Origin of the sequence: Kitasatospora sp. NPDC057692, assembly GCF_042799475.1 — a bacterium.
In the GTDB taxonomy this organism is placed as follows: domain Bacteria; phylum Actinomycetota; class Actinomycetes; order Streptomycetales; family Streptomycetaceae; genus Kitasatospora.
Genome location: NZ_JBHVIV010000047.1, coordinates 1 through 56,819 on the forward strand (window position 1 = coordinate 1; position 56,819 = coordinate 56,819).

48 protein-coding genes are annotated in these 56,819 nt (G+C 75.5%); 16 read left to right on the forward strand and 32 right to left on the reverse strand.

The window, feature by feature from the left end; all coding sequences use genetic code 11:
• Positions 1 to 431 (reverse strand): hypothetical protein (locus ACFVFS_RS24590; RefSeq protein WP_380626842.1); only part of this gene is annotated, 431 nt, incomplete at its 3' end.
• 158 nt (positions 432 to 589) lie between these two features.
• Positions 590 to 1,798 carry an MFS transporter gene (locus ACFVFS_RS24595; RefSeq protein ID WP_380626843.1) on the reverse strand — a complete coding sequence of 403 codons (1,209 nt, stop codon included), beginning with the start codon at positions 1,796 to 1,798 and terminating at the stop codon, positions 590 to 592.
• A 156-nt stretch (positions 1,799 to 1,954) separates the two neighbouring features.
• On the opposite strand from ACFVFS_RS24595, the gene ACFVFS_RS24600 reads away from it, so the two are divergent.
• The 3 genes from ACFVFS_RS24600 to ACFVFS_RS24610 all read left to right on the forward strand — a co-directional run bounded on the left by ACFVFS_RS24600 (position 1,955) and on the right by ACFVFS_RS24610 (position 4,109).
• Positions 1,955 to 2,608, forward strand: a complete 654-nt coding sequence (locus ACFVFS_RS24600) for a TetR family transcriptional regulator (RefSeq protein ID WP_380626844.1) — start codon at positions 1,955 to 1,957, stop codon at positions 2,606 to 2,608.
• 33 nt (positions 2,609 to 2,641) lie between these two features.
• Positions 2,642 to 3,430, forward strand: coding sequence for an SDR family NAD(P)-dependent oxidoreductase (locus ACFVFS_RS24605; RefSeq protein WP_380626845.1), 789 nt, complete (start codon positions 2,642 to 2,644; stop codon positions 3,428 to 3,430).
• Positions 3,431 to 3,692: 262 nt separating this feature from the next.
• The gene (locus ACFVFS_RS24610) at positions 3,693 to 4,109 is read left to right on the forward strand and encodes a hypothetical protein (RefSeq protein WP_380626846.1); all 417 of its coding nucleotides are present in this window, start codon (positions 3,693 to 3,695) and stop codon (positions 4,107 to 4,109) included.
• A gap of 353 nt (positions 4,110 to 4,462) precedes the next feature.
• Here ACFVFS_RS24610 and ACFVFS_RS24615 read toward each other — a convergent pair whose 3' ends face one another.
• From ACFVFS_RS24615 to ACFVFS_RS24670, 12 genes are all read right to left on the reverse strand, one after another.
• On the reverse strand, positions 4,463 to 5,479 hold the full coding sequence (locus ACFVFS_RS24615; protein WP_380626847.1) for a RimK family alpha-L-glutamate ligase: 1,017 nt from the start codon (positions 5,477 to 5,479) through the stop codon (positions 4,463 to 4,465).
• Positions 5,472 to 6,137, reverse strand: a complete 666-nt coding sequence (locus ACFVFS_RS24620) for a GAF domain-containing protein (protein WP_380626848.1) — start codon at positions 6,135 to 6,137, stop codon at positions 5,472 to 5,474. Before ACFVFS_RS24620 ends, ACFVFS_RS24615 begins: the two co-directional genes overlap by 8 nt.
• Positions 6,127 to 7,011 (reverse strand): S8 family serine peptidase, encoded by an 885-nt coding sequence (locus ACFVFS_RS24625; protein WP_380626849.1) that lies wholly within the window; start codon positions 7,009 to 7,011, stop codon positions 6,127 to 6,129. Before ACFVFS_RS24625 ends, ACFVFS_RS24620 begins: the two co-directional genes overlap by 11 nt.
• Positions 7,008 to 10,349: an AAA family ATPase gene (locus ACFVFS_RS24630; RefSeq protein ID WP_380626850.1), complete on the reverse strand. Its 3,342-nt coding sequence runs from the start codon at positions 10,347 to 10,349 to the stop codon at positions 7,008 to 7,010. Before ACFVFS_RS24630 ends, ACFVFS_RS24625 begins: the two co-directional genes overlap by 4 nt.
• Positions 10,346 to 11,857 carry an MFS transporter gene (locus tag ACFVFS_RS24635; protein WP_380626851.1) on the reverse strand — a complete coding sequence of 504 codons (1,512 nt, stop codon included), beginning with the start codon at positions 11,855 to 11,857 and terminating at the stop codon, positions 10,346 to 10,348. Before ACFVFS_RS24635 ends, ACFVFS_RS24630 begins: the two co-directional genes overlap by 4 nt.
• Complete coding sequence (locus ACFVFS_RS24640; RefSeq protein WP_380626852.1) at positions 11,854 to 12,867, reverse strand: DUF6895 family protein; 1,014 nt, start codon at positions 12,865 to 12,867, stop codon at positions 11,854 to 11,856. Before ACFVFS_RS24640 ends, ACFVFS_RS24635 begins: the two co-directional genes overlap by 4 nt.
• Positions 12,864 to 14,057 carry a radical SAM protein gene (locus ACFVFS_RS24645; RefSeq protein WP_380626897.1) on the reverse strand — a complete coding sequence of 398 codons (1,194 nt, stop codon included), beginning with the start codon at positions 14,055 to 14,057 and terminating at the stop codon, positions 12,864 to 12,866. Before ACFVFS_RS24645 ends, ACFVFS_RS24640 begins: the two co-directional genes overlap by 4 nt.
• A 41-nt stretch (positions 14,058 to 14,098) precedes the next feature.
• The gene (locus tag ACFVFS_RS24650) at positions 14,099 to 14,941 is read right to left on the reverse strand and encodes a DUF6895 family protein (RefSeq protein WP_380626853.1); all 843 of its coding nucleotides are present in this window, start codon (positions 14,939 to 14,941) and stop codon (positions 14,099 to 14,101) included.
• Positions 14,942 to 14,957: 16 nt separating this feature from the next.
• Entirely contained in the window at positions 14,958 to 16,259 is a 1,302-nt protein-coding gene (locus ACFVFS_RS24655) for a glycosyltransferase (protein ID WP_380626854.1), read from the reverse strand.
• A 161-nt stretch (positions 16,260 to 16,420) separates the two neighbouring features.
• Entirely contained in the window at positions 16,421 to 16,546 is a 126-nt protein-coding gene (locus ACFVFS_RS24660; RefSeq protein ID WP_376080424.1) for a hypothetical protein, read from the reverse strand.
• A 121-nt stretch (positions 16,547 to 16,667) separates the two neighbouring features.
• A complete protein-coding gene (locus tag ACFVFS_RS24665) occupies positions 16,668 to 18,548 on the reverse strand; it encodes a BTAD domain-containing putative transcriptional regulator (protein ID WP_380626855.1) in 1,881 nt (626 codons plus the stop codon).
• A gap of 1 nt (position 18,549) precedes the next feature.
• Positions 18,550 to 19,125 (reverse strand): helix-turn-helix transcriptional regulator, encoded by a 576-nt coding sequence (locus ACFVFS_RS24670; protein ID WP_380626856.1) that lies wholly within the window; start codon positions 19,123 to 19,125, stop codon positions 18,550 to 18,552.
• Between the two features lie 172 nt (positions 19,126 to 19,297).
• Here ACFVFS_RS24670 and ACFVFS_RS24675 point away from each other — a divergent pair, with 172 nt between their 5' ends.
• The gene (locus ACFVFS_RS24675) at positions 19,298 to 19,825 is read left to right on the forward strand and encodes a hypothetical protein (RefSeq protein WP_380626857.1); all 528 of its coding nucleotides are present in this window, start codon (positions 19,298 to 19,300) and stop codon (positions 19,823 to 19,825) included.
• A 19-nt stretch (positions 19,826 to 19,844) separates the two neighbouring features.
• Here ACFVFS_RS24675 and ACFVFS_RS24680 read toward each other — a convergent pair whose 3' ends face one another.
• From ACFVFS_RS24680 to ACFVFS_RS24705, 6 genes are all read right to left on the reverse strand, one after another.
• Positions 19,845 to 20,762, reverse strand: a complete 918-nt coding sequence (locus ACFVFS_RS24680; RefSeq protein ID WP_380626858.1) for a LysR family transcriptional regulator — start codon at positions 20,760 to 20,762, stop codon at positions 19,845 to 19,847.
• Between the two features lie 146 nt (positions 20,763 to 20,908).
• Positions 20,909 to 22,717, reverse strand: coding sequence for a phosphatase PAP2 family protein (locus ACFVFS_RS24685; protein ID WP_380626859.1), 1,809 nt, complete (start codon positions 22,715 to 22,717; stop codon positions 20,909 to 20,911).
• 339 nt (positions 22,718 to 23,056) lie between these two features.
• A complete protein-coding gene (locus ACFVFS_RS24690; RefSeq protein WP_380626860.1) occupies positions 23,057 to 24,250 on the reverse strand; it encodes a glycine C-acetyltransferase in 1,194 nt (397 codons plus the stop codon).
• A 55-nt stretch (positions 24,251 to 24,305) separates the two neighbouring features.
• Positions 24,306 to 25,334, reverse strand: coding sequence for an L-threonine 3-dehydrogenase (tdh, locus tag ACFVFS_RS24695; protein ID WP_380626861.1), 1,029 nt, complete (start codon positions 25,332 to 25,334; stop codon positions 24,306 to 24,308).
• 376 nt (positions 25,335 to 25,710) lie between these two features.
• Entirely contained in the window at positions 25,711 to 26,367 is a 657-nt protein-coding gene (locus tag ACFVFS_RS24700; RefSeq protein ID WP_380626862.1) for a hypothetical protein, read from the reverse strand.
• Positions 26,364 to 27,314: an ATP-binding cassette domain-containing protein gene (locus tag ACFVFS_RS24705; protein WP_380626898.1), complete on the reverse strand. Its 951-nt coding sequence runs from the start codon at positions 27,312 to 27,314 to the stop codon at positions 26,364 to 26,366. Before ACFVFS_RS24705 ends, ACFVFS_RS24700 begins: the two co-directional genes overlap by 4 nt.
• Before the next feature lie 248 nt (positions 27,315 to 27,562).
• On the opposite strand from ACFVFS_RS24705, the gene ACFVFS_RS24710 reads away from it, so the two are divergent.
• Positions 27,563 to 29,035, forward strand: a complete 1,473-nt coding sequence (locus tag ACFVFS_RS24710; protein ID WP_380626863.1) for a serine hydrolase domain-containing protein — start codon at positions 27,563 to 27,565, stop codon at positions 29,033 to 29,035.
• 38 nt (positions 29,036 to 29,073) lie between these two features.
• Here ACFVFS_RS24710 and ACFVFS_RS24715 read toward each other — a convergent pair whose 3' ends face one another.
• The gene (locus ACFVFS_RS24715; protein ID WP_380626864.1) at positions 29,074 to 30,135 is read right to left on the reverse strand and encodes an ATP-dependent DNA ligase; all 1,062 of its coding nucleotides are present in this window, start codon (positions 30,133 to 30,135) and stop codon (positions 29,074 to 29,076) included.
• 65 nt (positions 30,136 to 30,200) lie between these two features.
• On the opposite strand from ACFVFS_RS24715, the gene ligD reads away from it, so the two are divergent.
• The 3 genes from ligD to ACFVFS_RS24730 are packed head-to-tail and all read left to right on the forward strand — an operon-like array spanning position 30,201 to position 32,779.
• Positions 30,201 to 31,211 (forward strand): non-homologous end-joining DNA ligase, encoded by a 1,011-nt coding sequence (gene ligD / locus ACFVFS_RS24720; RefSeq protein WP_380626865.1) that lies wholly within the window; start codon positions 30,201 to 30,203, stop codon positions 31,209 to 31,211.
• A 57-nt stretch (positions 31,212 to 31,268) separates the two neighbouring features.
• Positions 31,269 to 31,916: a GNAT family N-acetyltransferase gene (locus ACFVFS_RS24725; protein WP_380626899.1), complete on the forward strand. Its 648-nt coding sequence runs from the start codon at positions 31,269 to 31,271 to the stop codon at positions 31,914 to 31,916.
• On the forward strand, positions 31,913 to 32,779 hold the full coding sequence (locus tag ACFVFS_RS24730) for an aminoglycoside phosphotransferase family protein (protein WP_380626866.1): 867 nt from the start codon (positions 31,913 to 31,915) through the stop codon (positions 32,777 to 32,779). The genes ACFVFS_RS24725 and ACFVFS_RS24730 overlap by 4 nt, the downstream gene beginning before the upstream one ends.
• A 22-nt stretch (positions 32,780 to 32,801) precedes the next feature.
• Here the strand turns inward: ACFVFS_RS24730 and ACFVFS_RS24735 are convergent, their stop codons facing one another.
• Positions 32,802 to 33,314 (reverse strand): hypothetical protein, encoded by a 513-nt coding sequence (locus ACFVFS_RS24735; RefSeq protein ID WP_380626867.1) that lies wholly within the window; start codon positions 33,312 to 33,314, stop codon positions 32,802 to 32,804.
• Positions 33,311 to 34,528: an 8-amino-7-oxononanoate synthase gene (locus tag ACFVFS_RS24740; protein ID WP_380626868.1), complete on the reverse strand. Its 1,218-nt coding sequence runs from the start codon at positions 34,526 to 34,528 to the stop codon at positions 33,311 to 33,313. Before ACFVFS_RS24740 ends, ACFVFS_RS24735 begins: the two co-directional genes overlap by 4 nt.
• Before the next feature lie 239 nt (positions 34,529 to 34,767).
• Between ACFVFS_RS24740 and ACFVFS_RS24745 the strand changes: the two genes are divergently transcribed.
• Entirely contained in the window at positions 34,768 to 37,260 is a 2,493-nt protein-coding gene (locus ACFVFS_RS24745) for a DEAD/DEAH box helicase (RefSeq protein ID WP_380626900.1), read from the forward strand.
• Positions 37,261 to 37,341: 81 nt separating this feature from the next.
• Here the strand turns inward: ACFVFS_RS24745 and ACFVFS_RS24750 are convergent, their stop codons facing one another.
• On the reverse strand, positions 37,342 to 38,088 hold the full coding sequence (locus ACFVFS_RS24750) for a hypothetical protein (RefSeq protein ID WP_380626869.1): 747 nt from the start codon (positions 38,086 to 38,088) through the stop codon (positions 37,342 to 37,344).
• A gap of 307 nt (positions 38,089 to 38,395) precedes the next feature.
• Here ACFVFS_RS24750 and bioB point away from each other — a divergent pair, with 307 nt between their 5' ends.
• The 5 genes from bioB (at position 38,396) to ACFVFS_RS24775 (ending at position 43,469) form a co-directional block, all read left to right on the forward strand.
• Positions 38,396 to 39,628: a biotin synthase BioB gene (gene bioB / locus ACFVFS_RS24755; RefSeq protein WP_380626870.1), complete on the forward strand. Its 1,233-nt coding sequence runs from the start codon at positions 38,396 to 38,398 to the stop codon at positions 39,626 to 39,628.
• Positions 39,629 to 39,760: 132 nt separating this feature from the next.
• Positions 39,761 to 41,065, forward strand: coding sequence for an adenosylmethionine--8-amino-7-oxononanoate transaminase (locus ACFVFS_RS24760; RefSeq protein ID WP_380626871.1), 1,305 nt, complete (start codon positions 39,761 to 39,763; stop codon positions 41,063 to 41,065).
• 65 nt (positions 41,066 to 41,130) lie between these two features.
• The gene (bioD, locus tag ACFVFS_RS24765; RefSeq protein WP_380626873.1) at positions 41,131 to 41,931 is read left to right on the forward strand and encodes a dethiobiotin synthase; all 801 of its coding nucleotides are present in this window, start codon (positions 41,131 to 41,133) and stop codon (positions 41,929 to 41,931) included.
• Positions 41,932 to 42,069: 138 nt separating this feature from the next.
• On the forward strand, positions 42,070 to 42,516 hold the full coding sequence (locus ACFVFS_RS24770) for a hypothetical protein (RefSeq protein WP_380626874.1): 447 nt from the start codon (positions 42,070 to 42,072) through the stop codon (positions 42,514 to 42,516).
• 209 nt (positions 42,517 to 42,725) lie between these two features.
• Positions 42,726 to 43,469, forward strand: a complete 744-nt coding sequence (locus ACFVFS_RS24775) for a BTAD domain-containing putative transcriptional regulator (protein ID WP_380626901.1) — start codon at positions 42,726 to 42,728, stop codon at positions 43,467 to 43,469.
• 118 nt (positions 43,470 to 43,587) lie between these two features.
• Here the strand turns inward: ACFVFS_RS24775 and ACFVFS_RS24780 are convergent, their stop codons facing one another.
• The 7 genes from ACFVFS_RS24780 to ACFVFS_RS24810 all read right to left on the reverse strand — a co-directional run bounded on the left by ACFVFS_RS24780 (position 43,588) and on the right by ACFVFS_RS24810 (position 52,420).
• Entirely contained in the window at positions 43,588 to 44,523 is a 936-nt protein-coding gene (locus ACFVFS_RS24780; protein WP_380626875.1) for a class I SAM-dependent methyltransferase, read from the reverse strand.
• 23 nt (positions 44,524 to 44,546) lie between these two features.
• On the reverse strand, positions 44,547 to 46,727 hold the full coding sequence (locus ACFVFS_RS24785; RefSeq protein ID WP_380626876.1) for a glycosyltransferase: 2,181 nt from the start codon (positions 46,725 to 46,727) through the stop codon (positions 44,547 to 44,549).
• Positions 46,728 to 46,768: 41 nt separating this feature from the next.
• The gene (locus tag ACFVFS_RS24790; protein ID WP_380626877.1) at positions 46,769 to 47,767 is read right to left on the reverse strand and encodes a UbiA prenyltransferase family protein; all 999 of its coding nucleotides are present in this window, start codon (positions 47,765 to 47,767) and stop codon (positions 46,769 to 46,771) included.
• Between the two features lie 13 nt (positions 47,768 to 47,780).
• On the reverse strand, positions 47,781 to 48,815 hold the full coding sequence (locus ACFVFS_RS24795) for an NAD-dependent epimerase/dehydratase family protein (RefSeq protein ID WP_380626903.1): 1,035 nt from the start codon (positions 48,813 to 48,815) through the stop codon (positions 47,781 to 47,783).
• A 68-nt stretch (positions 48,816 to 48,883) separates the two neighbouring features.
• Positions 48,884 to 50,284, reverse strand: coding sequence for an aspartate aminotransferase family protein (locus tag ACFVFS_RS24800; protein ID WP_380626878.1), 1,401 nt, complete (start codon positions 50,282 to 50,284; stop codon positions 48,884 to 48,886).
• A complete protein-coding gene (locus ACFVFS_RS24805; protein WP_380626879.1) occupies positions 50,271 to 51,344 on the reverse strand; it encodes a lysylphosphatidylglycerol synthase domain-containing protein in 1,074 nt (357 codons plus the stop codon). The genes ACFVFS_RS24800 and ACFVFS_RS24805 overlap by 14 nt, the downstream gene beginning before the upstream one ends.
• Positions 51,344 to 52,420, reverse strand: a complete 1,077-nt coding sequence (locus ACFVFS_RS24810) for a glycosyltransferase family 2 protein (protein ID WP_380626880.1) — start codon at positions 52,418 to 52,420, stop codon at positions 51,344 to 51,346. The genes ACFVFS_RS24805 and ACFVFS_RS24810 overlap by 1 nt, the downstream gene beginning before the upstream one ends.
• A gap of 112 nt (positions 52,421 to 52,532) precedes the next feature.
• Between ACFVFS_RS24810 and ACFVFS_RS24815 the strand changes: the two genes are divergently transcribed.
• Both ACFVFS_RS24815 and ACFVFS_RS24820 read left to right on the forward strand, forming a co-directional pair.
• A complete protein-coding gene (locus tag ACFVFS_RS24815; protein ID WP_380626881.1) occupies positions 52,533 to 53,615 on the forward strand; it encodes an endonuclease/exonuclease/phosphatase family protein in 1,083 nt (360 codons plus the stop codon).
• A 43-nt stretch (positions 53,616 to 53,658) separates the two neighbouring features.
• Positions 53,659 to 54,087, forward strand: a complete 429-nt coding sequence (locus ACFVFS_RS24820) for a hypothetical protein (RefSeq protein ID WP_380626882.1) — start codon at positions 53,659 to 53,661, stop codon at positions 54,085 to 54,087.
• A 36-nt stretch (positions 54,088 to 54,123) separates the two neighbouring features.
• Here the strand turns inward: ACFVFS_RS24820 and ACFVFS_RS24825 are convergent, their stop codons facing one another.
• Complete coding sequence (locus tag ACFVFS_RS24825; RefSeq protein WP_380626883.1) at positions 54,124 to 56,766, reverse strand: tyrosinase family protein; 2,643 nt, start codon at positions 56,764 to 56,766, stop codon at positions 54,124 to 54,126.
• Between the last annotated feature and the right edge of the window lie 53 nt (positions 56,767 to 56,819).

Consider the following 56,819-nt stretch of genomic DNA (forward strand, 5'->3'; position numbering starts at 1 on the left):
CGGCCCGTGCGGCTCTCCCACAGCGGACGCCAGGCGGCGTCGTAGGCGGTCAGGTTGCCGTCGTCCTGGACGTAGAAGTACGTGCCCACCCCGTAGGTGCCCACGGCGGTCCAGACCGCGACGCCGTTCTTGTACAGGACCACGTGCCCGTCGTACTGCTGGTACAGCACGGTGCTGCCGTCGGGCGAGGACCAGCTCTGGCCGCGGGTCAGGCCGGCGGTGGCCTGGATGACGGTCTGGTTCGCGTCCGAGGCCGGCGCCGCCACGGCCGCGGGGGCGCCGGCCGCCACCGCGGCGGGCACCGTCACGGTGGGACTCGCCGCCGGGGCGCCGTCGGCGGCGAACGCCGGACCGCCCAGCAGCCCGGTGGCCATCAGCACGGCGCCCAGCGCGACGCCCGCGCGGGGAACGAGGGAACGTGCGATCCTCATGACGGACACTCTCCTCAAGTCGTTTCTCCAGGTGGCCTGTTGCCTCGAAGAGTCTCGCGGCCCGCGAACCCTCCAGGCAAAGCCCTTCGACGTCCTTCGAATCCGGGCGCCGCACCACCCGCCGGCGCTCCCCCGCACCTGTCCGCGACCCGCCCCGCTCAGGCGGCCGAGAGCCCGGCCCGGCGCAGCAGGTAGAGGCCCGAGGCGGCGGCGAGCACGGCCATGCAGGCGGTGAAGACCAGGCCCGCCTCGGACAGGCCGAGCGGTTCGGCGAGCACGCCGACGCCGATGACGGGGATCGAGATGCCGAAGTAGGCGACGACGAAGAGCGCGGAGAGCGCGCCGCCGCGGTGTTCGGCGGGAGCGGCGGCGGCGATCTCGCCGACCGCGCCGCGCAGGCCCATGCCCTGGCCGGCGCCGCCCACCAGGGCGGCGAGGACCAGCGGCGCCAGGACGGTCCAGGCGAGCGAGGAGGCCAGCAGGGCGAGCCCCGCGATGAGCACCAGGCAGCCCAGCGGAATCGCCCGCGCGGTGCCCAGCCGGGGCACCAGGAGCTGGCCGAGGGTCGAGCCGAGGAAGGCCGTGAAGACGACGAGGCCGGTGACCGCGCGGTTGTGGACGCCCAGGCCCTCGGCGAGGAAGGCGGGGCTGACCGAGGTGAAGACGCCCAGCAGCGAGAAGCCCGCGAAGGCGGCGAGGCCGGCCGGGACGAAGACCCCGCGGACCTGCGGCGGCAGCGACGGCCGGCGCGGGCGGGCGGTGCGCAGCGGACGGGCGCCCGCGACGGTCTCCGGCAGCGACCAGAGGACGGCGAACGAGGCGGCGAGCAGCACCAGGTGCACGGCGAACGGCAGGATCAGCGGGTACGGGGCGTACTCGGCGAGCACGCCCGACAGCAGCGGCCCGCAGCCGAGGCCGCCCATGTTGGCGGCGGTCGCGGCGAACGCGGCCCGGCCGCGGCGGCCGGGCGGGGCGAGTTCCAGCACGTAGGCGGTGGCGGTGCCGGTGAACAGGCCGGCCGAGAACCCGGAGAGCAGTCGGCCCAGGCAGAGCATCGGCAGGCCGCCCTCGGCGAGGAAGGCGACGGCGCTGCCCGCCGCGAAGGCCAGTCCGCAGAGCAGCACGGGTCGGCGCCCGACGGAGTCGGAGACGTTGCCGACGAGCAGCAGGACGCCGATGACCCCGAAGGCGTAGATCGCGAACACGACCGTGACCATCAGTTCGGAGAAGCCGATCTCCTCCTGGTACAGGCCGTAGAGCGGCGTGGGCAGGGTGGTGCCCGCCATGCAGACGGCGAAGGCCGCGGCGGCCCCGAGGTAGCCCGGGTGGCGTGCGGCGGGTGGCCGCTCGGTCGGACGATCGGTCATCAGCCCACGGTAGGCGCCCCGGCGGGCCCGGGGCGGGTCGGCGGCGGCGGGCTGCGCCGAATGGCCTCCCCCTGCTCCCTGCCGGACGACGGGGCCGAAAATGTCTCGCCGGGACTTCTGTCCCGCCGGGACATTTCCGGGTGTACGGTGGGGACCGTGAGCATCGAGAAGGACGAGGCGGCCCCCGAGGGGCGGCGCGGACGCAAGGCCCGGCGCACCCGGGAGTCGCTGGCGGGCGCCGCGCTGCGGCTGGTCCTGGACCGGGGCCTGGCAGCGGTCGCGGTGGAGGACGTCACCGAGCTGGCCGACGTCTCCCGGCGTACGTTCAGCCGGTACTTCCCCTCGCGGGAGGACGCCGTGCTGGACTGCCTGCGGGCGGACTTCGACCGGATCAACGCGGCGCTGGCCGCCCGCCCCGCGGACGAGAACCCGCTGACCGCCTACCGGGCGGCCCTGCGCGGCTGGCTGCGGGACGAGGATGAACCGGCCTGGCACCGGCGCCCGGACATGCGCGAGCTGTTCGCACTGATCGCCCGCGAGCCCTCGCTGACCGCCGCCTACCGGCGGATCTGCGTCGACGCCGAGGAGGCGTCCATCCGGATCGCCGCCGAACGGCTGGGCCTGGACGCCGAGCGCGACCTGCGGCCGGCCGTGGCGATCGGGCTCGGGGTCGCGGCCCTCCAGGCCACCGCCCGTGCCTGGGTCCGCCACCCGGCGCCGGACGACGGGACGTCCGGACTGCCCGCCCTACTGGAACAGGCCTTCGCGACGCTCGCCGCCGAGCCGCCCCCGGACGGCCCGGCGGCCTGAGCAGCACCACCCCCGCACCGAAGGAGCACCACCATGACCCCCACCACCACCGACACGACCGGCACGGCCCACCCGCAGGAGTTCACCGGGCGCGTCGCGCTGGTCACCGGCGGCGCCTCCGGCATCGGACTCGCCGTGGCCCGGCGGCTGGCCGCCGGCGGCGCGGCCGTCGCCGTCGCGGACCACGACGCCGGGGGTGCCCGCGAGGCCGTCGCCGCGCTGGAGGCCGAGGGCGCGCGGGCGCTGGCCGTCGAGGTGGACGTGACCGACCCCGAGTCGGTGCGCGCCGCCGTCGAGGCCACCACCGCCGGCCTCGGCGCCCTGCACCTGGCCGTCAACAACGCCGGCATCGCGGGCGCGACCGCGCCGACCGGCGCCTACGACCCGCAGGACTGGCGCCGGGTGCTGGCCACCAACCTGGACGGCGTCTTCTACTCGCTGCGCCACGAGATCCCGGCCATCCTCGCGGCCGGCGGCGGCGCGGTGGTCAACATGGCCTCGATCCTGGGCACCAACGGCTTCGCCGGCTCGCCCGCGTACGCCGCCGCGAAGCACGGCGTCGTCGGCCTGACCAAGACGGCCGCGCTGGAGTACGCCGCGCAGGGCGTGCGGATCAACGCGGTCGGCCCGGGCTTCATCGACACCCCGCTGCTCGCCCAGGCCGACGAGGCCGCCCGCGCCGCCCTGGTCGCGCTGCACCCTGCCGGCCGGCTCGGCCGCGCCGAGGAGGTCGCCGAGCTGACCGCCTTCCTGCTGTCGGACCGGGCCTCCTTCATCCACGGCAGCTACCACCTGGTCGACGGCGCCTACGCGGCCCGCTGACCGGGGACGCCCGTGCCGGCCGCCGTGCCGGCTGCCGTGCCGCACGGCGGCCGGCACGGGCAGGGCCGCGCACGGGCGGATCCCGAACGGCCCCAGATGGTCTGCCGTCTCCCACGGCGCGGTCGAGGCGCCGAAGGACGTCGACCTGCCGGTCCGCGAGGGCGAGGTGGTCACCCTGTCGGCACCCGGGCGGGGCGGGATCCGCTTCCGGGGCGTCCGGGTGGGCGGCCGGGGGATCGGGCACGTGCCCGAGGGGCGGCGCGTGTTCCCCGCGATGACCGTCCGGGAGAACATCGACATCGGCGCCCACCCCCTCCGGCGCGCCCCTCGGGAGGACCTCGACCGGGTCCACCTCCTGTTCCCGGTGCCGGCCGAGCGCCTCGGCCAGGAGGCCGGCACCCCCTCCGGCGGCGACCAGCAGCTGCTCCACGAGCCGTCGACGGGCCTGGCCCCGCCGATCGTCACGCAGATCTTCGCCGTCGTCCGGGAGATCAACGGCCATGGCGACCGTCCTGCTCGTCGAGCAGAACGCCGCCCGGGCGCTCAGGCCCGCCGACCGCGGCTACGTCCTGGAGACCGGGTCGATCGTGATGAGCGCCCCGGCGGCCGAGCCGCTGGACGATCCCCGGGTGCGCGCCGCCTGTCCCGGCAGGGCGGCGGGGCGACCGGACCGGCATGACCGACCGGGGCGGCCGGCCTCCCCGCGGGTGACCGGCGCGGGGACCGGTCCAGGGCCCGGCAGCGGTCCCGGCCCCGGGCGCGGCTCCGGCCGGGGCCCGGGCGGGGGCGGTGGATCGGGCTGCAGCGGCGGCGGTCCCGGCGGCACCGGGTCCGGCCCGCCGGGGCCGGGCACCGGTCCGGGCAGCGGTCCCGGTCCGGGGCCAGGTCCCGGACCGGGGGCAGGGGTGGGGCTGGGCGGCACGGGGTCGTTCGGCGGCGTTCCCACGGCGGGTCGCTCCTCTCGGTCTGCGGCTCCGTTCCCGCACGCGGCTACCCCGTCCGCCGCCCCCGACACCCGCGGAACGGCGGTAGCTACCCGCCGCCGCCGCGCAGGTCCCGGGCCGCCGCGCGGTGGAGGTCGGCGAGCATCGCGGCCACGGCGGCCGTCACCGGGGTGCCGCCGGTGCGGCGCTCGGCCCAGCGCCAGTCGCCGTCGGGGTTGACCTCCAGGAAGACCGGCCGCCCGGCGCTGAGCAGGAAGTCGAACGCCCCGTAGCGCAGGTCCATCGCCCCGGCCAGCGCGCGGGTCGCGGCGGCGACCCGCGGCGGGGGCGAGGGCAGCGGTCGGACCTCCAACCGCTCGGGGGCGGCCCAGGGGTCGGCGGGGTCCGCCTTGCCGACCTCGAAGGCGTGCAGCCGCCCGGCGACGAAGTACACCCGCAGCTCGGCCTCGTGCTCCACGTACTCCTGCACGAGCACCGGCGGGCCGGGGCGCGGGCCCCCGGACAGGTCCGCGCGGTCGAGGACGGTGGGGAAGATCCCGTGCAGCCGGCCCGGCACCGGCTCGACGAAGTGGTGGTGGGCCGCCTTGACGACCACCCGCGGCCCCTCGAACGCCTCGCGCACGAGGTGCGGGTCGGTGGTCAGCACGGTGTGCGGGACCGCGACGCCGCACCGCCGGGCCAGCCGGAGCTGGGAGAGCGGCCCGGGGCGGTCGGAGCGGATCGCCGTGCCGGAGAGCGCCGCCAACTCGTCGGCCGCCCTCCGCCAGGAGTCCCGCAGGAAGGCGCTCCGGGCCGGGTCGGGGGCGTCCGCCGTGGCGGCGGAGGGGGCGAAGTGCCGGATCCAGGTGACGGTGGGGGTCAGCGGGCGCCCGTTCAGCCGCACCGCGCGGCCGTCGGCGCCGAGGGTGAGGGAGGTCGCGGCGAGCTCCTCGGCGTTCAGGCGGGCGGTGCGGATGCCCGCCCCGGCGAGCAGCCGCACGACCGGGTCGAGATCGGTGTCGCAGGCGCGGCTGAGCAGCAGCACACAGGGGTCCGGCACCGGGCGCACGTCGAACACCAGGGCAGGGTCGTCGAGTTGGGCGAGGAAGGACGGGACGTCAGGCATCGGCTTCGGCGCCGGCGTCCGCAGCGGCGCCGGCGGTGGCGAGCAGGTCGTCGGCCATCGCCAGCAGCTTGGTGACGGTGGCCGCCACCTGCTCGGGGGCGGAGGGCAGACGGTCGGCGACACGCTGCAGCACCGCCAGGTCGAAGGCCGCCGGCTTCGCGGGCACCGGCTCCGGCACGGCCGGGCGCAGCAGCAGGAGCAGCTCCAGCACCGTCGCCATCTCGGTGGCCAGCAGCCCGAGCGAGGCCATGTCGCCCAGGTCGCAGCGCGGCCGGCTGTCGCGGTCCAGCACCGACAGCACACCGATGCAGTCGCCGTCGCAGATCAGCGGCGCGGCCATGATGCCGCGCGGCACGTAGCCGGTGGACTCGGCGGCCGAGCGGGCGAACTGCGGGCTCTGCGCCACGTCGTCCACCACCACCGGCTGGCCCGTCAGCAGCGCCCAGCCGGCGATGCCGGTGCCGGCCGGGAAGCGGGTGCCCAGCAGGTGGTGCTCGCCCTCCCCCGCGACGGCCTCGAACACGAGGGCGCCGTCGGTCTCGTCGACCAGCAGCACGGAGGCCGCGGCGGCGCCGAACACGCTGCGCGCGACCTCCACGATCGACTGGAGCAGTCTGCGCCGGTGCAGCTCGGCACTCTCCAACGGGTCAGTCGACACGCGCACCTCCATCGGGTACGGCTACGTTCTCAGCGGCCAGGTAGAGGACGGACTTGAGCTGGAAGGGGGTGAGCGAGCGGTGCTTGCTGAGAATGAGCGCGCAGATGCCCGCGATGTGCGGGGTCGCGAAGCTGTTCCCGGTACTGAGCAGCTGCCGGCCGCCGGGGCCGGCCACCGGCACCCGCACGCCGCGGGCGTAGAACTCGACCGGCGGTGACGGGTTGTAGTAGTAGGTCATCGGGTTGGGGCTGTCGTGGCTGGCCACCGAGATCACCGAGGCGAACGGCCACGGGTAGCTGCGCACCGGCATGTTGTGCGCGGAGGCGACGATGACGCAGCGGCGGAAGTAGGCGGAGTCGGCGAGGTCCCGCAGGGCGTCGCAGAACTCCGCCTTGGTCGTGGACAGGCTCAGGTTGATGACGTCGTAGCCCTCCTCGATCGCCCAGGTGAGCCCGGCAAGGAGGGCGGCGCCGCTGCCGTGCCGGCCGCCGCCCAGCACCCGCACCGAGGTGAGCAGGGCGCCGGGGGCGACGGCGCGGATGACGCTGGCGCAGGCGGTGCCGTGGCCGGCGGTGTCGGCGGGCTCGGTGGGGACGACGGCGAGGGTGCCGTCCTCGGCCCGGACCACGTCCATCGCCCGGTCGAGGCCGCCGACCAGCGGGTGGTCGGCGTCGACGCCGCTGTCGAGCACGCACACGCGCACGCCGGAGCCGTCCGCGCCGCCCCAGGCCCACTCCTGGGTGAGGTGGCCGCCGAGCGGGCTGACGTCGAAGGGCTCCTGCGGCACGGTCGAGACCGGCATGCTCCAGGCGGGCACGCCCGGGAAGTGGTCGCGCGCGGGGCGGCGCCAGGGCGGGAGGTGGAGGCCGGTCATCGGCCGTCACCCCCGTCGGCCTGCCTCGGTGGGCCGGCGGCGAGCCAGGCGCGGACCCGTCCGGCGGGCAGCGTGGCGCCCTTGGCCTCGAACATCCGCAACGCCTCGGTCCCTTCAGCCGTCGCCCGCTCGGCCTGGCCGGCCGCCCGGAGCACCATGGCCCGGTCGAGGAGCGTCTCCCCCACCAGGCAGGGGTCGTCGGAGCCGGCGCTCAGCGCCCGGGCCGCCTCGGCCGCGGCCAGCGCCTCGGCGTGGCGGCCGCGGGCGGAGGCGATCCGGCCGCGCAGGGCGGCCGCACCCAGCCGGGCGCGCGGGTTGCCGGCGCCGGCCGGGTCGACGGCCGTGCCGTCGGCCGCGCTGCCGACCGCGCCGTCGTCCGCGCCGTCGACCGGATCGCCGCCGAGCAGGTCCAGGGCCGCCGCGGCGGCGTCCGTACGGCCCTGGGCGAACAGCTCGCGGGCGATCGCCACCTCGGTGGTCCGGGTGTCCGGGACGTGCTCGGCGGCGCGCAGCACGCCGAGGCTCTGCCGGTAGCGGGCCTCGGCGGCCTCGTGGGCGCCGGCCAGCGACTCGACGAAGCCCGCGGCGTCCAGCACCACCGCGTCCGCGAGGTCGGCGTGCACGTCGTGCGAGTAGGTGAGCGCCTCGGCGAGAGTGCGCCGGGCGGCGGGCACCTCACCGGCCAGCGCCTCCAGGTGGGCGCGGGAGACGAGCACCGGGATCAGCAGCGAGCGGTTGGCGGCGAAGCGCCGGCCGAGCAGGTCGCACAGCTCCAGCGAGGCGGCCACCGGGGTAGGCGTCCACTGGGCCAACTCGCAGACCGCGCAGAGCAGTCGGTCCTCCTCGTAGCCGTCGGCCAGGGCCCGGGCGCGGGCCAGCGCGAGGCGGAAGGAGGTCTCGGCGGAGGCGGTGCGCTCGGCGGCGAGGTCGAGGTGGGCGTGCAGCTGGTGCAGCCGGCACCAGCTGAGGTCGTCGTCCGGGTCGCGTTCCAGGCGCTCGGTGAGGTGCCGGGCGTCGGCGGCGACCTCGGCGGGTGCGGCGAGGCCGAGCCGCAGGGCGACGATGCCGCGCTGGATCGCCCGGGTGGCCGCGGCGCGGGGGTCGTCGGGCAGCGCGGCCTCGGCGGCGGCGAGCGCGGTCCGGCAACGGGCCTCGTCCTGCAGCCAGATCCCGGCGTCGCAGACGTGCAGCGCGAGGGCGGTGTGCCGGGGGTCCCCGGCGGGCAGCAACGCGCGTCCGCGTTCGAGGAGTTGGACGGCGGCGGGAAGGTCCTTGCGAGCCAGCGCGCGCATGCCCTCGGCGATCAGGGTGCCGGCCGCCGGTCCGGCCAGGTCGGGCAACCGGGGGTCGCCGGGCCGCAGTTGGCGGCGGAGCAGGCTGGTGGCCTCGACGTGGTAGGCGACGGCCATCGGGTCCGGCGGCCGCTCGCGGGAGAGCCGGTCGGCGAGGAAGTCGTGCCAGCGCTCGCGGCGGGTCTTCGGGGTGAACTCGTAGGCGGTGTCGCGCAGCAGGGCCTGCGCGAAGCGGTAGGTGCCGGACGGGCCGGGCTCGAAGACCCGGCGGCGGGCGAGCAGGGCGGTCGCCTCGTCGGCGGCGGGCGGGGCGGTGCCGTCGGCCTCGGCCATCGCGCGCAGCTGGGCGCGGGTGAACTCGCGGCCGACGACGGCGGCGAGTTCCAGCAGGCCGCGTTCGGTGGCGGGGAGCCGGTCGAGGCGGGCGCCGAGCAGGGCCTGCACGGTGGGCGGCACCTGGGTGCCGGGGGCGGTCTCGGCGAAGACGTCCATCAGCTGCTCGGCGAAGAGCGGGTTGCCGTCGCACAGGGTGACGACCCGGCCGGTCAGCTCGCGGTGGTCGTGGGCCCGGTCGTCCTGGGGGTGGACGTCGCCGCGCAGGGCCAGGGTGCCGACCAGGGCGGCGGTCTGGTCCTCGGTCATCGGCCCGAGGTCGACGGTCAGGGCGCAGGGCGCGCCGGTGCCCCAGCCCGGGCGCAGCTCGTACAGCTCGGGGCGGGCGACGCAGAGCAGCAGGACGGGGACCTCGCGCAGCCAGCCGGCGATCTCCTCGACGAGTCCGAGCAGCGTCGACTCGGCCCAGTGCAGGTCCTCCCAGACCAGGACCACCGGGCGGGAGCGGCCGAGCACCGTCAGGAGGTGGCGCACCGCCCAGGCGATGTCCGCGACGCCGACCGGTTCCGGGGCGGGACCGTCGCCCGGGCCGTCCGGGGCGGGGGCGGACTCGGCGACGGCGGCGAGGGTGCGGGCGACCAGGCGCCGGGTGCGGGCGGCCTCGGCTCCGCCGCCCGGCCGCTCGCCGACCTCATCACCGTCGCCTGCCTGCGCGTCGTCGCCGCCGTCCGGCTGTGCGCCCGCACCGGCGAGCAGGCGGGCGAGGGCGGGCCGGCCGCCGGGCAGCGAGTCGAGCATCTCGGCGAGCGGCCGGTAGGTGATGCCCCGGCCGTAGGCGGAGCAGCGGCCGGTCAGCACCAGCGGCCCGCCGTCGCCGTCCGGGAGTCCGGCGAGGAACTCGCGGACCAGCCGCGACTTGCCGATGCCGGGCGCGCCGACGACGGTGGCCAGGCAGACCTGCCGCCGCTCGCGGGCCTGCCGGTAGCCGCGGGCGAGCTCCCCCAACTCCTCGGTGCGGCCGATGAACGGGGTGAGCGGGCCGGGCCGGTCGGCCGCCGCCTCCGGGTCGGTGATCCGCCAGGCGGGCACGGGGCGGGACTTGCCCCTGAGCTCCAGCGGCTCCACGGGCTCGATGCCGACCCGTGCCCGCACCATGGCGGCGGTGTCCGCGCAGACCAGCACCTCGCCCGGCCGGGCGGCCGTCTGGAGCCGGGCGGCGGTGTTGACGGAGTCGCCGACGACCCGGAAGTCGTCGCCGGGCCGGGTGATCACCACGACGTTGCCGGTGCAGATCCCGGCCCGGGCCTCCAGCCGCACCTGGTACTCGGCGGAGAGTTCGGCGGTCAGGCCGGCCAGCGCGGCGAGCGCGCCGGTGGCGGCGCGGACGGCGCGCAGCGCGTCGTCCTCGTGCGCGACGGTGGCGCCGAACGCGGCGAGGATCGCGTCCCCGATGAACTTCTCGACCACGCCGCCGTGTTCGGCGATGCAGGCGCCGCAGCTGGCGAAGTAGCGGTCCATGACGCGGCGCAGCGGTTCGGGGTCGAGGCGTTCGGCGAGGGTGGTCGAGCCGACGATGTCGAGGAAGAGCATGGACACCTTGCGGCGCGACTCCCGCGGCTCCGGCGGCTCGGCGGCGGCCGCGAGCGGCGCGCCGCAGCCGGCGCAGAACCGGTCCGCCTCGGCGGTGCGGCGGCCGCACGCGGCGCAGCTCACGGCCGGCCCTCCAGGGTGGGTTCGGCCGGCTCGGCGGTCCCGGACGGGTCGGCGGCCGGGTCGGCGGCCGGATCGGCGGGCGGCTCGGCGGACGGATCGGCGGACGGATCGGCAGTGTCCGCGACGGGCCCGGCGGGCCCGGCGGGCTTCGCCGCCCCGGCGGCCTCGGCGGCCGGCAGGGCGAGCCGGGCGTAGACGCCGGCGAGCACCACGAGGAGCCCGGACACCGCGAGGATGGTGTCGATCGGCCCGAACCGCAGCCCGGCCACCGAGCCCGAGAAGCCCCGCAGCCCGCTGCCCGCGAGCCAGCCGGACAGCACCGCCGTCAGCATCGCGGCGAGCCGGGTGACCGGGTAGAACACCGAGACCACCCGGCCGCGGAACTCCTGCGGCGTCGCGGCCAGCAGCAGCGGCGCCATGGCGGTGTTCAGCATGGTGATCGGCACGATGAAGACGAACAGCAGGGTCACCGCCGCCGGGAACCCGGTCTGCCGCGAGTACAGCACCAGCAGGGCGCCGCTCGCCATCAGCCCGATCCAGGTGGTCCGCCGGGCGCCGATCCACTGCACCACCCGCCCGGCGGCGAGCGCGCCGGCGATCCCGCCGATGCCCATCGCCATGCCCAGGTAGCCGTACAGCTCGGCGGAGGCGTGCAGGTTCCGGGTGGCGAAGAAGATGTTGAGGGTGCTGAGCGCGCCCGTGCCGAGCTGGCCGATCACGGTGAGCAGCAGCAGGGCGACCAGGAAGCGGTTGCGGCCGAAGAAGCGCAGCCCGGCGGCGAACTCCCGGAAGACGCCCTGCCGTTCGGCTCCGGCAGCGGCCTTGCCGCGCGCCTTCGCGGCGCCGGCCGCAGCACCGGCCGGGCCGCCGGCGGTGGTGACGGGCGTCAGGTCCGCCGACCTGATGGCGATGTAGGAGACCAGGTAGGAGAGGGCGTTGAAGGCCAGCGCCCACTGCAGGCCGACCGCGAACAGCAGCGGCGCGGCGAGCGGCGGTCCGATGATCCAGGCGGTCTGGCCGGTCGCCTGGGCGATGCCGGCCGCCCGGGCGCGGTCGGCCTCGTCGGTGACCAGGTCCGCGATGACCGCGAACCGGGCCGGGGTGAAGAACTGGCTGGCCGCGTTGAGCGCCAGCACCGTCGCGTAGATGAGGCCGAGCCAGACGCCCGCCGGCAGGTCCTCGACCGGGACGAAGGCGACGGCGGTCAGCGCCGCCACCAGGACGCCGCGCAGCACCTCGGTGCCGAGCATGGTGGCGCGCTTGTCCCAGCGGTCGACGAAGACGCCCGCGAGCGGGCCGACGGCCATCACGGCCACGCTGGTCGCGAGGACGACGCCGCTGACCGCCTGCGGCCCCCAGGACCTGCCCTCGGCGAGCACGGTGGCCACCCACAGGACGAGCGTGGTGCTGAACACCGCGTCGCCGACCGAGGAGACCGCCTGGCCGAACCAGAGGCGGGTGTAGGTGGGGCTGATGAGGGTCGGCCGGAGCCCGCCGAGGGCGCTCATGCGGCACCCGCCGCTCCGAGCAGCAGCGTCATCAGGGCGGTCACCAGGGTGGTGTGGTACGCCTTGGCGAAGTACCCGGCGGGCGGGTCGGCGGCGCTCGCCCGGGTGGCGGCGGAGCGTCCGGGGACGGAGCCGTCGGGGCGCTGGGCACGGGCCAGGCAGTCGACGGCGGCGGCCCCCTCGGGCGTGCCCGGGGCGTCCAGGCCGAGGCAGACCTGGGTCATCACGAGTTCGGCGGCGAGGTCCCACCAGTCGTGCCGCACGCAGTGGTCGAGCAGCCGGGCGACCAGGGCCGCCGCGTCGGCCACCGCGCCGGGGGGCAGGCCGGGGCCGGTGCGGGCGAAGTCGCTGAGGTAGAAGCTGGAGTGGGTGAGCGCGTAGGCCTCGGGGACGGTGACGGGCGGCTCGTCGGGGCGGGCGGCGGCTCCGCGGGGGCGGTCGCGGCGCGCCGCGCGGGCGAGGGCGGTGGCGGGGAGTTCGACCAGGACGTTGCGGTCGGCGAGGTCCGCGTAGGGCTCGACGGAGTGCGCCACCCCGGCCTTGTCCGCGTAGTACCGCAGTTCCAGCCGCTGGTAGGGCGAGCGCCCGGCCGGGGAGAGGTCGGCCGGGGTGAGCCGGGCGAGTTCGGCCCGGAAGGGCGCGTCGTCCGTCCCGGTGGGCGCCAGGGCGGCGCAGACGAGCCGGTACTGGACGGCGGCGCGCGGGTCGGCGGTGAGCAGGCGCGGGAAGCCGGGGTGCCGCCAGACCGAACGGACCCGGGCGGTCGCCTCGGCGCGGCGCGGGTCCGTGCCGGCGTCGAGGCGGGTCCAGCAGTGGGTGAGCAGGGCGAGTTCCAGCGCGGCCTTGGCCGGGCGGTGCGCGCCGCCGGGCTCGCGCTCGGCCGGGCCCGGCGCCGGGCGGCCCGGCGCGAAGGGGTCGAAGTGGTCGAGGTGGCGCACGAGCCAGCCGAGCGTGCCGTCGGAGAGGCGCCGCAGGTCGCCGCCGATGCCGAGGCCGGGTGCGGTGGTCACAGGCGCCCCGTCTCGTCCAGGTAGTCGAGCAGCGCGGCGTCCACCGTGTCGCGGAAGTCGGCGAGGGTGCGCCGGTCCTCCTCGCGCCGGTAGAGGTCCTCGCAGCCGACCCAGCGGTCCCGGGTGCGGGCGGCGGGCAGGTAGCCGCCGGTGACGGTGCCGACCTCCCAGTCCGGCTTGCCCGCCGTCTCCCAGCAGCTGGCCAGCGTGCCGTCCGCGCTCACCACGGCGCCGTAGCGGCCGTCGCCGTGGCCGCAGGTGGCGCACGGGCGGTGGGCCTGCGGGCGGGTGACGGTGAAGCCGGCCTCGATCGCGCGGCGCTGCCAGCGGGTGAACCGCTCCGACAGCTCGCGGGTGTGCCGCAGGTCGTTGCCGTAGCCGACGCCCACGTCGCCGACCTGGGCGACGTACAGGGTGCAGCGGGCCGGGTCGAGGCTTCCGGCGAGCCGGTCGATCAGCGCGTCCACGCCCCGGTAGGTCTCCTGGGAGACGTTCACCCGCAGCAGCCAGCGCAGCGGGGAGGCCTCGGAGGCGCGGGCGAGGTTGCCGACGATGGTGTCGAAGGTGCCGCCGCCCTCGGTGCGGCGGATCCGGATCCGGTCGTGGTCGGGGCGGTCCCCGTCGAAGGTGACCTGGACGGAGCGCAGTCCGCGCTCGGCGAGGCCGCCGGCCAGCGCGGGGGTGAGCAGGGTGGCGTTGGAGATCATCCAGGCGGAGGCGAGGCCGTGGTCGGCCGCCCGTTCGAGGAGCTCCAGGCAGCCGCGCGGGTTGAGCAGGGGCTCGCCGCCGAACAGCAGGATGCGCAGCTTCTCCAGTCCGGCCTCGGCCATCCGCCGGTCGGTGAAGTCGAGGATGTCGGTGATGGTCCGCGAGGTCAGCCGGGTGCGGGCGATCCGGGGTGGGCGGCTGCCGCCGTCGCCGTCCTGGCCGGTGTTCTGGAAGCAGTAGCCGCAGCCGAGGTTGCAGTGGGTGCTGGTGAGGACGGTCAGCGCGTAGCTGTGCGGGACCGGGGCGGTCAGCAGGCCCTGCTCGCGCAGCCGCTGCTCGGTGCCGGGGCGCAGCGTGCCGTCCTCGGCCAGCTGGCCGGGGCGCAGCCGGGCGAGGCCGCCGCCGGGGCCGAGGAACCACCAGTTGCGCTCGCCGCGCAGCAGGCGGGCGCCGCTCCCGGCGGCGGTCGGCGCCGGGCTCACCGGGGTCGCCGGGCTCACCGGGCTCACCGGGGTCAGCGGGCTCACCGGGCACCTCCCAGCGCGGGGACCGCCGGCCGGCGGTGCAGCAGGACGACGGTCGCCAGCGCCACCACCAGGGTGGACTGGTAGGACACCCGGAAGAACTCGACGGCGTTCGCCCCGGCGGGCGCCCGGTCGCCGGCGGAGCGGCCGGGGACGGCGCCGTCGGGCGACTGGACCTCGGCGAGCATCCGCAGGCCGGCCGCGCCGGACGGGGTGCTCAGCGGGTCGAGGCCCAGGCAGTGCTGGGCGAGCAGCAGTTTGCCGGTGAGGTCCCACGTGCCGGCGCGGACGCTCTCCTCGGTGAGGCGCTGGACCCGGTCGCGGGCGTGTGCGCGGCCGGCCTCGTCCAGGCCGGGGTCGCGGAAGCCGAAGTCGGCGAGGTGGAAGACGGTGTGGGTCACATTGCAGACGTCCAGGTCGGCGAGCGGCCGGTCGTCGCCGTGCGCGGCCAGCCGGCTGATCCGGTACAGCTCCGGGTAGTCGGCCAGCCGGTGCGGCACACCGGCCAGTTCGGCGTAGTAGCGGGTCTCCAGCTGCAGGAAGGGCGACTTGCGGCGCGGGGTCAGGAGGTCGCCCGCCACCGCCTCGGCGAGGGCCGCCCGGTGCGGGCCGTCGGCGGGCAGGCCGGCGGGGGCGAGCGCCCCGTACATCAGCTGGAACTGCCGGGCGTAGCGCGGATCGGCGGTGAGCAGCCGCGGGTGGTCGGGGCTGCGCCAGACCTGGTCGACGGTCGCGGCGACCCCGGCCAGGTCCGGGTCCTCCGGGTCGGCCTTCGCCCAGGCGCGGTGCAGCAGGGCGAGTTGCAGCAGCGCCTTGACCCGGGGGGTCACCGGCAGCTCCACCCGGCCCGACGGTGCGTCAAGATAACCGCAGTGCCGGCCGATCCACCGCCGCACCCCCGCCGACAGGCTCGTGACGGCCGCGAGGTCCGGGCCGACTGGTCGAGTACCCATGGTTCTCCCTTGAGGTTGCGGGCTGCTGGGCGGTGCGCTCGACGAGGTCGGCGGCGCGCCGGGCGCTGTCGGCCTCGGCCCCGGCGAGGCGGTGGCCGAGCGCGCGGGCGCGGGCGCGCAGCCGCTCGTCGCGCCAGGCCGCGTCGAGCAGCCCGGCCGGGTCCGGTCGCGGTGTGCGCGGGAGGTGGACGGCGGCGCCGGCGCGCAGCAGGGCGGCGCCGAGCACCGGCTGCTCGGAGCCGTTGGGCGTGACGCCGAGCGGGCGGCCGCGCAGCAGGGCGCCGAGGACGGGGGCGGAGGTGCCGGCGGTGAGCACCAGGCCGGCGCGTTCGACCAGCGGCCCCAGCCAGGGCCTGCGGACGAGCAGGATGTCGGCGTCCGGGTCGGGCCGCGGATCCCCGGTGCGGCCCTGTTCCACCACGGCCTGGTAGCGGCCGCCGGTGAAGGTCGCGTTCAGCCGCGGCCACGGGGTGCCGCCGCCGAAGAAGCGGCCGAGGTGGACGTAGACGACGGGCTTGCCGGTGCGGGCCAGCGCGGCGTCCACGGCGTCGAGTTCGGCGGGGTCGGCGGCGGGCTCCCAGGCGAGCGGGCCGACGTGCCGCACCCGGGGCGGCAACTCGGCGCCCGGGTACTCCAGTTCGGGCAGGCCACGGAGCAGCAGCGCGTCGCCGAGCAGCGGGGTGTCGTCCGGCGCCGTCCCGTGCCTCCCGGCGGCCGGCCAGCGGGACGGCCGCCCGGCGAGACCGGCCTCCTCGCGGGCGGCGGCGTAGAGCGCCAGGGTCTCGCGGGTCCGGTTCTCCCGGGTGCGGCCGTACTGCGGCTCGTCCGCGCCGCCGGAGCGGTAGGTCCACAGGTGGATCGAGAGTCCGAGCACCACCACCGGGACGTCCAGCGCCTCGGCGGCGAGCAGCGCGCCGTTGCACAGCACCGAGGTGACCAGCAGGTCGGCGCGGGCCTGCCGGGCGGCGCGCACGGTGGCCCGGTACTGCGCGAGGCCGGTGACGCCCCAGCGGGCCGCCGAGAAGGCCCCCTCCCCGCCGAACTCCTCCGCCGCCGCGAACGGCAGGCCGGCCTCGGCCGCGAACGGCGCGGCGCCGGCACGCCCGAGCACGGAGACCCGGTGGCCGCGGCGCAGCAGTTCGCGCCCGGCGGCGAGCGCCGGGTAGAGGTAGCCGCCGTCGCTGAGCGGGCAGAGCAGGATGTTCACGGGGCCTCCGGGCCGGGGCGGGGGTCGTGCCGGGCGGGGCGGGCGCGTCGAGGAGGCGTCGGGCCGGACGGGAGGCGAGCGGGCCACCCGGCCGCCGCCGGGTGGGGCCGGGGCCGGGTGGCCCGCTCAGGCATCAGGACACCGTGTCCGTGCTGGCGGCGTCAGAGCGCCGAGCTGTTGTTGATGACGCAGACGTCCTCGACGAGGCCGTCCTCCTCGATGCCGTGTGCGACGACGTCGACCTCGTCCTCGGCCTCGGTCGGCTCCGGGTTGATGGACTCGGGCATGCTGTCCTCCCTCTACGAGTGCGGCGTCCGCTACGCCGGCCCGGGGCCACCGTAGGGAGGCCCGGTATGGCGGCGCTTGGCCGGTGGTTCGATTTCGGTATGACGGTCGGTCAACTACCGTTCAGCGAGGGCGCACCGACACCCGTTCGGCGGCCCGGGCGGCCCGTTCCCGGGCGTACGCGTAGAGCAGCGCCGGCATCGCGAAGCGCACGGGGTCCGCCGGGCCGTCGGCCCCGGCGAGGGTGAGCAGGCTGGCCTCCAGGAGGTCCTCCAGGGTCCGCGCCGCCGTCCCCGGGTCGCAGTCCAGCACGGCCGCGGCCTCGTCGAGGGTGAACACCGGCCGGGCGAGCAGCCCCAGCCGCAGCACCGCCCGGTGCCCCGCCTCCGGCAGCTCCCCCACCGAACCGGCCAGCCGCACCCGCACCAGCGGGTCGCCCCCGCACAGTTCGTCCAGCAGGGCGCGCCCGCCGGTCAGCCGGGCGCCGTACTCGCCCAGTGGCACGTGCCGCAGGAAGGCCAGCCGGTCGGCGACCAGCCGCACCCCGAGCGGCAGCAGCCCGGCGGCGCGCACGATCCGGGCGGCGGAGTCGCGGTCCGCCGCGACCCGGTCCGCGCCGATCGTCCGCCCGAGGAACTCCACCGCCTCGTCCACCGCGAAGGGCGCCAGCCCGAACCGGTGGGCGCCCTCCAGGCCGATCAGCCGGGGCCGGGCGGTGACCACGACGGCGCTCCCCCCGGCCTCCGGCAGCAGCGGGCGGACCTCCGACTCGCGGCGGGCGTCGTCGACGACCACCAGGGCGCGGCGCCCGGTCAGCCACAACTGCCAGGCCCAGCGCGGGTCGGAGCGGCCGGCGGCGGGCGGCGCGCCACCGCGTCCGGCGGGGGCGGTCGCGGCCAGCAACTGGCGCAGCACGTCCTCCAGCGGGCGCAGCCGGCCGTCGTCGCCGCGCAGCCGGACGAACAGCCGGCCGTCCGGGAACTGCTCGCCCAGGCGGTGCGCGGTGTGCACGGCGAGCGCGGTCTTCCCGGCGCCGAGCGGTCCGGTCAGGACGGCCAGGCGGCCGGCGCCGCCGGTGAGCGCCTCGGTCAGGCGGCGTGCGGCGGCCGCGCGGCCGGTGAACGCCGGCGGGTCGGTGGGCAGCAGGTGCGGCGGCGGGCACGGGTCCGCGGGGGCCCCGCGGACGGCGGGGGCGGTGAAGGCGGCGAGGGCCGGGGGCGCGGTGAGGGCGGCCGCGCGCGGCGGAACCGGGCCCGGGCCCGGTTCGCAGAGCAGGGCGCGGTAGCAGCGGGCCAGCGCCGGGCTGGGCGGCAGGCCGAGCTCCTGGGCGAGCAGCTGGCGCACCTCGTCGTAGACGGCGAGCGCCTCGGAGCGCCGCCCGGCCTGGCACAGCGCGGTCATCTGCAGCATCCGCAGCCGCTCGCGCAGCGGGTGGCGCTGGGCGGTCTCGGTGGCCCGCTCGATCGCCGCCGCCCCGCGCCCGGCGGCGAGTTCGGCGTCCAGCCAGTCCTCGAACACCCCGAGGAAGCGGCGGTCCAGGCGCTGCGCGGCCGCGTCGATCAGCGGAACGTCCCGGAAGCCGTCCAGGGCCTGGCCGCGCCAGAGCCCCAGCGCCTCCGCGAGCGCCCCGGCCCGGGCGCGCTGCTCGAAGCGCAGCGCGTCCAGGCCGTCCTCGGCGGCGTGCAGGACGTAGCCGCCCGACTGGTGGCTGATCCGCACGACCGGCACCGCCGGCTCCGGGGCACCTCCCCGCTCCGCCGCGCTCCCCTGCTCGGCGGCGACCAGCCGGCGCAGCCCCGAGACGTACACCTGGAGGTTCTTGCGGGCGGTGCGCGGCGGCGCGTCGTCCCACAGCGCCTCGACGAGGGCGTCGGCCGACAGCCGGGTATTCGCGTGGGACAGCAGGGCCGCCAGGAGAATCTGCTGTTTCCGTGAACCCGCATCGAGTGCCCGGCCGTTTCCCAGCACGCGGAGCGGCCCGAGAATCCCGAATCCCACCGCCATCTCACGCCAGCTTGATGACGAAGGAATGCCCTTCCACCTCGGCGTCAGAAACGGCGTCGAGCCGCTGTTTGACGGAATTCAGGACGGTCACCTCGTCCTCGGTGAGCCGGGACAGCACGTCCCGCTGCTCCAGGGTCAGCAGGTCGACCGGGTTGCCCGCCTGCCGGAGGGCGGCGAGGGCGTCGAATGTCATGTTCCCCTCCTTCTCGGATGCCAGATCATCATCACCGCCGCCCGGGGGCCCGTCCATGAGACCTTTGGGCCAGGAATCGCCCTCGGCCTGCGGCGCGGGGACGGAGGCGGCGAGAATCAGCGCGAGAAGTCCGGCCTGCAGTCTTGACCGGAGTCCCAGTTTCGCCAGAATGGCCGTGACGAACCGTTTGACCGTGCGTTCACTGACATGGAGTTCGCAGGCTATCGAGCGGTTGTCGTATCCGAGGCCCAGCAGGTGCAGCACGGCGCGCTCGCGCGGGGTCAGCGCCCCGGCCAGCGGCAGCGCGGCCGCCGCCGGCAGCGGCGACCGTCCCGGCAGGCGGGGCGTTCCGCACGCCGGACACACCGGATCCCCACCACCCATCGACAGGATCCCCCCTCCGGCGGCACATGACTGCGGTGCCCTCATGCTGACGCCCGCACCGGGCACCGGCAAGAGGGCGGACGTGCCCGGAGCATGCCATCTTCGCGCCGGCGCCGCGGTGTTGGCCCCGGCGGCTGCCGCGGTGTCGGTCCCGGTGGCTAGGGTGCGGGGCATGTCTTCACTGATCACCGCCATCACCGAGCACGCCGAGGCCGCCGACTTCCTCTCCTGGCCGGGGGACTTCGACCTCGACCGCACCGAGCACGTCGAGGAGGTCCATCTCGCGTCGGGGGCGGCGCTGGAGGGCTTCGCCGCGGACGGCGCCGGGGGCAGCTTCTTCTTCTGCGGGGACGGCGGCGAGGAGCGTCCGATCCTCTACGCCGACTCCGAGGGCCAGGCGGGCCTGGTCGCGATCGGGCTGCCGGAGCTGCTGCGGCTGCTGCTGGTCGTGCCCTGGTGGCGGGACTGCCCGGGGTTCTCCGCGGCGGAGAGCACCGCGGCGGCCGCCGTGCACCTGGCGGACCTGCCCGATCTGGCGGAGCGGCGGGACCGGGCGGCCGCGGCACTCGGCCTCGTGCTGCCGTCCGAGGCCGAGGCGCTGGCCCGGCTGCGCGAGGTCGCCCTGGGCCCGGTCGCCTCCGAGTTCGTCCTGGTCTTCACCCCGGAGGACACGCCCTACGAGTCGCTCTTCACCGACTGACGGCGGGCCACCGCTCCCGTCAGCGCCGGTCCGCCTCCGGGGCGGCGTCCGCGAGCGCCGCCAGCACCGGGCGGATCAGCGGGTGCCCGTCGGCACCGGCCCGGACGGCGGCGAAGACGCGGCGGGTGGCGAGGGCGCTGTCGACGGGGCGGACGGCGACCCGGGCCAGGTCCACGCCGAGCAGCGCCGAGCGCGGCACCAGCGCCACCCCCGCACCCGCGGAGGCCAGGGCGACGACGGCGCGGAAGTCGTCGGAGGAGTGCACCAGGCGCGGCTGGAACCCGGCGTGCTCGCAGGCCAGAAGCACCACGTCGTGGCAGGGGTTGCCCGGGTAGGGGCCGATCCACGGCTCGCCGGCGAGGTCGGCCACCGCGATCGGGCCCTCACCGGCGGCCAGCGGGTGGGCGAGCGGCAGCACCGCCTCGAACGGTTCCGCGTAGAGCGGGACGCGCGTGAGGCGGGCGTCGTCGGCACGCGGGGCGCCCCGGTACTCGACCGCGACGGCGAGGTCGGCGCGCCCGTCGAGCACCATCGGCAGGCTGGCGTCGCCCTCCGCGTCGAGCACCTTGAGCCGGACGCCGGGGGCGCGGGCGGCCAGGGTGCCGATGGCCGGGGCGAGGACGAGGGAGATGCCGGTGGCGAAGGAGGCGACGGTGACCTCGCCGGCGACGCCCGCGCTGTAGGCGGCGAGGTCGGCCTCGGCGCGTTCGAGCTGGGCGAGCACGGCGTCGGCGTGGCCGAGGAGGATCTCGCCGGCGGCGGTGAGCCGCACGCCCCGGCCCTCGCGGGCCAGCAGGTGGTGGCCGGTCTCCTGCTCCAGCGCGGCGAGCTGCTGCGAGACGGCGGAGGGGGTGAGGTAGAGCGCGGCCGCCGCGGCGGTCACCGTCCGGTGGTCCGCCACCGCTCGCAGGGTCCGCAGCCGTCTCGCGTCGATCACAGGCCAATTCTGCCAGCGTCCGCGGGGCGGCCGGGGCGGGGGTGACGAAACGGTGAAGGAGAGGCGGCCGGAGCGGGAAGTCGGAGCGGGAAGTCGGCCGGTCCGACGTCCTGCTCCGGCGGGCCGCCCGTCCGGACCGCTCCGGTCTACTCCGGCGGGCCGCGGGGCGGGGCCTCGCGGTGGGCGAGGGTGTCCAGGGCGGGGCGGTCCGCCGGAGACGGGGCCCCGGTCGGCGGCCCGGGCGGGGCGGGGCCGCGGTCGCCCACCAGGCGGCCGGTCAGCAGGAACTCCACCAGACAGCCGGCGAGCAGCACCGCCGCACCGCCGACCGCGTCCAGCACCCAGTGGTTGGCGGTGGCGACCACGACCAGGAAGGTCGCCACCGGGTAGAGCACCGCCGCGCCGCGCAGCCACGGCGACCGGGCGGTGGTGAACACCACCAGCGCGCACCAGCCGGCCCAGCCGATGTGCAGCGAGGGCATCGCCGCGTACTGGTTGGTGAGCGCCGTCAGCGCGCCGAGCGGGGCCTCGCCGGGGGTGCCGACCGGCTCCTCGTGCAGGCCGGTCCCGGGCACCAGCCGGGGCGGCGCGAGCGGGTAGCCCCAGAAGCCGAGCAGCGCCAGGCCGGTGGCGGCGAACAGCACGGTGCGGGCGGTGCGGTAGCGGGCGGGGTGGCGGGCGTAGAGCCAGACCAGCACGGCCAGCGGGACGGTGATGTGCAGCACCCGGTAGTACTCCTGCGCGAGGTCGCGCAGCCAGTCGCCGGCCCGCAGCGCCCAGCCGTTGAGGGCGGGTTCGATGTCGAGGCGGAGGGCCTGCTCCAGGCGGTAGAGGCGGCGGGCGTGGTCGGTGGCGACGGCGACCCGGTTCGGGGCGGCGTTGCGGATGAAGGAGTAGACGCCGTAGCCGACCTGGATGAGCAGGAGTTCCAGCACGGGGTTGGGCCGGGAGAGCGGACGCAGCCGGGCGGGCAGCAGCGGGAAGCGCGGCGGGCCCAGGTGTCGGAGCGGGCCGGTGCGCCGGGGCGGCGGCGGGCCGGGGATGCGGTGCAGCCGCCAGTGCGGGTCGGCTCGGTGGCGGAACGGCAGGACGGTGGCCGCGGCGAGCGCGACCAGGGCGGGGGCGTGGCGCAGCAGCAGACTGCTGACCGGCTCGATGCCGGGGTCGAGGAGGGTGGCGGGCAGCAGGGCGACGGTGACGGCGATCACCGGCCACAGGGCGCGGTCCTCGGGGCGGCGGCCGAGGCGGCCGGTGGCGGCGAGCAGCAGCCAGCCGAGGTCGGCGGGGCCGCCGCCGGGGGCGACGACCGCGGTGGCGCAGCCGAGGACGCCGGCCCCGAGCAGCGGCTGGCCGTCGGCGGTGAGGGTGCGGGCGCGGCGCAGGGCGGGCAGCGCGACGGCGGCGGCCACCACGAGCCAGACGGCGGCCGGCGGCGGGCCGTGCAGTCCGGGCACCGTCCGGTCCGTGAGGCCGGTGAACCCGTGCCGGAGGCGGAGGGCGAGGAACCCGGCGGCGCCGACGGCGAGTGCGGTCAGCGCGGCGCGGGTGCGCAGCAGGGGCGCGAAGAGCAGCGCGGCGGGCTGCAGGGCGGCGGCCGCGCCGAGCGCGAGCCCGGCCGTACGGCGGGGCAGCACCTCCAGCAGCACCAGCGCGATGACGGCCACGCCGATGACCGCGTCGGCGGGGCGGCCGCGCAGCTCGGCACTGACCAGCACGGCGGCCGCGCCGAGCGGTGCGACGGCGGCGGGCGCGGGAAGCCCGGGCGGCGGGCGGCGGGCGACGAGCCCGCCGGCCAGCGCGACGGCGGCGGGCGCGGCGAGCAGCAGGGCGGCGGTCCGCGGAGCGTGATGCGGACCGGAGGCGTCGGCGAGGGTGGTCCAGGTGACCGCACCGCAGGCCGTCAGCGCCGCGATCCAGCAGACCACGGCGAGCCCGCGCGGAGCCGCACCCGCCATTCCGCTCCTCTCGCCCGGCTCGCCCCTCCCCCCTTCCCGCCGACTCTCGGCGCCCGCCCGCCCGCCCGCACCCCGGACGGCGCCGAGCGGGTGGCCCTCCCCCGCCGCCCCGCCCGGGCGGCTCCCGCGCAGGCGGCACGGGGAACCCCGGAAACCGCGAACGGGAGTGGGAGGTCGGACGGGCCGACTTCCCACTCCCGTCACGGGAGGGTGGGGCAGGTGGTTCTTGGGTGCCGTGCGGTGGAGGCGGGCCGGTCCGGCCTCCACCGCACGGCGGTCGGCGAGCCCGTGGCGCGTCCGGTTCCGAGCGGACGCGCCACGGGCGTTCGGGGAGGGCGGCTACTCGCCCAGCGCGGCGCGCGCGTCGACGAAGGCGGCCACGGCGCGCTCGACGTCCTCGGTGGTGTGCGCGGCGGAGAGCTGCACGCGGATCCGGGCCTGGCCGTGCGGCACGACCGGGTACGAGAAGCCGATCACGTAGACGCCGCGCTCCAGCAGCAGTTCGGCGAGGCGGCCGGCCTTGGCGGCGTCGCCGATCATCACCGGGGCGATCGCGTGGTCGCCCGGCAGGATCTCGAAGCCCGCCTCGGTCATCTTCGAACGGAACAGCGCCGTGTTGGCCGCCAGCCGCTCGCGCAGCTCGTTCGACTGCTCGACCAGGTCCAGCACCTTCAGCGAGGCGGCCGCGATCACCGGCGCCAGCGAGTTCGAGAACAGGTACGGCCGCGACCGCTGGCGCAGCAGCGCCACGATCTCACGGCGCGCGGCCACGTAGCCGCCGGAGGCGCCGCCGAGCGCCTTGCCCAGGGTGCCGGTGATGATGTCGACGCGGTCCATCACGCCGTGCAGCTCGGGGGTGCCGCGCCCGTGCGCGCCGACGAAGCCGACGGCGTGCGAGTCGTCGACCATCACCATGGCGTTGTAGCGGTCGGCGAGGTCGCAGATCTCGCGCAGCGGGGCGACGTAGCCGTCCATGGAGAAGACGCCGTCGGTGACGATCAGGCGGCGGCGGGCGTCCTGGCTCTCCTTGAGCTGCTGCTCCAGGTCGGCGAGGTCGCGGTTGGCGTAGCGGTGGCGGCGGGCCTTGCACAGGCGGATGCCGTCGATGATGCTCGCGTGGTTGAGGGCGTCGGAGATGACGGCGTCGCGCTCGTCGAGCAGGGTCTCGAAGACGCCGCCGTTGGCGTCGAAGCAGGAGGAGTAGAGGATCGTGTCCTCTTGGCCGAGGAACGCGGAGAGGCGCTCCTCCAGCTCCTTGTGCACGTCCTGGGTGCCGCAGATGAAGCGCACGGACGCCATGCCGTAGCCCCAGCGGTCGAGGGCGTCCTTGGCGGCGGCGATCACGTCGGGGTGGTCGGCGAGGCCCAGGTAGTTGTTGGCGCAGAAGTTGAGCACCTCGCCGGGGGTGCCGCCGGCGGTGACGGTGACGGCGGCGCTCTGCGGGCTGCCGATGACCCGCTCCGGCTTGAAGAGGCCGGCCTCGCGGATCTCGTCGAGGGTGGCGGCGAGGTCGTCGCGCACGGTGTCGAACACAGCTGCTCCTAAGCGGGGTGGCAACGGGGGTGGCGAGGGTGGTGACGCGGGGGGATCAGGCGGTCCAGTCGAGGATGACCTTGCCGCAGCGGCCGCTCGCCGCCTCGTCGAAGGCGGCCTCGAAGTCGGCGGCGGGGTACCGGCCGGTGATCACGGGGCTGAGGTCGAGGCCGCCCTCCAGCAGGACGGACATCGCGTACCAGGTCTCGAACATCTCGCGGCCGTAGATGCCCTTGATGGTGAGCATGGAGGTGACGACGGAGGCCCAGTCGATCGGGAACTGCTCGGCGGGCAGGCCGAGCATGGCGATCTTGCCGCCGTGGGTCATGTTGGCGATCATCGACTGCAGCGCCTCGGGGCGGCCGGACATCTCCAGGCCGACGTCGAAGCCCTCGCGCAGGCCGAGCTTCTGCTGGCCCTCCTCGATGGTGTGCTCGGAGACGTCGAGGGCCAGCGAGACGCCGACCTTGCGGGCGAGGTCGAGGCGGTAGGGCGAGACGTCGGTGATCATCACGTGACGGGCGCCGGCGTGCTTGGCGACGGCGGCGGCCATGATGCCGATCGGCCCGGCGCCGGTGACCAGCACGTCCTCGCCGACCAGCGGGAAGGACAGCGCGGTGTGCACGGCGTTGCCGAAGGGGTCGAAGATCGCGGCGACGTCGAGGTCGACGGGAACGCGGTGGACCCAGACGTTGGAGGCGGGCAGGGCGACGTACTCCGCGAAGGCGCCGTCGCGGTTGACGCCGAGGCCGACGGTGTTGCGGCACAGGTGGCGGCGGCCCGCCAGGCAGTTGCGGCACTTGCCGCAGACCAGGTGGCCCTCGCCGCTGACCAGGTCGCCGACCGCGATGTCCGCGACGCCGGCGCCGATCTCGGCGACCTCGCCGACGAACTCGTGGCCGAGGACGAGCGGGGTCTTGATGGTCTGCTGGGCCCAGCCGTCCCACTTGCGGATGTGCAGGTCGGTGCCGCAGATGCCGGTGCGCAGCACCTTGATGAGGACCTCGCCGGGGCCGATCACCGGGGTGGGGACGTCCATCAGCCAGAGTCCGGGCTCGGCGTTCTGCTTGACGAGTGCCTTCACGGCGGTGGCTCCTGACGCACGGTGGGGGCGGCCTGGTGTGGGCAGGCCGACGGGGCCCGGTGGCGGCGGCCCCAGGGGCCGACGGGTCCTGGCGGGGCCAGGGCCTGGCGGGGCCGGTTCCGGCGTCCGCATTCCGGGCAGGCAGAAATCTGCCTGGTGGGAGGGGGTGCGGTCCATCGAGGAATTCTTAAGGGCCGCGACAGCTCGGCTAAACGATCGTGCCCGAGCTGGGGTCGGGGACCGTCGCGGCGTGCCGGTCGGCACTCCGACGGCGCAGCGTACGGGGGCGCGTCGGGGACGTGCGGGCGCCGCCCGGACGGCCGCGCGCCCCCCGGTGCCGTCCGGTGCCGTCCGGTGCCGTCCGGTGGCACGGCGGTCAGTCGCGGCGGGCGGCGACGGTGTGCGCGAGGGCGGCCGCGGCGGTGAGGAGGGCGGCGGCGAGCATCAGCAGCAGCGCGGTGGAGGCCAGCAGGTCCGCCGAGCGGTCGTGGGTGGAGAGCCGGGTGAGCAGGAGGTTGACCGGGGGCAGGCCCTTGCTCACGGTGAGCGCGAGGAGCAGGGCGAGGGCGAGCAGCAGGCCGTGGCCGCGCCGGCGGACCAGCGGCGGGGAGGCGAGCAGGCCGACGGCGGTGCCGGTGAGGGCGCAGGTGAGCTGGGCCTCGGTGCCGAGCAGCAGGTCCGCGGCGGTCGGGCTGTGGGAGCCGACCAGCAGCGGCAGGGCGAGGCCGAGGGCGGTGAGGGGCAGGCAGCCGAGGAGGGCGGTGAGGACGGTGCCGGTGAGCAGCCGCAGCCGGCCTCCGGCGGCGGCGGTGAGCAGCGCACGGTGCGGCCGGTCCTCCAGGCCGGTGAGCGCCATGGTGAGCCAGGTGGCGGCGAGCAGCATCGCGGCCGCGGCGGCGCCGTGGGCGGCGGTGAGCGGGCCGGTGTCGTCGCTGGTGAGGATGGCGACCAGGGCGGTGAACAGGAGCAGCGGGGCGAGGTGGCGCTGGGAGAGCAGGAGGGTGGTGAGCCGGTAGCGGACGAGGGCGGTCATCGGCGGGCGGTCCTCGCTGCGGGTTCGGCGGCGGGTTCGGGTACGGGCGGCGCCGTGGGGCGGGTGACGGCGCGGACGGACCAGCGGTGGCGCAGCGCGGTGAGCAGGACGGCGTCGGCGTGCGCCTGGTCGACCCGCAGGTGGAGTTCGGGGCCGCGGCGGGTGAGGGCGAGGACGCCGGGCAGCTCCCGCCAGTCGGGGGCGTCCGGGGCCGCTGCGTCGGGGGCCGCTGCGTCAGGCGCCGTTGCGTCAGGGGCCGGGGCGTCGGGGGCGGGCCCGGCGAGGACGAGCTCGGCGGGCGGCACGGCGGCGCCCGGGCCGGGGGCGGCGCGCGCGGTCACCCGGCCGTCGGCGATCGCGCGGACGGCGGTGGCGTGGGCCTCGGCGAGGGCTTCGCGGTGGTCGGTGAAGACCACGCTGCCGCCCTCGGCGGCGGTCTCGGCGATGAGTTCGGCGAGGACGGTGTGCGCGGAGGCGTCGAGGCCGGACCAGGGCTCGTCGAGCACCAGCAGGTCGGGCGGCACGAGCAGGGCCTGGGCGAGCGCGACCTTCTGGGCGTTGCCCTTGGAGAGGGTGCGCAGCGCGGCGTCGGGGCCGCCGACCAGGGCGAGCCGGTCGAGGAGCTGTCCGGCCCGGCGGCGGGCGGCGGCGGTGGACAGGCCCCGGATGCGGCCGAGGTGGGTGAGGTAGGCGGCGGCGGTGAGGCGTTCATGGGCGGTGAACCGGTCGGGGACGTAGCCGACGGCGGCCCGGCGGGTGGTGGCGGGGCCGGTCAGGCGGCCGGTGGTGGGGCGGGTGAGGCCGGCCAGGATCCGCAGCAGGGTGGACTTGCCCGAGCCGTTGGCCCCGAGGACGGCGAGGACCTCGCCGGGGGCGAGCCGCAGGTCGACCTCGCGCAGGATCCAGGGTCCGCGTCCGTAGCGCTTGCCGACGGCTTCGCAGTGCAGCACCTCGGTGTTCCCCTCCCGTCCGGTCCGGCGGTGCGCACCCTATCCGGGCGCGGGTAGGGAGCGGGTAACGGCGGTGGCGCGAGCGGGGTTGGGGCGGGTGGCTGACGGGTGGGTCCGTTCGGTCCAGCCGCCGGCCGGTGGGCGCGCGGGGCACGGCGGGCGCGCATACGGTGGCGATCGCTCCCCCTTTGCGGGCCCGTGGAGCGCTGCTCCGGGCCCGTCCGGCCCAGAGAGGCGCCCCGAAGATGACGAACCGTGTGACGGCCCGAGCCACCACTGCCCGGCGGCGGCCCCCGACCCGGCCGGCTCCGCCGGTGCTGCTGCTGGTCCTGGCCGGGCTGCTGGCCGCCGCCGGGTGTTCGGGCGGCTCGCCTGCGGAGCAGCCGGCGGCCGGGGCGGTGACGGCCGCACCGGCGGCGCTGAGCCCGACCGCCACGTCCACCGGCCCGAGCACGACGGCGAGCCCCTCGCCGACGACGGCCTCTCCTCCGGGCACCGCCCCGAGCGGCACCACCCTGCCGTTGACCTCCGAGGTGACGGCGCGGCTGGACGCGGCGATCGGGCGGGTGCTGACGGAGGCGTCGGTGCCGGGGGTGATCGTCAGCCTGTCGACGCCGCAGGGCGACTACCTGAAGGCCTTCGGGGTGTCCGAGCGGGTGCCGGGCACGGCGATGGTGACCGGGCTCAACATGCGGATCGGCAGCGAGACGAAGACGTTCACGGTCACCGGTGTGCTGCGCCTGGTGGACCAGGGCAAGGTGGGGCTGGACGACCCGATCGACAAGTACGTGGCGGGCGTGCCGAACGGCGGGCGGATCACCCTGCGGCAGTTGGCGAACATGCGCAGCGGCCTGTTCCCGTACACCCGGGACGAGGACTTCGTGCACGACCTCCAGGCGGACCCGCAGCGGTCGTTCACGCCCGACCAGTTGCTCGCGTACGCGTTCCGGCATCCGGTGGACTTCGCTCCGGGCGCGGAGTTCGAGTACTCCAACACCAACACCGTGCTGCTGGGTCTGGTGATCGAGAAGGTGGACGGGCGGCCGCTCGGGGAGTTCCTGAAGAAGGAGGTCTTCGAGCCGGCGGACCTGGGCCGCACGGTGTTCCCGACGGACAGCGCGTTCCCGCAGCCGCACGCGCGCGGCTACACCAACCAGACGGCCGACGGGACGATCCAGGACGCCACGGACTGGAACCCGTCGTGGGGCTGGGCGGCGGGGGCGGCGATCTCGGACCGGACGGACATGACGAAGTGGGCGAAGGCGCTGGCCACCGGGTCGCTGCTGAAGCCGCAGACGCAGGCGCAGCGGCTGGAGCCGCAGCCGTCGACGGTGCCGGGGACCTGGTACGGGCTGGGGGTGTTCGAGAACCACGGGTGGATCGGGCACAACGGTTCGCTGCCGGGCTACCAGACGGTGGTGGTGTACCTGCCGTCGGCGCAGGCGTCGCTGGTGGTGCTGCTGAACACGGATGTGGAGTACCGGGGTTCGGCGCCGTCGACGCTGTTCGCGAAGGCGATCACGGAGGTCGTCTCGCCGTCGAACGTCTACGACCTGCCGGCCGCTCCGGTGGACGCGGACGAGCCGGAGGAGTCGCCGTCCGGGGTGCCGTCGGGCTCCCCGTCGGGGGCGCCGTCAGGCTCGCCGTCGAACTCGCCGTCGAACTCGCCGTCGACGAAGGTGTCCTCGTCGGTGACGCCGCCCGGGCAGGCGTCCTGACGCCGCCCGCCGGCCCGGCGCGGGCGGCCGGACCAGCCTCAGCCGCCGAGCACCCGGGCCAGGTCGTAGGAGACCGGCTCCTCCAGCTGGGCGTAGGTGCAGCCGGCGGGCGTGCGGTCGGGGCGCCAGCGGCGGAACTGGGCGGTGTGCCGGAAGCGGGTGCCCTCCATGTGGTCGTAGGCGACCTCAAGGACGCGCTCGGGGCGCAGCGGGACCCAGGAGAGGTCCTTGCCGCCGGTCCAGCGGCTGGTGGCGCCGGGCAGCCGGGCCTCGGCGTGGGCGGCCTCGTCGGCCCAGGCGCCCCAGGGGTGGGCGGCGAGGTCGGTGGTGCGCAGCGGGGCGAGTTCCTCGGCGAGTTCGCGGCGGCGGGCCATGGAGAAGGCGGCGCAGACGCCGACGTGCTGGAGGCGGCCCTCGGCGTCGTGGAGGCCGAGGAGCAGGGAGCCGATGACGGGGCCGCTCTTGTGCTCGCGGTAGCCGGCCACGACGCAGTCGGCGGTGCGCTCGTGCTTGATCTTGTACATGGCGCGTTCGCCGGGCCGGTAGGGCTGGTCGAGGGGTTTGGCGACGATGCCGTCGAGGCCGGCGCCCTCGTACTGGGCGAACCAGGTCTGCGCGAGGTCGCGGTCGGTGGTGGCGGGGGCGGTGAAGACGGGGTCGGCGGCGTCTGCGAGGGCGGTCTCCAGGGCGCGGCGGCGGGCGCCGAGGGGCTGGTCGAGGAGGGTTTCGTCGCCGAGGGCGAGCAGGTCGAAGGCGACGAAGGAGGCGGGGGTGCGTTCGGCCAGGAGCCCGACGCGGCTGGCGGCGGGGTGGATGCGTTCGAGGAGTTCCTCGAAGCGCAGCCGGCCGTCGCGGGCGATGACGATCTCGCCGTCGAGGACGCAGCGCCCGGGGGTCTCGCGGCGCAGGGCCTCGACGAGCTCGGGGAAGTAGCGGGTGAGGGGCTTGCCGGTGCGGCTGCCGAGTTCGACCTCGTCGCCGTCGCGGAAGACGATGGTGCGGAAGCCGTCCCATTTGGCCTCGTACTGCATGCCGGCCGGGATCTTCGCGACGGACTTGGCGAGCATCGGGGCGACGGGCGGCATGACGGGCAGGTCCATGGTCCCGATCCTCGCGCCGAACGCTCCGGGGCGCGCGGCGGACGGGGCGGTCTTAGCGTGGGGGGATGGGCTCTGCCGTGGAACTGGATGTCGCCGGGCGCACCGTCCGGCTGTCGAACCCGGACAAGGTGTACTTCCCGGAGCGCGGGTTCACGAAGCTGGACGTCGCGGAGTACTACCTGGCGGTGGCGGAGGGGGTGCTGCGCGGGCTGCGGGACCGGCCGACGACACTGCAGCGGTTCCCGGACGGGGTGGAGGGCGAGTTCTTCTACCAGAAGCGGGCGCCGAAGGGCCTGCCGGAGTGGCTGCCGACGGCGCGGATCGCCTTTCCGAGCGGCCGGTCGGCGGACGAGATCTGTCCGACGGAGCCGGCGGCGGTGCTGTGGGCGGCGAACCTGGGGTGTCTGACCTTCCACCCGTGGCCGGTGCGGCGCGCGGACACCGATCATGTGGACGAGCTGCGGATCGACCTCGATCCGCAGCCGGGCACGGACTTCCGGGACGCGGTGCGGGCGGCGCACGAGCTGCGGGCGGTGCTGGAGGAGCAGGGGCTGCGGGGGTGGCCGAAGACCTCGGGCGGGCGCGGGCTGCACGTGTACGTTCCGCTGGTGGCGGAGTGGTCGTTCACCGACGGGCGGCACGCGGTGATCGCGCTGGGCCGGGAGCTGGAGCGGCGGCTGCCGGGGCGGGTGACGACGGCGTGGTGGAAGGAGGAGCGCGGGGAGCGGATCTTCGTGGACTACAACCAGATGGCGCGGGACCGCACGATCGCCTCGGCGTACTCGCTGCGGGCGCGGCCGCGGGCGACGGCGTCCGCGCCGCTGCGCTGGGAGGAGCTGGACGACGCGCTGCCGGAGGACTTCGACCTGCGGACGCTGCCGGCCCGGTTCGCGGAGCTGGGGGACGTGCACGCGGCGATGGAGGAGGAGCGGTTCCGGCTGGAGGGGCTGCTGGAGCTGTACGAGCGGCAGGTCGCGGAGGGCGCGCACGGCGAGCTGCCCTATCCGCCGGACCACCCGAAGGCGGCGGGCGAGCCGACCCGGGTGCAGCCGAGCCGGGCACGGAAGAAGGCCTGACGGGACGCCACTAGGCTGGACGCCCACGAAGCATGACGGAGGGGTGGGCGCGCGGTGGTGGCACGGGGACTGCGGGAGGTTCTGGCGGACGCGGCGGGCGGGGTGTTCCCGCCGGCGGACGGGTCGGTGACGGTGCTGGCGCAGCCGTCGCCGCGCGACGCGGGGGTGGTGGCGTTCTCCGCGCACGCGGTGGTGTTCACGGACGAGGATCCGGCGTGGGTGCGGGCAGCGCTGGCGGCGGCGCCGGGCGATCCGCTGGCGGCGCCGCTGAGTCCGCCGTTCCTGGCCGCGTTCGCCGACCGGACGGGGCGGCTGAACGGCACCATCGACCTGCTGACGGTGGCGGACCGGCTGCCGGGCGCGCCCGCGCTGGAGGTCGCGGAGGTCGGGGACCGGGAGCATCCGCGGGTGGTGCGGGCGCGGTGCTACCGCGAGGACGTCCGGGTGTTCGAGGCGGACGGCGGGCGCGGCGTGCTGGTGCTGGGGCGCGGGGTGGCGGGGCGCTGGGAGTGCGCGATCGAGGTGGACGAGGCGGCGCGCGGGCGCGGCCTGGGGCGGGCGCTGGCGCTTGCCGCCCGGCACCTGGTGCCGGAGGGCGAGCGGGTGTGGTCGCAGCAGGCGCCGGGGAACGCGACCAGCGTGCGGGCCTTCCAGGCGGCGGGCTACCGGCCGGTGGGGGCCGAGACGCTGCTGGTGGTCGCGTGAACACGCCGGTGGCCGTGCCCGAGGAGGCGCGGGAGCGGTTGGTGCTGCGGTTCGGGCCGGAGGCGCGGGCGTGGTGCGCGGAGCTGCCGGGGCAGGTGGCCGCGCTGGCCGGCCGCTGGGGCCTGGCGGTGCGGGCGGCGGGCGGCGGCGGTACGTCGCGGGTGTTCCGCTGCGAGCGGCTCGCGGACGGCGCGGCGGTGTGGCTGAAGCTGACGCCGGACCCGGCCGTGGCCGGGCAGGAGGAGGCGGCGCTGCGGGCGTGGCGGGGCGTGCCGTCGGTGGTGCGGCTGCTGGCGGCCGACGCCGGGTCGGGTGCGCTGCTGCTCTCGGACGTCGCACCGGGGACGACGCTGCGCGAGCGCGGTTGGCGGCCGGCGGAGGTGGCGGGGATGCTGGGCGCGCTGCGCTCGGTGCCGGTGGACGGGGCGGCGCTGCCGCCGCTGGCGGAGCGGCTGGACTTCCTGTTCGAGCTGACCGCCCGCCGCGCTCCCGGGGTGCCGACGGCCGGTGCGCGGGCGCTGGCCCGGGAGCTGACCGGGGCCGGTGCCCCGGTGGCGCTGGTGCACGGCGACCTGCACCCGGCGAACGTGCTGCTCGGCCCGGACGGCCCGGTGGCGATCGACCCGCGGGCGTGCCTGGGCGACCCGGACTTCGACCTGGTCGACTGGGCGCTGGACGGCGTCGCCGACCGGGTGGCGCTGGCGGCCCGGATCGGCGGGCTGACGGCGCTGGTCCCGGGCGCGGACGCCGAGCGGGTGCTGGCCTGGTGCCGGGCGACGGCGGTGGTGGTCGCCGCGCCGCGGCTGGCCGCCGGCCGCCGGGACGCGGGGACGCTGTTCCTGCGGGACCTCGCGGGGCTGTGACGGGCGACGGCCGACGGCCGGCCTAGGAGACCGCGAAGGCGAAGCAGGCGCAGACGGCCATGAGCAGGAGGACGAGGACCGTGCCGGCGGTCAGCTTGAACGGGCCGCCGGGCGGGCGTCCGAGGGCCGTGGCGGACAGCAGCGCGCCCACCGGGAGCGCCGCGACGCCCGCCAGCAGGAGGCCGAGCACCCGGGCCGTCGCCCGCGCCCCGATCTCGTGGCAGCGCCCGTCGGCGCAGCGCACCTCGATCTCGCCGAGCCGGCCGGTCGGGTCCGCTTCGATGGTGCAGCAGCGGACGGGCTCGCCGCCGTCCGGGGTGAAGCGGCCGCAGCGGCCCGCCGGCCGTTCGTCGGGCGGCGGGCAGTCCTCGCGCAGGAACCGGCCGTGCACGCCCGCGCCGCCGGTCGACTCGGCGAGCCGCGGAGCGGCGAGGGTGACGTCGACGGCGGCGAACACCACCAGGACGAGCGCGCAGAGGCCCGCGGCGAGCCGTGCGGCGCCCCGCCGTAACCGGGACCGGGTGGGCCCGCTCACGCCCCGGCGGTCCCGTCCACCGGGGCGGTGGCGGCGATGATCCTTACCGCCCGGGCGATCTGATCGTCCGTCAGGTCGCCGCGGGCGGTCAGCCGCAGGCGCGAGACGCCGTCGGGGACGGACGGGGGGCGGAAGCAGCCGACGGCGAGGCCGGCCCGGCGGCAGTCGGCGGCCCAGGCGACGGCGGCCTCGGGGCCGGGCGCGCGCACGGAGACGACGGCGGCGTCGGGAGTGGAGGCGGGCAGGCCGGCGGCGCTGAGACGGGCGGCGAGGGCGCGGGCGACCTCGCGGGCACGGTCGGCGCGGTGGGGTTCGGCGCGCAGCAGGCGCAGGGCGCCGAGGGCCGCACCGGCGGCGGCGGGGGCGAGGCCGGTGTCGAAGATGAAGGTGCGGGCGGTCTCGGTGAGGTGCCGGACGACCCGGCGCGGGCCGAGGACGGCGCCGCCCTGGGAGCCGAGGGACTTGGAGAGGGTGACGGTGGTGACGACGTCGGGCGCCCCGGCGAGTCCGGCGGCGGCGGTGGCGCCGGTGCCGCCGGGACCGAGGACTCCGAGGCCGTGGGCGTCGTCGACGAGCAGCGCGGCGCCGTACCGGCGGGCGGCGGCAGCGAGTCCGGCGAGCGGGGCGGCGTTGCCGTCGACGGAGAAGACGGAGTCGGTGACCACCAGGGCGCGGCGGTGGTCGCGCCCGGCGAGGATGCCGGCGACGGCGGCCGGGTCGCCGTGCGGGGCGCGGTGGACGTCGGCGCGGGCGAGGCGGCAGCCGTCGATCAGCGAGGCGTGGTTGTAGGCGTCGGAGACGATCAGGGTGTCGGGGTCGGTGAGCGCGGTGAGCGCGGCCAGGTTGGCGGTGTAGCCGGAGGAGAAGACCAGCGCGGCCTCGGCCCCGCAGAAGGCGGCGAGCTCCTCCTCCAGTTCGGTGTGCAGCGCCGTGGTGCCGGTGACCAGCCGGGAGCCGGTGGCGCCGGCGCCCCAGCGCAGCGCGGCGTCGGCGGCGGCCCGGGTCACGGCGGGGTGGCGGGTGAGCCCGAGGTAGTCGTTGCCCGCGAGGTCGAGCACGGGGTCCTCGGCGGGCCGGCTGCGCAGGGTGCGGGTGAGCCCCGCACGGGCCCGCTGCCCGGCGCTCTCGTCGAGCCAGTCGAACACGGCGGCGGGATCGGCGGCGGTGCGGTCCCCGCCGGCCTCGGGCGCCTCGAACACGCTGCGGTTGACCATGCCCGGCACTCTGGCACGCCCCCGACGGCCCGGGCAATGTGCGCCGTGGCACACGCCCGGACGGAGCGGCGCGGCGGCGCCACTTGCACGGTTCCCGGATGACGGCCTCGGCAGCGCCGCCGGCGGCACCCGGCCCGCCCCGGTGTGCGGATCGCCGAGCGGGCGCCCGTGGTGGCGGGGTAGCTTTGCCGGGGGTGGCGGCGAGCAGGCAAGATAGCCGGGTGACCCTCCTTGATCTGATGCCGAAGCCCGCCACGCCCGACGCGCTGTACGAGACGTTCGCCGCCTGGACGGAGGAGCGCGGGATCTCGCTGTACCCGGCGCAGGAGGAGGCGCTGATCGAGCTGGTCTCGGGGAACAACGTGGTCCTGGCGACGCCGACCGGCTCGGGCAAGAGCCTGGTGGCGGCCGGTGCGCACTTCGCCGCGCTGGCGGCGGGGCAGCGGACGTTCTACACGGCGCCGATCAAGGCCCTGGTGTCGGAGAAGTTCTTCGACCTGGTGAAGATCTTCGGCACCGAGCAGGTCGGCATGATGACGGGCGACGCGTCGGTGAACCCGACGGCGCCGATCATCTGCTGCACCGCGGAGGTGCTGGCGCAGATCGCGCTGCGCGACGGGGTCCGGGCGGACATCGGCCAGGTGGTCATGGACGAGTTCCACTTCTACGCGGAGCCGGACCGCGGCTGGGCCTGGCAGATCCCGCTGCTGGAGCTGCCGCAGGCGCAGTTCCTGCTGATGTCGGCGACGCTGGGTGACGTGCGGCGGTTCGAGGAGGACCTGACCCGGCGCACCGGTCGGCCGACGACGGTGGTGCGCAACGCGACGCGTCCGGTGCCGCTGTTCTACGAGTACCGGCGCACCACCCTGCACGACACGCTGGAGGAGCTGCTGCAGACCGGCCAGGCGCCGGTGTACGTGGTCCACTTCACGCAGAAGGAGGCGGTGGAGCGGGCGCAGTCGCTGATGAGCATCAACATGTGCTCGAAGGCGGAGAAGGACGCCATCGCCGAGCTGATCGGCAACTTCCGCTTCACCACCAAGTTCGGCCGCAACCTGTCGCGCTTCGTGCGCCACGGGATCGGCGTGCACCACGCGGGCATGCTGCCGAAGTACCGGCGGCTGGTCGAACGCCTCGCCCAGGCGGGCCTGTTGAAGGTGATCTGCGGGACGGACACGCTGGGCGTGGGCGTCAACGTGCCGATCCGCACGGTGCTGTTCACGGCGCTGTCCAAGTACGACGGCCAGCGGGTGCGGATCCTGCGGGCGCGCGAGTTCCACCAGATCGCCGGGCGCGCCGGGCGGGCCGGGTTCGACACCGTCGGCCAGGTGGTGGCGCAGGCGCCCGAGCACGTCATCGAGAACGACAAGGCCGTCGCCAAGGCGGGCGACGACCCGAAGAAGAAGCGCAAGATCGTCCGCAAGAAGGCGCCGGAGGGCTTCGTCGGCTGGTCCGAGGAGACCTTCGAGAAGCTGATCGCCGCCGACCCGGAGCCGCTGGTCTCCCGGTTCAAGGTGAGCCACGCGATGCTGCTGTCGGTGATCGGCCGGCCCGGCAACGCCTTCGAGGCGATGCGCAAGCTGCTCACCGACAACCACGAGGACCGTGCCGCGCAGCGCCGGCACATCCGCACCGCGATCGCCATCTACCGCTCGCTGCTGGAGGGCGGTGTGGTGGAGCGGCTGCCGGAGCCGGACGCCGAGGGCCGGATCGTGCGCCTGACCCTGGACCTCCAGGAGAACTTCGCGCTCAACCAGCCGCTGTCCACCTTCGCGCTGGCCGCCTTCGAGCTGCTGGACCCGACCTCGCCGTCGTACGCGATGGACGTGGTGTCGGTGGTCGAGGCGACCCTGGACGACCCGCGCCAGATCCTCGCCGCGCAGCAGAACAAGGCGCGCGGCGAGGCCGTCGGCGAGATGAAGCGCGACGGCGTCGAGTACGAGGAGCGCATGGAGCGGCTCCAGGAGATCACCTACCCGAAGCCGCTGGAGGAGCTGCTCACCCACGCGTACGAGGTGTACCGGCGGGCGCACCCGTGGATCGGCGACCACCAGCTGCAGCCGAAGTCGGTGGTGCGGGACCTGTACGAGCGGGCGATGACCTTCACGGACTACGTCGGCCACTACGAGCTGGCGCGCACCGAGGGCATCGTGCTGCGCTACCTCGCGGGCGCGTACAAGGCGCTGGAGCAGACCGTCCCCGAGGACGTGAAGACCGACGACCTGAAGGACGTCATCGCCTGGCTCGGCGAGCTGGTCCGCCAGGTCGACTCCAGCCTGCTGGACGAGTGGGAGCAGCTGGCCAACCCGACCGAGCCGCAGGCCGCCGAGGTGGCGCTGGACGACAAGCCGGCGCCGGTCACGGCGAACGCGCGGGCGTTCCGGGTGCTGGTGCGCAACGAGATGTTCCGCCGGGTGGAGCTGTGCGCGCTGGAGCACTACGACGAGCTCGGCGCGCTGGACGGCGAGTACGGCTGGGACGCCGACCGCTGGGCGGACGCCATGGACGGGTACTGGGAGGAGTACGACGACCTGGGCACCGGTCCGGACGCGCGCGGCCCGAAGATGCTGATCATCGAGCAGGAGGACTCGGCCTGGCGGGTCCGGCAGATCTTCGACGACCCGGAGGACGACCACGACTGGGGCATCAGCGCCGAGGTCGACCTCTACGGCTCGGACGAGGAGGGCCGCGCGGTGCTGCGGGTCACGGCCGTGGACCGGCTGGGCGGCTGACGGTCCGTCCGCGGACGTGCCGCGGCCCCCGGCCTGCCGGAGCAGGGCGGGGGCCGCGGCGCACGGTCTGCCGGGCGGGCGCTACATCCAGACGAACGGTGCGCCGCCCGTGAAGGAGATCGCCCGGGTCGCCTCGTCGAGCAGCTGGTCGAGGTTGGCGGCGCTCACCGAGGGCACCGGCAGCGGGGCGGCCGGCGAACCGGACGGGCTCGGCGCCCCGGTACCGGCGCCGGTGCGCGCGTCGGAGGGCCGCGAGCTGGTCACCGTCACGTAGTGGCCGACGAGTTCGACCCGCGGCTCGGTCGCGGGCCGGGCCAGGGCGGCCGGCAGCGCGGGGGCGGTGGTGGCGTCCGGGAGGATGAAGGCGACCGAGCCCGGCTTGCCGCGCAGCGCCTCGGCGGCCTTGGCGGCGGTCGGCGCGTCGGCGAAGCGCAGCAGGGTGATGCTGCTGAGCACCGGCTTCTCCTGGGCGGTGAAGCTGACGGCCAGGTAGCCCTTGCAGCCGGCCTCGCGCAGCAGCTCCAGGGTGCGGTCCTGGAGCACCTCGGTGCAGTTCTCTCCGCGCCGCACGCCGGAGCGCTTGCCCTTGTAGTTGCCGGACTCCACGACCTTCTGGGCCGGGAAGTAGACGTCGACGTCGAGGGCCTCGGGGTCGGCGACGGTGCGCGGCGGCGGGTCGCCGACGATCGGCGGGGTCTTGGACGCCTCCTTGCTGGAGGGGCCGAGCCCGGGTATGTAGTCGCCGGGCGTGGGCCGGGTGACGATCCAGCCGCCGGCGACCACCACGCCGACGACGGCGACCCAGCCGACGGCCCGCCGGGCGCTCACGCGTCTGGCCCGGTATCCCCCGGCCGGTCGCTGGGCGGTGTGCTCTGCCGGTGGCCCGGCCGGTTGCTCTGCCGATGACGGGGCGCGCTCCCCCTGCGTGGTCATGCGGCAGATTGTATGCAGGTCACGGGTGGTGGAGATCACTGGGTGGCGGCCCCGGAACGGGCCTCCGGCCGGGCCCTGCGCCCGACGTGACCTGCGCCACTACCGTGAGCTGCGACACTGTGACAACTCGCACAGCTTCCCCGGGATCTTCTGGTGGGTTTCCTCTGGCGTCCGTCGCGGGGCAGCAGGCAGGATCAGCCCCATGGATCTGCTCGATACCCTCACCGCCAAGGGCCTGCGTGGGGAGACCCCCACCCGCGAGGAGGCGCTCGCCGTCCTCGCCACCACCGACGACGAGCTGCTCGACGTGGTCGCGGCCGCCGGACGGGTGCGCCGGCGGTGGTTCGGCCGCCGGGTGAAGCTCAACTACCTGGTGAACCTGAAGAGCGGACTGTGCCCGGAGGACTGCTCGTACTGTTCGCAGCGCCTGGGCTCGAAGGCCGAGATCCTGAAGTACACCTGGCTGAAGCCGGGGCAGGCCGCCGAGGCGGCGAAGGCGGGCGTGTCCGGCGGCGCCAAGCGGGTCTGCCTGGTGGCGAGCGGCCGCGGCCCGACGGACCGTGACATCGACCGGGTGACGGACACCGTGGCGGCCATCAAGGAGGCCGACCCGGCGGTGGAGGTCTGCGCCTGCCTTGGCCTGCTCTCCGACAACCAGGCCGAGCGGCTGAAGGCGGCCGGCGTCGACGCCTACAACCACAACCTGAACACCTCCGAGGGCACCTACGGCGACATCGCCACCACCCACACCTACGCGGACCGGGTGGACACCGTGCAGAAGGCGCACGGAGCGGGCCTGTCGGCCTGCTCGGGCCTGATCGCGGGCATGGGCGAGAGCGACGAGGACCTGGTGGACGTGGTCTTCGCGCTGCGCGAGCTGGGCTCGGACTCGGTGCCGGTGAACTTCCTCATCCCGTTCGAGGGCACCCCGCTGGCCAAGGAGTGGAACCTCACCCCGCAGCGCTGCCTGCGGATCCTGGCGATGGTGCGCTTCGTCAACCCGGACACCGAGGTGCGGATCGCCGGCGGGCGCGAGGTGCACCTGCGCAGCCTGCAGCCGCTGGGCCTGCACGTCGCCAACTCCATCTTCCTGGGCGACTACCTGACCAGCGAGGGCCAGGCCGGGCAGACCGACCTCGACATGATCCGGGACGCCGGGTTCGAGGTCGAGGGCATGGGCGAGGGCACTCTGCCGCGGCACCGCGCGGACATCGCGGCCGACGCGGCGGCGGGCGCCGTCGGCGGCTGCGGCACGGCCCCGGCGGCCGGCGCCTGCGGGACGGGCGGCGGCTGCGGACCGTGCGGCGGGCACGCCCACGGCGAGGCCGCCACCGGCGCGGAGGCGGCCGGCCCGGAGACCGGTGACGAGGTGCGCACCGACCTGGTGCGGGTGCGCCGCCGCGGCGCCGGCACCGAGCTGGCGCCCAACGCCTGAGCCCCACCGACGCCCGAGCGCCCGACGCCTGAGCCACCGACACCTGGCCACCCGCGCCCGGGCCGACCCCGAACGCCGCCCGGGCCCACCGCCGCCCGAGCCACCGCCGAACACCCCGGAAAGCCCCTCCCCATGACCCAGCTGTCCACCGACACCCTGCTCGCGCTCGACCGCGCGCACGTCTGGCACCCGTACGGGCCGATGCCCGGCACCGCCACCCCGTACGTGGTGGAGTCCGCCTCGGGCGTCCGGCTCCGGCTCGCCGCGCCGGCCCCGGGCGGGCACCGCGAGCTGGTCGACGGCATGTCGTCCTGGTGGGCGGCGATCCACGGGTACGGGCACCCGGTGCTCGACGAGGCGGTGCGCGGGCAGCTGGGCCGGATGAGCCATGTGATGTTCGGCGGGCTCACCCACGAGCCCGCCGTACGGCTCGCCGCCACCCTGGTGGAGATCACCCCGGAGCCGCTGCGGCACGTCTTCCTCGCCGACTCGGGTTCGGTGTCCGTCGAGGTCGCGATGAAGATGTGCCTGCAGTACTGGCAGTCGGTGGGACGGCCGGGCAAGCGGCGGCTGCTGACCTGGCGCGGCGGCTACCACGGGGACACCTTCCACCCGATGTCGGTGTGCGACCCGCAGGGCGGCATGCACCACCTGTGGGGCGGGGTGCTGCCGGACCAGCTGTTCGCGCCCGAGCCTCCGGCCGGCTTCGACGCCCCGCTCGACGAGGAGTACGCCCGCGCCTTCGATGAGTTGATGGGCCGTCACGCCGACGAACTGGCGGCCGTGATCGTCGAGCCGGTGGTGCAGGGTGCGGGCGGGATGCGCTTCCACTCCCCCGCGTACCTGCGGATGCTGCGCGAGCTGTGCGACCGGCACGGGGTGCTGCTCGTCTTCGACGAGATCGCGACCGGCTTCGGCCGCAGCGGCGCGCTGTTCGCCGCCGACCACGCGGGCGTCGCGCCGGACGTGATGTGCCTGGGCAAGGCGCTGACCGGCGGCTACCTCACGATGGCGGCGACGCTGTGCACGGCGGAGGTCGCCGAGGGCATCAGCCGCGGCGAGATGCCCGTCCTCGCCCACGGGCCGACCTTCATGGGCAACCCGCTGGCGGCCGCGGCCGCCAACGCCTCGATCGGCCTGCTGCTCGCGCAGGACTGGCCCACCGAGGTGAAGCGGATCGAGACCGGACTGCGCGCGGGCCTGGCGGACGCGGCCGCGCTGCCCGGGGTCAAGGACGTCCGGGTGCTCGGCGCGATCGGCGTCGTCCAGCTGGACCACCCGGTGGACATGGCGGCGGCGACCGGGGCCGCCGCGCGGGAGGGCGTCTGGCTGCGCCCGTTCCGGGACCTCGTCTACACGATGCCGCCGTACGTGACCGGCGACGAGGACGTGGCGCGGATCGCCGCGGCCGTGACGGCGGCGGCGGTGGCCGGATGAGCGGGGCGGCGGACACACGATCCGCGGACACGCGGTCCACGGACACGCGATCCACGGACGAGCGGATGGCGGGAGCAGCGGTGGCGGAAGCGGACGTCCGGGTCGTCTTCGTGACGGGGACGGGCACCGAGGTCGGCAAGACGGTCGCCACGGCGGCCGTCGCGGCGAGCGCGCTGCGCGCCGGGCTGCGGGTCGCGGTGCTCAAGCCCGGGCAGACGGGCGTCGCGCCCGAGGAGCCGGGGGACGTCCAGGAGGTGGCCCGGCTGGCCGGGCCCGCCGCCCCGGCCGCGGACCGGCTGACCCTGCGCGAACTCGCCCGCTACCCCGAGCCGTTGGCGCCCGACACGGCGGCCCGCCGGTCGGGGCTTCCCTGCCTGGCGGCGGAGGACGTGGCGAAGGAGGTGGCCGGCCTGGCCGAGCGGCACGACCTGGTGCTGGTCGAGGGTGCGGGCGGGCTGCTGGTGCGCTACGACGAGCAGGGCCGCACGCTCGCCGACCAGGCCCGCGCGGTCTGCGAACTCGGCCTGCCCGCCGAGGTGTTGCTGGTGGCCTCGGCCGGCCTGGGCACCCTGAACACCACCGCGCTGACGGCGGAGGCGCTGACCGCGCGCCGGCTGCCGCTGCTCGGTGTGGTGGTCGGCGCCTGGCCGGAGTCCCCCGGCCTCGCGGACCGCTGCAACCTGGCCGACCTGCCGCGCGCGGCGGGCGCCCCGCTGCTCGGTGCGCTGCCCGAGCGCGCCGGCCGGGCGGCCGGCTTCCCGGCTCTCGCCGCCGGCGCGCTCGCGCCCGCGCTGTACGGCCACTGGGACGCCGCCGCGTTCGTCACGGCGCACGGGGCGCACGAGGTACGGCACGGGACCGGCTGAGGCCACGGCCCGGCACCGGCCGGGATCCCGCGAGGCTGCCCGCCGCCGGTACGACGAAACACGGCGGCCATCGCTCGAACGGGTGAGATCCCGGCCGACCGGGCCCACCGCGCGGGAGGGGTCACTACGGTTCTCCGCATGACGGATGGCCTGATGGTGGACGAGGCCCTGCGGGCCCTGGCCGCGCTCGAAGCGGCATGGAAGGACGACGACGAGGCCCTGGCCGCCCTGGCCGCGCGGGGACCGGCCGAGCAGCCGCTCGCCGCCCTGGTCGCCCGGTACGGCGAGCACGCCGTGGACACGCTGATGGCGCTGGCCTTCGGGCTGCGCTCCAGCATGACGGACGAGGAACTCGCCGAGCTCACCGACGCGGTGAGCTCCAACATCGGCGCCCGGATGAGCGCCCTGCTCACCCGGACGCTGTGTGCCTGGGGCGAGACCGCCGGGGACGACCTCGCGGTGGTGAAGGTGATCGCGCACGCGGTGATCGACGCCATGCGGGCCGTCACCGAGGAGCCGAGCAAGACCGATGTGCTGCCGTTGCTGGCCACCTTCCGCACCTACGCGCTGAGCTCGGGCCCCTGACCGATTCCGGCCGCCCGGCGGATCAAGCGGATGCCGGCGGGCCGGATCCAGGCGAGGAATCCGGCCATTCGGTGCACTTGAGATGGCCTTGACACCCCCATAGGTCTATACCATGCTGCCAGGCGGCGCCCGGCGGCGGACTCTGCTCCGCTTCCGTTGGCGCCACTTCGGCGCAGAGGAGAGCGACGAACGGGGGCTGTGTTGTGCTGGTGCATGTCCTGGGACCACTTCACGTCGATGTCGGGGGAAGCCTTGTACCACTCGGCGGCCGCAGGCCGCAGCTCGTCCTGGCGACCCTCGCCCTGACGCCCAACTGGGTCGTCCCGCTGGATCGGTTGGTGGACAACCTGTGGGGTGCGGCGCCGCCCGCCAGCTCCCGGACGCAGATCCGGATCTGCGTCTCGCAGCTGCGCCGCGCGCTGGCCGACGCGGGCGCGCCGCCGGTCATCGAGACCCATCCCAACGGCTACCGGCTGCGGGTCGGCCACGGCGAGCTGGACGCCACGCTGTTCAACGAGGAGGTCGCCCGCGCCCGGCTGCGGGCCGCCTCCGGGGACCTGCCGGAGGCCGTCGCCGTCCTGCGGCAGGCCCTCGCCCGGTGGACCGGGCCGGCCATGGCGGGCCTGGACTGCCCCGCCCTGGAGTCCTGGGCCCGCCGCCTGGAGGAGAACCGGCTGCGCGCCGTCGAGGAGCGGGTCCGGCTGGAGCTGGCGCTCGGCCTGCACGAGGACCTGGTCGGCGAACTCGTCGAGCTGGTCTCCGCGCACCCGTTCCGCGAGCACCTGCACGGGCTGCTGATGCACGCCCTGCACCGCTCCGGCCGGACGGTGGAGGCGCTCGGCGTCTACCGGACGCTGCGCACCCAGCTGGTGGAGGAGCTGGGCCTCGAACCGGGGCAGGAACTGCGGGCGTTGGAGCAGGGGATCCTCAACGGGGCCTGCCCCACCGCCTGACCGCGCCCCCGTGCCCCACCGCCGGACCGCGCCGGCGCCGGACCGCCTGACCGCCTGACCGCCTGACCGCGCGCCACCGTCCGGCCGTCCGACCGTCGGCCGGACCGTGGGCCGGGCCTCAGCCCGCGTGCCGCCACCAGAACGACCCCGGCTCGTAGTGCTCGGTGACCCCGAGCCGGCGCCACAGCGGGTCGGCCACCCGCCGCAGCTGCGGGTCCGCGTGCACGAAGGCGTCCGGCAGCTCGACGTCGAACCGCGCGGGGGCGGCCGTCAGCAGCGCGGCCAGCAGGTACTGCTCGGAGTAGTGCCGCCAGCGCCAGGACAGCGGGTAGTCCGCCGGGAGCATGATGTCGTGCACGTGGACCAGCACCCCGGGCTTGAGCACCGGCAGCACCTCGAAGAAGAACACCGCGACGTCCGAGCCCATGTGGAGCCGGTGCGACCCGTCGAAGAAGACGATGTCGCCCGGCTCCAGCTCGCGGAAGACCTTCAGGTCGGCGTGCTGCAGCGGGGTGCGGACGACCTCGTCGCAGAGCCGGTCGACGGTGGCGCGCGGGGCCGGGTCGATCGAGGTGATCCGGGTGCTCAGCCCGAGGTCCTCGACGGCCCGGCGGGCGAACTTGGTGGAGTTGCCGGAGCCGATCTCCAGGTAGCGGGCGGGCCGCTCGGCGGCGAGGAAGCCGTAGAGCGAGAGCGCGTCAAGCGGCGGCAGCCACCCGTTGTTCCAGTACGGGGTGGAGCCGGCGGCGGTGCCGCTCAGCGGGATGCCGCGCAGCAGTTCCTCGTACTCCAGGAAGCCGGTGAGGCGTTCGGCGTAGCGCTCCCGGTTCTGCTCCAGCAGGGCGCGCACCTCGGTGAGTTCGGCGCGCGGCTCGGGGGTGACCACGTGGTCCCAGAACAGCGGCTTGCGCAGGCCGAAGGCCCACAGGGTGAGGCCGTGCAGCACGGGCCGCTCGCCGAGCCAGTCCATCGGGCGGCGCAGGGCCGGCAGGCGCTCCAGCAGTTCGACTCCGGAGGCGGTGCGGACGGCGGTGCGCAGGTCCTTGAGCAGCATGCGGTGTTCCTTTCGGGGGGTGTTCAGAGCGAGAGCCAGAGGTCCTGCAGCCGGTGTTCGGAGATGCCCTCGGCGGAGCGGAAGTCGTAGCGGTGGACCTTGACCGGTCCGCGGGTGAAGCTCCAGTCCAGCCGCCAGAGCGGGTAGGGGCGGTTGACCGCACTGTCCCAGTCGAATCCTGCGGGTGCGGAGTACTTCCAACTCAGCGGCAGGAAGTCGTTGTTGGCGCGAATCGCATCGTCCGCCAAGGACTTCAGCCCGTCCAGGTCGCGCATCGCGGGGCTGGCGTTGAAGTCGCCGGCGATCAGCGTCCGGTTGGGGTTGTCCTTGAGGTCGGCCTCCAGGCCGCGGATCTCCTCCTGGCGCCAGGCGAACTTGCGCTTGAAGTAGGAGTCGAAGTCGAAGCCGGAGAAGGGGTCGAGGTCGGGGGCGAGCGGCACGGTGACGTGCACGTTGTAGACGCTGAACAGGCTGCCGCCGACCTGGAGGTCGGTGCGCAGGACCTTGTCGCGGGCGAAGACCCGGCTGAAGGAGGGGTCGGGTCCGAGGGCGGCGCCGGTGCCGACCGAGCGCTGGGAGGCGATCGGGTAGCGGGAGACGGTGAGCAGTTCGCCGGTGCGGGCGATGAAGTAGCCGGGGAACTCGGCGGCGAGCCGGGCGTCGTCGTCGAGCCGCCGGTAGCCGTCCTCGCCGAGGCCGGGCTGCCAGACGACGTGCTCCTGGAAGAGGTACACGTCGGCGTTCTGACGGTGGATCAGATTGTAGAGCCGGTCGACGCCGGTGGAGGCGGCCCAGTACTGGGTGTTGAAGGAGACCACGTGCAGGGCGCCGGGCGGCACCGGGCGCTCGCCGTGCCACAGGGCGGGCCAGTTGAGGCCGGAGCCGGTGGTGAGGCCGAGCAGCAGCGGCGGCAGGGCGAGCCCGAGGGCCCAGCCGCGGCGCGGGCCGCAGGCGGCGGTGGCGGCGAGCAGCAGGAACAGCGGGATGCCGACCAGGAACACCGGCGGGACGGCGTCCAGCAGGATCGCCCAGTGCCAGCGGCCGCTGACGGACCAGCGGAAGAAGGCGTAGATCAGCCACAGGCCGGTGAGGCCGACCAGGGAGCGGCCGTACCAGGTGCGCAGCCGGCGGGCGGCGCGCCGGGCCCGGGTGGGCTCGGGAGCGGGCTCCGCGGCCGCTTCCAGGGCGCCCGCGGCCTCGGCCGCGCCGTCCCGCCGGTACATCCGGCGGAAGCGCCGGCTGACCGCGAACTGGCCGAGTCCGGCGGCGAGTCCGGCCGTGACGACGGCGTTGAGCAGCAGGTGGCAGCCGGTGAACAGGGCGAGGAACGGGTAGCCGCGCTCCTGGCGGACGAAGCGGTACTGGCCGAGGTCGGTGAGCACGAAGGCGGCCAGCAGCAGCGCGGTGGCGATCGCGGTGAGCGGCTGCCAGGCGATCAGCGGCAGGCTGAGCAGGGTGAGCGCCGCCAGCACCGAGGCGGCGGCCCGGCCGGGCGTCTCCATGCCCTGCATGGCGCGGCCGCGGTCGAGGTAGAACGGCACCCGCAGCCGGCTGCGGACGAAGGCCTTGCGCAGCAGCGGCCGCATCCGGTTCTCGTCGGAGAGCCGGCCGCGCACCCGCGAGGTGAGCAGCATGGGGTGGCGGGCGGCGAGGCGCTCGGCGTGGTCGATCTCCTCGGTCTGGCGCAGCGCCGGGTTGAACCAGCCGGCTTCGAGGAAGGCCTCGCGGCGCACCGCGCCGAGGGCGTAGAAGCCGCCGCTGACCAGGCCCTCGGCGCTCTTGCGCCAGTAGTGGTACTGGAGGATGCGGTACTGGCCGACGGGGCCCTCGGGGAACAGGGGCTCCTTGTCGGGGACGCCGAACACGGCGCCGTACTCCGGGTGTTCGGCGAAGATGGCGACGGCTTCGGCGACGGCGTCGGGGTGCATGGCGACATCGGCGTCGACGAAGAAGACGATGTCGCCGGTGGCGTGCTCGACGCCGAGGTTGCGGCTGGCGCCGGGTCCGCCGTTGCGTTCGGCGCGCACCAGGGTGACGGGGTGGGCGGCGGCGCGGTCGGCGGAGTCGTCGGTGCTGGCGTCGTCGACCACGATCACCTCGATCTCGGGGTGGCTCTGGGCGAGGACGGCGGCGAGGCAGAGGTCGACGGTGCGGCTGTCGTTGTACATCGGCACGACCACCGAGACGAGCGGTGTGGCGGGCATGGCTCCTCGTTCGGACCGCTGGGGGTCGAGGTCGGTGGGTGTCAGGTGAGTTGGAAGGTGAGCAGGAGGGCGGCCCAGAGCGCGGCGGTGGCGAGCATGGCGCGGTCGCGCAGCAGGGTGCGCACGGGGTTGCCGCCCTCGGCGTGGACGACGACGATCTGCAGGTAGCGGAAGAGCGCGAACAGGGCCAGCGGCGCGGTGAGCAGGGCGCCGGTCTCGAAGCCGGACTCGGTGCGCAGGTAGAGCAGGTAGCCGACGACGGTGAGTCCGGAGCAGAGGACCAGCACGAGGTCGAGGAAGTGCGCGGAGTAGCCGACCAGCGCGGGCCGGTGGCCGCTGCCGGCGACCCCGAGCTCGTGGCGGCGCTTGCCGACGATGAGGACCAGGCAGAGCGTGAGGACGGTGAGCACCAGCCAGGCGGAGAGCGGGCGGCCGCTGGCGCCGTAGCCGCCGAGCAGGCGCAGCACGAAGCCGGTGGCGACGACGAAGACGTCGAGCAGCGGCAGGTGTTTGAGCTTCCAGCTGTAGGCGGCGTTGACGGCGAGGTAGAGCAGGACGGGTGCGGCGACGCCGGGCCCGGTGGCGGCGAGCAGCGGGACGAGCAGCGCGCCGAGGAGGGCGGCCAGGGCGACGGCGGCGCGCGGGGTGATGCGGCCGGCGGCCAGCGGGCGGTGGCGTTTGACCGGATGGCGGCGGTCGCGTTCGACGTCGGCGAGGTCGTTGACGACGTAGACGAGGGAGGAGGCGAGGACGAAGGCGGCCATGGCGACGGTGATCCGGGCGGCCATGTCCCAGGCGAGGTCGGCGCCGAGCAGGGGCAGCGGGACGACGAGGACGTTCTTGGGCCACTGTCCGGGGCGGAGCAGGGCCAGCGGCGCGGGTAGCCGGGAGGGGCCGGCGGTGGTGGTGCGGCGGGCGGGTTCGGGCGGTCCGCCGCCCGGTGCGCCCGGTTCGTGCTGCGGGCCCCGGCCGTCCGGCGGGCTCTGGGTGTGCTGGGGGCTCTGGCCCTGCTGTGAACTCTGTTCGCTCAGGGAGGTCATGGCGGAGCGCTCCTCAGAAGAAGATCTTCACGGCGGACAGCAGTCCCTGGCTCCACGGGTCGCGGCTGGTGCGCCCGGCGTTGGGGCCGGCGGCACGGCCGGCCGGGGGTTCGTGGCGGGCGGTGCGCCACCATTGGTAGGTGCGCAGGATGGCGTCCTGGTTGGAGAGCCGGGGGGCGAAGCCGAGCCGGTCGCGGGCCTTGTCGATGGAGACGTAGGAGTCGGCGGTGAGCTTGTGGAGCAGGCGGCCGTAGACGGGTGACAGCCGGGCGCGCTGCAGGGTGTTGAGGACGGCGAGGGCGGGCCGGGCGGGCAGGCCCACGACGCGCCTGCCGTGGCCGGCGGCGTCCAGCACGGCCTGGAAGTCCTCGCGCAGGGTGCCGAATTCGGCGGCGGCGAGGTTGTAGGTGTCGTTGGCGACGTCGTCGGGGGCGTGCAGCACGGTGACGACGGCGTCGACCAGGTCGTCGATGGCGAACATCTGGGTCTTCACGTCGCCGCGGCCGAGGACGGGGAAGTGGCGGCCCTCCTCGGCCCATTCGAAGAGCATCGCGAACAGGCCCATCCGGCCGGGGCCGACGAAGGTCTTGGGGCGCAGGATCGGCACGCACAGGCCGTCGGCGCGGTGGCGTTCGGCGATCTCCTCGGCGGCGGCCTTGGCGCGGCTGTAGGTGTCGACCGGTTCGCGGGGGTGGGTCTCGGGGGTGGGGACGAGCCGGGGCAGGCCGTAGACGGCGGTGGAGGAGATGTGCACGACGCGGGGGGTGCCGGCGGCCCGGGCGGCGGTGAAGACGGCGCGGGTGCCGTCGACGATGATCGAGCGGATCTGCTCGTCGGGGTAGCTGGGGAGGGCGGCGGCGGCGTGCACCAGGACGTCGGCGCCGTGCAGGGCGCGGTCGAGGGCGGCGCGGTCGCGGATGTCGCCGACGACCTCGACGCCCGGTCCGGGGCGCAGGTCGATGCCGCGCACCCGGTGGCCGTCGGCGGTGAGGCGTTCGGCGAGGCGGGAGCCGAGCATGCCGGCGGCGCCGGTGACGGCGACGGTCAGGGCGGGGGTGCGCCCGGATGTGTGCTCGGGGGCGGGGCCGGGGGTGTGCTCGGGGCCGGGGCCGGGGGTCACCACTGGGAGCCCACCTTCTGCTTGACGAAGCGGGTGACCAGGCGGCCGAGGCCCTGGTCGAGGACGGTGCCGAGGGCGTCGACGGTGCGTTCGACGTCGGCCGGGTCGGTGACCAGGGAGGGCCCGATGATGAGCGGGTTGCGGCCGTTGAGGGTGTAGTAGGCGAAGATGCCGTGGTCCTGGTAGAGGGCGTTGATCACCGCGCAGGTGACCAGCTTGGTCTTGAACTGGGGGTCGCGGGCCATGCCGCCGGGGGCGAGCTTGGCGACCAGGTCGAGGATCCGGGGCCCGCCGTCGATGAACACGCCCCACAGCGCGCCGGCTCCGTCGACCCGGGCGACGGTGTCGGGGTGCTCCTTGGCGAGCCGGCGCAGGCCGGGTTCGAGGACGGCGCCGATGGCGCGGGCGCGGGCCGGGTAGTCGTCCTCGATGGCGATGTTGACGGCCTCCAGGGCGGTGGCGCACTCCTCGCCGAAGCCGTAGTAGGTGGTGGAGGTGGACTGCAGCAGGGCGTCGCCGAGGTTGTCGTAGGCCTTGCGGAAGACCGGCTCGCGGGCGATGAACGCGGAGATGGAGGACTTGCCGCCGCCGAAGGACTTCGAGGTGGTGAGCACGTCGGGCAGCAGGCCCGGGTAGCGCATGAAGTGGAAGAGGGTGCCGGTCTTGCCCCAGCCGGTGTAGATCTCGTCGAAGATCAGCACGATCTTCTCCCGGTCGCACAGCTCGCGCAGTCCGCGCAGGAACCCCTCGGAGCAGGCCTCGATGGTGGAGGCGCTGAACGGCTCGATGAGGATCGCGTAGACGTCGCCGGGGTGGGCGGCGACGGCGCGGCGCACCGAGGCGAGGTCGTTGTAGGCGAAGGTGTCGATGCCGGGGATGGTCGGGAAGGCGAACTGGGCCTGGCCGGTGAGGCCGCCGGAGCCGAGGAGCTTGCCGTGGAAGGCGCGGTCGGCGCGCAGCACGGTGCCGCGCTTGCCGTTGTGGTACTTGTACGCGAGTTTGACGGCGCCTTCGACCGCCTCGGCGCCGGAGTTGGGGAGGAAGGACATCGAGAGGTCGCCGGGCAGCACCTCGGCGAGGTTGTGGGAGAGGGCGGCGAGGTAGGGCGAGAAGTAGGTCTTGTGGACCTCCATCCGGTGCTGGCGGGCGAAGCGCTCGCGGGCGGCGAGGATGCGGGGGTGGTTGTGGCCGTGGTTGAGCACGCCGACGCCGCCGGTGACGTCGAGGATCCGCCGGCCGTCAGTGAGGGTGAGGTGGACGCCCTCGGCGTGGGCGACGAGCTCGCGGCCGAAGCCGAAGGAGGTCATCAGCGAGACCTGGCTCTTGTTCACGTAGCGGCGGTACAGGTCGTGCACCTCGCCGACCTCGAACCGTTCGGCGTCGTCAAGGGTGTACACGGGTGTCTCCCATCGGGGCGGGTGGCGGGGCCAGGGGCGGATCGGCTTGGCCGGGGGCGGGTGGCGGGCCGGGCGGGACGGGTGTGCCGGACGGTTCGGGCGGGCCGGGGGCGCCGGACAGGGCGGGCGCGCCGGGGGCCCGGGAGGTGCCGCGCAGCCGGGCCCAGGCGAGGACGGCCGCCGAGCTGCCGAGTTCGGCGACCACGCACACCACCCGGCTGGCGACGGCGGCCGTCGCGGCGGTGCCGCCGGGCAGCACGGTGGCCAGGGCGGCGGTGATGGTGAGTTCGCGCACGCCCCAGCCGTCGGGGACGACCACGGCGAGGCTGCTGACCACGGTGGCGAGCGCGAACGCGCCGATGCCGGCTCCGGCGGAGGGGGCGGCGGGCGCGCCGAGGGCGATCGCGAGGAACCACAGGTGCAGTCCGGACACCAGCCAGGAGGCGACGGCCAGCGCGATCGCCCGGCGCACGGCGGCGTCCGGCGGCGGTTCGACGCTGCGCCGGGCGAGCCGGGCCAGGGCCACCACCGGGCGGGTGGCCAGCGCGGGGCGGACGACGCAGGCGAGCAGGCCGGCGGCGGGCAGCCAGAGCCAGAACCACTGCCCGGGCAGGGCGGCGGGTGCGGCGAGCAGGCTGACGCCGGCGCCGGTGAGGAGGGTCAGGGCGAGGCTGAGCAGGTAGGCGGAGGTCATCGTGGCGGCGGGCACGCCGGCCTCGCGACCGTGGGTGACGTGGGTGATCACGCCCCAGACCCGGCCGGGCAGGTACTTGGACAGCTGGCCGAGGAAGTAGATCCGCGCGGCGGTCAGGCCGCGGATCGGCCCCGGGGTGCCGGGGGCGCTGCCGGGCGGCGCCGGGACGAGCACCCGCCAGGCGTGCACGGCGAGGACGAGGCCGCCGACGTTGGCGGCGAGCGCGGCGAGCAGCAGCGGGACGGCGTCGGCGCGGCCGAGCGCGCGGGCGGCGACGGGGCCCTCGTGGCGCAGCAGCAGGCCGACGCCGACCAGGGCGGCCAGGACGATGGCGGGGGTGAGGAGCCTGCGCAGCCGCGCCGCCATCAGGGCCGCTCCCCCGCCGGGCGCCGGTCCGCCGGGCGCCGGTCGGCTGTGTCCTGCTCTGCCGGACGCTCCGCCACCGTGCGCCGCCGGGCCGCTTCGCCGCCGGGCCGCAGCATCCGCAGCGCGCCGACGCCCGCGCCGGTCAGCAGCGAACCGATGACCAGGAAGTGCACGCCGGCGGCGTACGGCACGAAGGCGGCCCCGTGCCTCCGGGCTGCGAGGCGCAGCAGGCCGGCGTTGGCCGCGCAGAAGGCGGCCAGCCCGGCGGCGGGCAGCGCGGGCCGGCGGCGGGCCAGCGGCAGGACGGCCAGGGTGAACGCGGCGGCCGCCACCGAGGCGGGGCTGTTGGCGGTGAGGTTGCGCCGCCCGCCGCGCCGCGCCGAGGCGAGCGCCGGGACGAGCACCAGCGCGCGCCGGTACGTCTCGGCGAGCAGCGGCCCCAGCCGGTCGACCTCGTCGTGGTACGCCATCACCCGCTCGGTGAGCACGATGCGGTAGTGCGGGGCGAGCCGGTCGCTGAGTTCGAGGTCCTCGGAGTCGCGCAGGCTCTCGTCGAAGCCGCCGATCCGCTCGAACACCTCGCGCCGCACGGCCGCCTGGGCGAAGAACGCCGTCTCCACGACCCCGGCGCCGCGCGCCCGCCACCAGTAGGCGTGCAGGACGCGGTAGCGCTCCACCGGCCCGTCGTCGAACAGCGGCTCGGGGGCGATCACTCCGTGCACGCAACCGCATTCCGGGTCCTTTTCCAGGATTTCCAGCGCATTCGCCACCGAATCGGGCGTCAGCGCCTCGTCGGAATCCAGGAAGAAGACGACGTCACCGGTGGCCCCGGCAATTCCGGCGTTCCGCGCGGCGGAGACACCGCGGTTGGGCCACTGCCGGACCAGCGTGCACGGCGGACCCCCGGCGGGGGGCCGGTAGCCCTCGGCGATACGGGCGGTGGCGTCGGCGGAGCCGTCGTCCACCACGATCACCTGGTGCGGCGGACGGGTCTGGGCGTACACCGAGTCGAGGCAGGCCGCGAGGGTGCGGGCCGCGTTGTGGGCCGGAATGACGACCGATACGGAAAACGTCATGGGGCCAGTTCAGGCGGGCCCCGTATCGGGCGGGTATCGTCCCCGTATTGGGGGTGTCCGGGTCCCGGATACCGGAATTCCGATGTTCCGTTCGCCTGCTACGCTCCGCCGCATGGATCCGGATTCCGTTTCCCCGCGCCCCCGGTCTTCCGTCCCTCCGCGGTTGCTGGCCGGTGCCACCGGGCTGTGGGCGGTGTTCCTGCTGGCGGACTTCCTGGCGAGCGGCCGGTGGTGGTTCTGGCTGATACCCGGGCTGGCGCCTCCGCTGCTGTTCCTCGCCGTCCCGTTGACGCTGCTCGCGCTGGTGTGGACGGTCCCGGGCCCTGCGGCGCGCCGGTGGCTGGTGCCGGCGGTGCTGGCGCTGCTGGTCGCCGGGCTGCCCCGGACCGGCCTCAACTGGTCGGCCCTGTCCCCGGGTTCGGGCCCGGCGGGGGCAGGCCCGGCGCTGTCGGTGTTCTCCTGGAACACCGAGTACTGGGACACCACCGACGACCCGGACGCCTTCTACCGCTTCCTGCGCGCCCGCGACGCCGACGTCTACCTGTTGCAGGAGTACCTGGGGTGGGTGCGCGAGACCCACACCGAGATCGACGAACTCGACCGCATCCGACGGGAGTTCCCCGGCTACCAGGTGGTGGTGACCGGGGAGCTGGTCACCCTCTCCCGGTTCCCCGTGCTCGCCGTCCCACCGGTCGGCCCGGCGGTGGCGCCGGACGCGCCCTGGGCGGAGACCTTCACCCGGCGCAAGGTGCTGCGCACCGACCTCGATGTGCACGGCCGCACGGTGTCCTTCTACAACGTGCACATCCCGGTGCAGGTCGACACCCGGGAGTCGGTGTTCGGCGGCGCCTTCTACCGGGTGGTCCGCGAGGCCGACGCCGCCCGCCGCGAGCAGTTCACCGCCCTGGAGCGCGACGCCGCCGCCAACCCGCACCCCCTGCTGATCGCCGGGGACTTCAACACCAGCCCCGCCATGGGCGACCTCGACCCGCTGCGCGCCCGCTTCGAGGACGCCCGCTCGGCGAGCGGCGAGCTCTACCCGGGCAGCTGGGGCTCCGTCCTCGGCGCCGACTGGTGGCGCCTGGACTGGGCGTTCACCTCGCGCACGGTGGCGGTGCGGCGGTACGCCTTCGTCGACGACCGGGGGATGTCCGACCACCGGGGGCAGGACCTGAGGATCTCCGTGCGGCCCTGAGGTTCTGACGCCACGCCGTGGCGCGGCCCCCTATCGTGAGGGCATGGACCTCAGCTCGGAACTGACGACCCTGGCGGCGACCGGCGCGACCCAGCTGGTGGGCGCCGTCGCCGCCGACACCTGGCCGGCCGTGAAGTCCGGCGTGCTGGCGCTGTGGCGGCGCGCCCGCCCGGAGCGGGTGGCGGAGGACCTGGAGGATGCCCGCGAGCAGTTGCTCGCCGCCGAGGAGGCCGGCGCCGACCCCGCCGGGCTGCGGGTCCTGCTGGTGAACGAGTGGCAGGCCCGGCTGGCCCGGCTGCTCGTCACCCACCCCGGGTCCGCCGGAGAGCTGCGGGCCCTGGTCGACGGCCTGCTGGCGGAGGGCGGCCGGCGGGCCCCGGGGTCGGTGGCGATGACCGCGTACGCCACCGGCGGCGGCAGCGTCTACCAGGCCGGCCGCGACCTCACCGTGCACCGCCCGGCCGCCGGCTGACCCGACCGGGCCGCGGGAGCCCCGCCGCACAGGGACTCAGTCGGTGCGGCCGCCGCAGTAGGCCTCCAGGCAGCGGCGTACGGCCTGAGGGTCGACACCGTGGCTGTCGAGGAATCCGGAGCCGGCCTCGGCCAGGCAGAGGAGCAGTTCGCACAGGTGGTGGTCGTCGCCTTCCGGACCGGCCGGCGGCCGGTCTCCGCCGGGCAGCGCGACGGCGGTCAGCACCTGCTCGCGCGTGAACGGCGCACCCCGGACGGTCAGCCCGTCGGCGACGACGCGCACGTGATAGGTACCGGGCAGCGGAATGGGAACGGCGGCCTCGAACAGGCCCGGCCCGGTCTCGTCCAGGACGGTGGCGGGTGTCCCGGTCGGGCCGGTGACCTCGGCCCGTACGGCTGCCCTGTGGTCGACGGGAAGCCCGTATTCGGTCAGGGCCGCGCTCACGTGGGCGGAGCCGCCCGGTTCGATGCTGGACTGGTGCAGGGCGGCCTGCATACGGAGGTTCGACCAGGCGTAGGCGCTCACGGAGTAGCGGGCGCCGAGTGCCTCGGCGCGGGTGCGGGCCTCCTCGTCGAGGTTGCCGAGTGCGTCCTTCCACCGGCGTTTGTCGATCGTGAGGACGGCGTTCCAGGTGCCGGCCTGCGCTCCGGCGCCGATGGCCACCGGCAGGGTGTACCGGTAGTACCGCATCTGCGCTCCCTCGCCGGTCTGCACTCCGACCGCGGAGGCGGAACCGGCATCGATGAGGTCGCCGTCCGGGGTTTCCAGCACGACCTCCACGACCGGCAGGTCGTCGAGCACCACGACGGTGGCGTCGATGTCGGCCTCGGTGAGGGTGAACGGGATGCGAAGCTTGCCGCCCGGCGCGAGGTATCCGCTGGGGTCGGTGACGATGGCGGTGTTGGTGACCTTGGCGAGGATCTGGAGGAAGAACTTGCTGAGCCGGAAGTAGTCGTCGGTGCCCGGCGTGAGCTGTCCGGTGAGCAGCAGGTAGCCGCCGGTGTTGTTGGCGAGCTTTCGCAGGGCCGCGGTGCTGACCTGGGTCTCGCTGCCGAGCCCGATCGCGAAGGTGCGCTGGTCGATCGAACCGGCAACGCTGTCGATGGACGCCGGCCGGTTCTCCAGTCCGTCGGTGAAGACGATGAGCGCCTTGTCCTGGTAGTCCGTCGCCGGTACGGCGGTGAGGACGTCACGGGCCATCATGACGCCGTCGCCGATGGAGGTGGCGCCGTTGATGTTGGTGACGTGGTTGCCGATCGCGGTCAGCGCCTGGACCCGCGCCGGGTCGAAGTCACCGCCGGGACCGATCCGGGTGACCGGGAAGCCGGGGAACACCGGGTCGTTGACGGGGTAGGCATCGGTGTCGAACCGGATCAGGCCGATGCCGTTGGCCTCCTGGACGAGCTGGGCGAAGCGCCCGGCGGCCTCGCGCAGGACCTGCACCCGGGTGGCTCCGGTACCGGCGGGGTCGTCCATGCTGCCGGACTGGTCCAGCGCCAGCATCACCGCGACGGTGGGACGGGCGATCGAGTTGCCCTTCAAGGTGAACGGGAAGTCCTGTCCGTTCTCCTCGCAGTGGATGGTGACACCGTCGGTCGGCGCGACCGAGTTCGCGGCCTGGCCCTGCATGCCGAACCACACACGGACCTCGGTGTAGGGCACCAGTGTGTGCGGCACGGTTCGCGTCGGTGTGAGCACGGTGTACGGGCTGCCGGGCGCGGACGTCACGCGCAGGGTCACCGGGCCGCAGGCGAACAGCCGGAAGACCGCTGCCCGCGCGGTGGTCTCGCCGGTCGGCACGTCGTTGAACACGATCTCGTTCCCCGCGTTCATGACCTGCAGGAACCTCATCTGGGGCACGGTGTCGTAGCACGGCGGGGCGACGATCGAAGGATCCTTGTAGGTCTTCACCACCTGCTGGTTCTCCGGTGGCGCCCATGGCCTCAGTTGGAGGCTCGGAGCGGCCGCATTGCCCGCCCACGGCTCCACCGGGCCGTTGAGGCCCGGATCGCCGGTGTCCTCCTGGTACACGGTGGCCGGGTCGAGCCGGTCCGGATGCCCCGCCTGCGTCTGCCACATCGCGAACAGCCGGTCCACGTTGGAGTGCAGCAGGAACACGAACGGATCGTGGAAGGAGAAGTGCGCCTGGGTCAGGGTGCCGCCGATGTACCCGTGCGCGTCGCTGTGCGCCTGCTGGATGAGGCTGTTGAAGACCTTCCACGTCGACGCGGTGACAATGGCGTTGTCACTGACGGATGTTGTCGTACCGAGTGACGGACTGCCGCCGTTGACCTGCCGCCAGATGTGGGTGTGGCCGCCTCCCTCGGTGGATTCGAAGTCGGCCAACGGCGGCCCGGCGTCGCCACTGGCCGAGCCCATGAACGAACTGGTGAAGAGGTTCGCCCGGCCGTCGGCGGTGCTGCGCGGGTCGACGGACCAGTCCCAGTAGTGCAGGGAGAGATCCGGATCCACTTCGCGAATCAGCGCCTCGAACCGGTTGACCAACTCGCGGTGCCACGGAACGAAACCGGGCCCTGCATGGACATTCACTCCCGCCAAATGCGCGTCCTTGTGAATGTCCTCCTGCTTGTCCCAGTACGAGACGCCGTCGCCGAAGAACTTCGCCGTGTCCAATTGCAGGATCGCCGCGATCAGCCGGTCCCGTTCCGCCTGGCTCACCTTCGCGACATCGCGGCGAATCCCATCACCGAGGACCATGAGAAGCAACTCCC

Coding starts and splice junctions, on each gene's coding strand:
- ACFVFS_RS24790 (WP_380626877.1), bottom strand. CDS start 47,767: ATGACCTCCCTGAGCGAACAGAGTTCACAGCAGGGCCAGAGCCCCCAG.
- bioD (WP_380626873.1), top strand. CDS start 41,131: ATGGCGGGAGCAGCGGTGGCGGAAGCGGACGTCCGGGTCGTCTTCGTG.
- ACFVFS_RS24770 (WP_380626874.1), top strand. CDS start 42,070: ATGACGGATGGCCTGATGGTGGACGAGGCCCTGCGGGCCCTGGCCGCG.
- ACFVFS_RS24780 (WP_380626875.1), bottom strand. CDS start 44,523: ATGCTGCTCAAGGACCTGCGCACCGCCGTCCGCACCGCCTCCGGAGTC.
- ACFVFS_RS24660 (WP_376080424.1), bottom strand. CDS start 16,546: ATGCCCGAGTCCATCAACCCGGAGCCGACCGAGGCCGAGGACGAGGTC.
- ACFVFS_RS24760 (WP_380626871.1), top strand. CDS start 39,761: ATGACCCAGCTGTCCACCGACACCCTGCTCGCGCTCGACCGCGCGCAC.
- ACFVFS_RS24785 (WP_380626876.1), bottom strand. CDS start 46,727: ATGCCCGCCACACCGCTCGTCTCGGTGGTCGTGCCGATGTACAACGAC.
- ACFVFS_RS24685 (WP_380626859.1), bottom strand. CDS start 22,717: ATGGCGGGTGCGGCTCCGCGCGGGCTCGCCGTGGTCTGCTGGATCGCG.
- ACFVFS_RS24740 (WP_380626868.1), bottom strand. CDS start 34,528: ATGGTCAACCGCAGCGTGTTCGAGGCGCCCGAGGCCGGCGGGGACCGC.
- ACFVFS_RS24595 (WP_380626843.1), bottom strand. CDS start 1,798: ATGACCGATCGTCCGACCGAGCGGCCACCCGCCGCACGCCACCCGGGC.
- ACFVFS_RS24635 (WP_380626851.1), bottom strand. CDS start 11,857: ATGAGCGCCCTCGGCGGGCTCCGGCCGACCCTCATCAGCCCCACCTAC.
- ACFVFS_RS24745 (WP_380626900.1), top strand. CDS start 34,768: ATGCCGAAGCCCGCCACGCCCGACGCGCTGTACGAGACGTTCGCCGCC.
- ACFVFS_RS24815 (WP_380626881.1), top strand. CDS start 52,533: ATGGATCCGGATTCCGTTTCCCCGCGCCCCCGGTCTTCCGTCCCTCCG.
- ACFVFS_RS24710 (WP_380626863.1), top strand. CDS start 27,563: ATGACGAACCGTGTGACGGCCCGAGCCACCACTGCCCGGCGGCGGCCC.
- ACFVFS_RS24665 (WP_380626855.1), bottom strand. CDS start 18,548: ATGGCGGTGGGATTCGGGATTCTCGGGCCGCTCCGCGTGCTGGGAAAC.
- ACFVFS_RS24670 (WP_380626856.1), bottom strand. CDS start 19,125: ATGGGTGGTGGGGATCCGGTGTGTCCGGCGTGCGGAACGCCCCGCCTG.
- ACFVFS_RS24615 (WP_380626847.1), bottom strand. CDS start 5,479: ATGCCTGACGTCCCGTCCTTCCTCGCCCAACTCGACGACCCTGCCCTG.
- ACFVFS_RS24805 (WP_380626879.1), bottom strand. CDS start 51,344: ATGGCGGCGCGGCTGCGCAGGCTCCTCACCCCCGCCATCGTCCTGGCC.
- ACFVFS_RS24700 (WP_380626862.1), bottom strand. CDS start 26,367: ATGACCGCCCTCGTCCGCTACCGGCTCACCACCCTCCTGCTCTCCCAG.
- ACFVFS_RS24625 (WP_380626849.1), bottom strand. CDS start 7,011: ATGACCGGCCTCCACCTCCCGCCCTGGCGCCGCCCCGCGCGCGACCAC.
- bioB (WP_380626870.1), top strand. CDS start 38,396: ATGGATCTGCTCGATACCCTCACCGCCAAGGGCCTGCGTGGGGAGACC.
- ACFVFS_RS24810 (WP_380626880.1), bottom strand. CDS start 52,420: ATGACGTTTTCCGTATCGGTCGTCATTCCGGCCCACAACGCGGCCCGC.
- ACFVFS_RS24820 (WP_380626882.1), top strand. CDS start 53,659: ATGGACCTCAGCTCGGAACTGACGACCCTGGCGGCGACCGGCGCGACC.
- ACFVFS_RS24715 (WP_380626864.1), bottom strand. CDS start 30,135: ATGGACCTGCCCGTCATGCCGCCCGTCGCCCCGATGCTCGCCAAGTCC.
- ACFVFS_RS24675 (WP_380626857.1), top strand. CDS start 19,298: ATGTCTTCACTGATCACCGCCATCACCGAGCACGCCGAGGCCGCCGAC.
- ACFVFS_RS24605 (WP_380626845.1), top strand. CDS start 2,642: ATGACCCCCACCACCACCGACACGACCGGCACGGCCCACCCGCAGGAG.
- ligD (WP_380626865.1), top strand. CDS start 30,201: ATGGGCTCTGCCGTGGAACTGGATGTCGCCGGGCGCACCGTCCGGCTG.